The organism is Haloferula chungangensis (genome assembly GCF_042664875.1).
In the GTDB taxonomy this organism is placed as follows: Bacteria; Verrucomicrobiota; Verrucomicrobiia; order Verrucomicrobiales; family Akkermansiaceae; genus Haloferula; species Haloferula chungangensis.
This window is the reverse complement of the sequence record NZ_JBHTBS010000003.1, coordinates 340,351-397,017: the sequence shown is the minus strand read 5'-3', so window position 1 is coordinate 397,017 and position 56,667 is coordinate 340,351. Positions and strand designations below refer to the sequence as shown.

Genomic DNA, 56,667 nt, shown 5'->3' with positions numbered 1-56,667 from the left:
ACGAAGCCTCTCTCAAGGGGATGGGAAGTTTGTTTTTTCTCGGAGGAGTCCTGGTGATTATCAGCCTCTTGCCTCTTTTGACGATTCCGTTTGCGGGCGAGTTTCATGGGGTTGGATGGGCAGAGGTTCTGATCATCATGATGTTGATCACGGCCTGTGTCGTTCAGTTTGTGGCATGGTCGGGGCTCCGCAGGCTACGTCCGTGGTCTACGGTTCCGGCGGCAATTCTTTCCGCGTTGGGACTGCTTGCGATCGGTCTCGGAACGATCATCAGCATCTACTTCCTCTACATTTTGTTTTGTAAGAAAGGTCGCTTCATCCTGTCTCCCGCCTACCAGGAGATCGTCGCGCAGACGCCGGGGATGAAATACAAGACACCGCTCTGGAACTGGATTGTGTTAGGGGTGATTGTGCTTCTTGCCATCGCGGGAGTGGTCTATGCGGTCTACTATACTACGCCCTACTGAGATCGTGCTGAGACTTGATTCCATCTCCAAGCTGAAGGACTTCGAGGCCCCGGTGCATCTCGCGCTGGGGGTCTTCGACGGGGTGCACCTCGGTCATCAGGAAGTGATCGGACGCGCGGTCTCCGCAGCCCGGGAGCAGGGCGGATTGGCGGGGGTGCTGACTTTTGATCCCTATCCGCTGAGAGTGCTGGCGCCGGAGAAAGCGCCAAAGCGTCTGCTGGCATCGCTCGATCACAAGGCGCGCTTGCTGGAACCTCTCGGTGTGGATTTTCTCTTGGCGCTGCCATTCGACCAGGAGCGGGCGCAGGTGGCGGCGGAGGATTTTGTGGCCGAGCTTGTGGCGGCGGGAACGCAGACGATTTCAGCAGGCGAGGACTGGCGCTTCGGTCATCGCCGGGCGGGCGATCGCAATCTCCTCGGGCGACTGGCGGACGAAATGGGGTTTCGCTTCGAGGCCGTTTCGCCGGTGATGATGGAAGGAGAGCGAATCAGCAGCACGCGGGTGAGGCAGGCAATCCGAGACGGAAATCTGGCGGCGGCCCGTGAAATGCTCGGTCGGGCATACACCGTGGCGGGGAAAGTCGTGGAAGGTCGCAAACTCGGTCGGCAGCTCGGATTTCCAACCGCAAACCTCGATCGAGGTGAGGAACAGTACCCTCCCGATGGCGTTTGGGCGGTGCGTGGGACGGTAAAAGGGCAGCTTCGCGACGGTGTTGCGAATCTCGGCTTGCGGCCGACGGTGGACGGACAGTCCCGAATTCTGGAAGTGCACTTTTTCGACGAAGTCGGCGATCTGTATGGGGAACTCGTTGATGTCGAGTTTGTTCGCTATCTTCGCGATGAGCAGAAATTCGCCAATCTTGAGGATTTAAAAGCCCAGTTAGGGAAGGATGTGGAGCTCGGACGGCGGGTGCTTCGGGGAGGGGAGTAAAAGCGGACACAATTTCGGGATTTTCGGCTTACCCTCCGGCTCTGGCCTCCCTATAAGCCCTTGCAAAACCGCATGCTTTTGACTGATTTACCGACCTCCCGTCGATCCCTGAGGGCCGCACTTCTCGCGATTGCGCCTCTCTGTGTATTGGCTGCACCCCTTGCCGCGCAAAGCGGGCACTCGGATTTGGCTCAGGCTGAGTTGCAGCGCCGTTCGGCCGCCGCATCCGAAGCCCATGAGCTTTTGAAATCGGGTGACGAAGCCTATGAGGCCGCCCGCTACGAAGAGGCAGCGACTGCTTATCGTGGAGCGCTGGACCTTCTTCCTGCCGGTGCTCCGGCAATTAGCGAGCTGCGCCGTGAGGCGGTGGAGCGCTACGCCCAGGCTTCCATCGAAGTGGCGCGCAAGCAACGCCGACTTGGCGATGTGGAAGGAGCCGAGACGACCATCAACCAGGTGCTGGTGGACGAGATTGCCCCCCAGCATCCGGGCGCGACGGAGACGCTCGAATGGATCAATGATCCGATTCGCACCAATCCTTCAGGAACCAAAGAGCATACCCGGGACATCGAAGAGGTGCGTCAACTGCTCTACAGTGCCGAAGGTGCCTACAATCTCGGCAAGTTTGATCAGGCGAAGATGGTCTATGAGGACGTGCTGAAGGTTGACCCCTACAATGTCGCGGCACGGCGTGGGATGGAGAAAGTCACGGCGGCGCAGACGGATTACTACCGTGCCGCCCGCGACGAGGCTCGCTCGAGCATGCTGGCGGATGTCGCTGAAGGCTGGGAACTCAAGGTCAATGACATCGATGAGATGGGAACCGACTTCGATCCTCTGATCGAAGGAGGCCAAGGGGTGAACATCGCGACCAAGCTGCAGAATTTGGTCATTCCCATGATTTTCCTCGAGGATGTGACCATCCAGGAGGCGATGGATTACTTGCGGCAGCAGTCCGTCGCGCTCGATACCTCAGAACTGGACCCGACTCAGAAGGGAATCAACATGGTTCTGGATCTGGGTTCGCCGGACTCCGAGGTCGGAAGATCCATCCGCGAGATCCGCTTCAATCTCAACCTGAGAAACGTTCCCTTTAACACCGCGCTCGATTACATCACTGAGGCGACAAAAACGGTCGCGGTGACGCAACCCTACGCGTTGGTGATTCGTCCTGCGGGGTCGGATGCGACCGACATGCTCCTCAAGTCGTACCGTGTGCCGCCCGATTTCCTGACTGCCGGTTCTTCCGGTGGAGGTGGAAGCGACGTTGCTTCGAACGACCCTTTTGCTGAGCCCTCTGACGATGGGCTGATTGCCAAGAAGTTGTCAGCGCGCGAGATTCTTGAAACCCGAGGCGTGTCCTTTCCTGAAGGTGCCACCGCCATGTTCAATTCGGGAAACAGCACTTTGCGGGTCCGGAATACGGCCGTGAATCATTCAATCGTCGAACAGATCGTGGAGGCGATGGCCAACACCGAACCGACGCACGTGATCGTCGAAATCAAGATGATCAAGACGCAGAAGAAGCGTCTCGAGGAATTGAGCTTCGATTGGCTACTCAGCGACTTCGGTCTCGGTGGTAACGGGATTGTTCCTGGTATCGACAGCACCTATCTAACTGGCGGAACCCAGGGCAATGGGGGAGATCTGAGCGATGTGGCCCTTCCTCCCGGTCAGTTTTCCGGTAATCCGATCACCGCCGGCAATCGCAGCGGATCGGAGGCGATCGGTGCGAACGCAATCGATGAACTGATCCTGGCGGGAAGCACCGGCGGTGGCCGGACCACTGCCAGGGCTCCAGGTGCACTGTGGGTCAATGGCGTGATCAACGATGGCAACGTTACGATGTTGATGCGGGGTCTCGACCAAAAGACTGGAGTTGATCTCGCGGCAGTACCATCCGTCGTGACACGTAGTGGACAGGCAGCGTCGATTCGTGTGACGCAGGAATTGACCTATCCCACCGAATACGAGCCCCCCGAATTGCCAAACTCCGTCGGTGGCGGAGGCACCGTCGATCTCGGAACAGGAGCGGTCACTCCGGATGCCGCTGGCGTGTCGCCGGTGACCCCTGCGACCCCGACGTCCTTTGAAATGCGGGAAACGGGCATCGTCATGGAGGTGCTACCGACCGTGAGTCAGAACAAGAGATACGTCGACATCACCCTGGCTCCGAACATCACGGACTTCGACGGCTTTCTGAACTATGGAAGTCCGATCAATTCATCGGCTCCCGGAGGCTTGGGCGGCTTCGGCGTCCCCGTCGAAGTGGAGATCACCCCGAACCGCATTCTGATGCCGGTGTTTTCCGTCATGAAGACGGGAACCTCGCTGACGGTTGCCGACGGTCAGACGATCGTCATCGGTGGTTTGATGCAGGAGAAGACCCAGAAGGTTGAGGACAAGACTCCAATCCTTGGAGATATCCCGGTGTTTGGTCGTCTGTTCCAGAGTCAGGCTTACTCACCGGTTCAAACAGCGATTGTTTTCTTCGTCACGGTGACGGTCGTGGATGCAGCGGGTCGTCCATTCAATCCATAAGGCGACTTCTTGCCCTTGCACGGCTCGATTTTCGAGCCCATTCCTTTTGCGCTGATGTCAGATTCCGACCAGGAGAAATATTCAATCGATGAGATGATGGACCGCCTTCGCACGCGTGGCGAGGGGAGTTCCAATGGCGAACCCCAGCTTGTGACCCGTGAAGACGGGACGCAGGTGATGAAGGTAAGAAAGCGGAAACGCCGGTCGCGCCAACCTCACAAGGAAGCTGAAGCGAAGCAGCGCAAGCGCAGTTTGGTGATGGCGGCTCTTGTCACGGTGATGGTTATTGCTCTGGGAATCGGTGCCTTGGCCTGGGTCTTTTATCTGAACAGCAAGGGATACCGCGAAGGGATTGAAGCGAAGATTGCCGAATGGACCGGTGCGGAGGTGAAGACCAAGCAATTTCGCTCGACTCCTGTGAGTGTGGGTGCCGGCAGCATCGAGCTCAGCTGGCCCGAGGATCAGCCGGCGGCCCGGTTGACGCTTCACGGGATCCAGGGCGACGTGAAGCTCTCGAGTTATTTCGGCGACGAACTCCGTGGTCAGCAAATCTCGGCAGCCAACGGAGGTGAACTCGTTCTCCGTGCAGCCGCACCCAAGATCGAAGACAAGGCCGGTCTTCCTGCGGGTCCATGCCCGTTCGACTTCTCCTATCGATCCAAGAAGTTCAATGTGAAGTTTGGCGAAGGTCAGGCGCCGGCAATGATGCTCAGCGGTTCGGAGGCCTCGTTCCAGGTTCCCGATGCCAATCGTGCGATGGGCAACCTCGTGCTGCAGGGAGGAAAGACGCGCATCATGGATTGGGGTTCCTTTGATTTGGAATTCGCATCGCTGACGCTTTCCAGTGAGGGAGTCAAAGTAGGGAACATCGAGCTGGCTCCTGAGGGGGCACCCGATGCCGAGGTCCGCCTGCGTGGTGATCAGTTGCCTCCGATTCTCACCAGGGGAGGGGAGAGCGAATTGCGTTTCCAACTCACGGAAATGCCCTCATTGGCGCTGTTCGGTAGTGGCTTGGGTCGGATCATCGACGCGAAGTTTGAGACTCCCGATCACGAAGTGAACACCGGAAGGGTTTTCTTCGACGTAACGAAGCCGGACAGCTTGCGCATTGATGCTCCGATTCACGCCACGCTTTCCTCCATTCTCACCTTGCACAACCTTGAGTTTTTCAACGTGCTGTCCCTTGAAGTGGGGAATGATCGACTGGCACAGGCACGGTTTGAGTCTGAAGCTCGTGCCCATTTCAAACGCAGCCCCAGTGAGACAAAGCTCGAACAAATCTCATTTGTCTCGCAGAGCTTGATTCGTATCGAAGGATCACTGTCCGAGAAAAAGGGCGGCGCACTGGATGGGGTCCTGGACGTCGGCTTGCCGGATTCGACAGTGCTGGGCACCGCCTCGCGGGCGCTCCCGGAAGTCTTCAACCGCCGCAGCAACGGCCATCACTGGGCGCGCATCAAGATTTCTGGAACCACCGCCAAACCGGCTGATGACTTGGCCGAGCAATTGCGAAGTGCCCTGCGGGGAACCTCGCCTGCCAGCGGAGGATCGAGCGGTTTGGAAGACGAGTTCCGCGACCTCACGACGCCTCGGTAATCCAGCGCCGAGTGTGGAGCGCTTTTTGAACCAGCCTCTCTCTGAAAACCGTAGCGACCTCATCGAGTGAGGAAGCAACGTTCTTTCCTGGTCCGTCAGGATTTCTCGGACCGGGTGCGTCCAGACGCAGAACCATGGTGTCGAATCACTGGCTTCCTCACGGGTCACCTTCGCGAACCCTGGTCAAGCATGAGCCTGACTGCGTTTCAGCTCCATCAGGAGATTGGGCCGCATGAAATCATCTGAAGGAAGGGATCCGACGGCTCGATTGACAGCGATGGGAGCTGGTTCCCGGGACCTCCTCGAAAAAATTTGGGAAATGTCGAACAAACGAGGCATTTTTCACTTGCCTCCACCCCGGTGTAGAATCCATCTTCCGCCCGCCTCGCAAGGGGCGATTCAAAATATCAATCCGGTGTAGCTCAGCGGTAGAGCGGGTGGCTGTTAACCACTAGGTCGTAGGTTCGAACCCTACCGCCGGAGCCATTTTAAAAGCCTAACCATCAAGGGGTTAGGCTTTCTTGTTTTTGGGGTTGGGGGTCAGTGTGAACACCCATTGTAGACAGTTCCGCGTTTCTTGAGACGGAAGATGCCAGTTCGCAGTGGTATGAAAACGCCTATCCGGGGAGATCCTGAAGCTTTGGGGACTCGGTGGCGGCTTCGACTTGCTTGATTGTGCTCCGAAGCAATTCAAGGTTCTTGTCGGGTTTCTTGCCCTTGCTTCTTTCAACCAGGAGCTCTTCAAGCCTGCGGAGTTCGGGGAGTTGGGATTGCGCTTCTTTTCCGTAAAGGAGGAGCGCTTTCAGGCAGGGGGCGAATCGTCTTCCCTGGCCCCACCGGTCGGGCTCGATTAGGGCGACCGTTAAGGGCAGTCCTTCTTTGATGTGGTGCTTTGCAAGGTAGTTCATGCCATTCAGGCGGATTAGATCGCCGAACATGATGCCGCTCGGTGCTTGATGGGCCACGGCTTCGTAGATGGCTGGCAGAAGTGGTTCAATTTCCTTGTAGCTGAGATTGTCGAAGATGCTGGAAACCGCACCGCGTGCCCGGCCGTCCTGATTGCTCAGGATGGAGGTGACGGCTTCCTTCAAGTCCTTTTGATCCACCCCATCAAGGGATCTGGATAGCAGTCCCGCGCTTCTTCCGCTCATCGGCTTCTGGAAAAGGATGAAGGCGAGGTAGCGTTGGGTCATGCCACGGGGATCGTCAGCGATGTCGCGTGAAGCGAGCCGCAGCAGATCGGGAATCGCTGCTCTGCCTGCGGGGCCGATCGAGGCAAGTGCTTCGGCGGCTTGAATGCGCAGCCACATGTCATCTTCCGAAAGCATCTTTCGCAGAAGCTTTGCGGCGGGGGCTCCTCTCTGGCCGGATCTCTTCAGGCCGGCACAGGCACCGAGTCTTGAGTTCATGTCGTCGGATTCCAACAACTCGATCAGCCGGGGGACGATGTTGGCTTGGCGCGAGGCAAGCTCGGCAGCGCAGCGTTCCCTGAGGGTCGGTGACCAGCTGGAGAGACCAGCCATCAGGGACTCGACGTCGTATCGCGAGTAGCGCTCCGTTCCGTGCTGCTGACTCCAGTCCTTTCCGGCTGCGATGACCATGGCGGCTTCACTTTGATCCGCTGGAGGAATGCAGCTCGGCTTTTTGCCGGTCAGGCGGAGTGACTTCAGCGGTAGGGCATAGCTGAGGAGATAGGCACCCGTGCTGTCCCAGCCGGCGTAGGCGTGGTTCTTCTTATTCATGCCCGGCTCTCCCTGATAGAGGAAGGTGCCGTCGTGGCGGCGCGCGAAATCAAAGTACCAGCCGAATTCCTCGATCCAGGCTCCGGTGGCATGGGGACCGAGGCGGGATACGCCGGGAAGCGCCCAAAGGATGTTGAGGAAGTTGCCGGTGTGGCCGCCGTCGCGTTCGCCGTTGTGTGAGGCGGTGGCCATTCGGGAAAAGAATGCGGTGCCATGCGGATCACCCATGAGGTCGAACATGACGGCTGCGGCGCTGCCTTTTCCGTTGTCATCGTGGGTCTTCGTCCAGGGCTCGTGATCCCCGTAAGGGATGGCTCCCTTACCGATGTAGAAGGAGAGCAGAAGGTCGCTGTTTTCAATCGCTCGGTCGATGGCGGGGTCGGAAACGCCGGCCTCGCGGGCGAGGACGAGTGACATGGTTAGACTCAGTGCCGGTGCGTTCATGGCGCCGTAACCCATGAGAATGCCATCGACCTTTCGAGCAAAGGTGTGGCCCCAGGTGCCGACTTTGCTTTGACCATGGGCGATTTCCAGACTCATGCGTTTCATTCCGGGAACGACGGATGGGTCGCCGGTTGCGAGCACGTATTCCGCCAGGAAGAGATTGGCATAGCCGTAGTACCACGATTGGAATCCTCTCAACTCGGTGATCCTGTAGTTGGCGGCCCACTGGGCTTCTTCCCTGATAAGGTCGCGGTATTTCCGATCACCGCTGGCGAGAAGCGCCATGGCGTTGAGTGAACGAGTGATCGGGTTGCCGCGGTTTTTCTTCGCCCGCATTTGCTCGGCCAGTGCCTCGCAGCCATTCTCAAAAATGGCTTTGGATTTCGGGCAATCGTAGGGGGCGGTCGCGGAATAGCTTCCGAGGACCGGCAACTCGATGGTGACTGATTCTTCTTTTCCGTCCCGCCAGCGGAGCAATGTGAGGTCGCCGGTTCCTGCCTCGGCAGTGGTAATGGCTTTTCCGAAGGCGACCCGGGCGTCGCTATCGAAAGGTTTGGAGGATACCCCGAGAATCACGTCTCCCACTTTCAGGGCCTCTGAGGCCGGTGAGTTCCTGGCCACGGCCGTGATCAAAATCTGGCGAGCGTCGCAGGTGTCCAGGTTCCCTGCGTGGATCCATCCGCGTGCGCCCGTTGGACCCAGAGTCCAGTCGTGGTTCTCATCGCAATGTCCTCCCGCAGTGAGATCGGGAACCTTGGGCGCAGGTCCGGAATTTCCCCCCGCAGCCAGGAGAACGGGCCCGAAGTTGAGAAGCAGGGATCCGATAAGGGTGAGGAGACGGGAGAGGCTCAGTGTCATTGGAATGGTGGTCACGGTTGGGTTTGGCGGATCGGGTGCCGATTTCGCATCGGAGTGCTGAGCTTACGTGGCATCCCTCCTCAGCCTGTCGCTCAGGAGAACACGAGTGAAGTCGCGAAGATTGTGGCATTCCGGTGAGTGGAATCGATGGGAAATGTTCCCATTGCAAGGTCCGGCAGAAGAGGCATGGTGGCGAGGTATGCCGGAAACGATCGAAGCGGAAGTCATCGAGATCGATGGTGTCGTGCCGCCAAAAGGACCCCAGAACGGAACGGAGAGAAGCGCCGGTCCGCATTCGGCGTGGTCTCGTGAAGGGATGCGCGGACGGGTGATCAATCTCGATCGGAGATGGTGGCCGCTGTGGGTGGTGCTCGGAATTGTGGCCGTCGTCCTGGCGGCGACCGTGGGTCTGCTGCTGGGGGTTTGCTATCTTGTCTTCTCGGTCATCCGGATGATTCTTCGCGGTTTGTTCGGAGGGCTTTCAGATGGGGGAGCGGGCTCCGGCGCTTTGAGAAAAGGGGGTTGAACGACTTTCTCCCAAGTTATTCACATCATCTCCCTAACGTTCTTCACCACCCCTTTTCTGCTCGCCATTGGCGGCTTTTTGATCCCCAGAGGTGGGGGGTCTCTCCTCATTTCCCAAATGTGAATAACATGGGAAGATCCTCGAATAAGGTTTTTGGTGGAGTGCAAGTCGCTGACGTTGAGCGAGTGGAGTCGCTTGTTCGCGGCTTATTCACAGAGCCTGGTGTGAATAAGTGTGAATATTTTCCCAAGCCCTGAATCCTGGGGTCCCAGGAGGATGAATCGCCGCAAGGTGCTTGTTTCAGCCCATTTAGGGCAGGCGACGGCGACTGTGCATATCCTCCAATGGGAGTTATTCACATCCTGCTCGCATTCGGTCCCAGCCTAGCGCAGGAAGTTCTCAAGCAGCCGAAGCCCTGCTTTCTGGCTCTTCTCTGGGTGGAACTGGGTGGCGAGCAGCTTGCCGCGACGAATGGCGCTGGCGAAGCTGAGTCCTTCATAGTCGGTGCGCATGGCAACCAGTGACTGATCCTGAGGCTCTGGGTAGTAGGAGTGGACGAAGTAGAAAAATGGGGAAGCTCCGAGGCCGTCCCACTCGGAGTCGGACTCGTTGGTGGCGACGGCGGCGTTCCAGCCCATGTGAGGAATTTTCCGGCCATCTTCCGGGAAGCGGCAGACGTTGCCCTTGAAAACTCCGAGACCGGCGATGCCGGGGCTTTCCTCTCCGGACTCAAAGAGCAGTTGGTAGCCGACGCAGATGCCGAAAAACGGCTTGTCCTCAGAGATCCATTTCCGGATCGGCTCATCGAGGCCGCGGCGGGTAAGTTCTTCCATGCTGTCGCCGAAGGCACCGACGCCGGGAAGAATCACGTGAGTGAGGCCATCAAAGCCGTCGGGTGTGGAAAACACGCGAGGCTCGATGCCGAGGCTTTGGACGGCGTTGGCGACGCTGCGGAGGTTTCCGGCGCCGTAGTCGATGATTCCCACTTTCATGGCGGACTCAGAGCGCTTCTTTCGTGCTTGGGATCCCTTTCACGCGGGCATCCTTTTCACAAGCTTCGCGCAAGGCGCGGGCCAGGCCTTTGAAAATGGCTTCGGCGATGTGGTGTCCATCGCGACCATAGAGCAGCTCGACATGGACGTTGGCACGCAGGTTCGAGGCAAGGGCACGGCAGAATTCCTCCACCAGGGTGAAGGGCAGATTGGGCGCCGAAGGGGTGTTGGCTGGAGCGCGGAACTCAAGGTGCGGCCTATTGCTCAAATCGACCACAACGCGGACCAGCGTCTCATCCATCGGCAGGTAGCAGCAACCGTATCGACGGATCCCATGCTTGTTGCCGAGGGCCTCGCGCATGGTATCGCCGATGACAATGCCGGTATCTTCGACGGTGTGATGAAAATCGACTTCAAGATCGCCGTCGGCTTCGAGTTCGAGGTCGAACAGCCCGTGCCTGGAAAACAGGGTGAGCATGTGATCGAAGAAGGGGATGCCCGTGGCGATCTTCGAGCTGCCATCGCCGTCGAGGTCGATGGCGAGTTCGATACGGGTTTCGGCGGTGGAGCGACTACGCTTTGCGGTCCGGCGTTGCATGCGGCTGCATTGACGGCGGATGAAGCGCCGCTGTCAACGCAGGGAACGTGCTTTCTCGGGTGAAAGGGTGAGGGGGCCAGCCGGGGGAGCGGACCATCCCGCGGAGATCGACCTGCTATTCCGGAATTTTCGCCTCGAGAATGGTGATGTATTCCGCCGGCAGTCGGGCGCTGCGGGCGGCGGAGATAGCGGTGGAGGCAGCCTGACGGTCGGTTCCGCCAGAGCTCAGGACGGACCAGGCGTCATTCCATGCCTTGTCTCCATCGGGGAGCTTTGAAGGGTCAAGCTTGTCGAGCTTGGAGAGTTCCATTTCAAGAAGTCGCTTGGTTTCCATCATCGGACCTTTGTGATTGGGGTCGAGGGACGGCCACTTGACGTTCTCTTCCTTTTCCTTCGCGACTTTTGCGAGGTAGGCGGCATTCTGTTCTTCAATGGCTCTTTTGGTCCGGTCGCGATCGCGCTCGTCGATTCGCGCGAGCCCTGCTTCTCGGTCCTTCATACGTTGGTCATAGGAATCGAGGCTTTTCTCGATCGCCCTGAGGTGGGTCAGCATCAATTTCCGGGCGTACTCACGGGCATCAAGGTAGGCTTTGCTCGAGCCGTACTTGGATTCGAGTTCCGTCCAAGCGCGCAACGCCTGAGTAGTATCGGGAGCATTGACGACTTTGGCGGCGGCAATCCGGGCATCGAGGGGATAGGCATGAGCGGCGCGGTCACTGGCCTGAACCATCTTTCCCTCAAACTTCAATCCGCCTTCAGCGATCACTTCCCGTTCCGCGTCGAGCGTTTTGAGGAGAGCATCCGCGTCCTTGAGGAGACGGGATTGAGGAAACTCCTTCATGAAATTTTCGACCTTTGCTGTTTGCTGGTCGTACTGTTCGAGAGTGAGAAGATCAGGTGTCGGCACCAGGGATTTGATTTCCTCAAATGCCAGCAGGTCTTTTTTCTCGGCAACGATTTCAAGGATGTCCTTTTTGGGAATCTTCCTCTCGTCACGGATCGTTTTGGTGACCTGGACTTTGACCACGTAGTGATCGTCTTTTTCAGTGACGACTTCGCCGGTGAGCTCGGAGCCATCGCGCATGCGGATGGTATCGGCATGGGCCATGCATGTCAGAATCGGAAGAAGGAGAAGGGAAATGGGTTTCATGTTCTGCTCGGAAGATCGACGAAAATTTATTTTTGTCACGGTTTCTGAATGAGATTCTTGATGTCTTCGGCGGTGTTGGCACTGATTTCAGTGTCATTCTGAAGAGTAATCGTCACGCCATCAGAGCCCTCCCGGCGACGCACAAAGAGTTGCAGGGGAAGCGTGCGGACGGCGTCAACCAGCTCTTGAGGAGATTCACGGCCGAGTTTGACCGTAAGGTGGTTCCACTCGTGGGCGGTCGCAATCAAGGAGTCGGTGAAGATAATCGGGAAATTGTCGATCGGTGGCAGAGAGTTCAGCCATGCCGAGAGGCTAGGGGGTGTTTGGAATCCGAGTGCAAGCAAGCGCTGAAGGTTGAGCCGCAACTGGCCGGCGGTCGAATCGTCGAAAACCATCATGCGGTCTTCATAATCAATCTCGACGACTTGTGAGACCTGGCGAACTTCGAGGAGGCGACCTTCTTTGGTGACGAAATTCTCGGCGAGCAGGGTGGTGAGGTCTTGCGCCCACAGGTACCAATCGTCTTCGAGGGTGATGGCACCGAGATCGAGCCCTGCCTGGATGGCGATGGCATAGCTGAAGGCGCGCCCGTCGCTCGCGCCCTCGGGCTCACCATCGGGGCGTTCGTTGAGGAATCGGTTTTTGAGGAAATGCTTGCGCGACGCTTCACCGAGTTTGACGGCTTTCTCGAGGTAGCTGGCATCACCAGTCGCTGTGTAGAGCGAGGCATAGGCCGAGACCATCCTGAAGCTGGCGAGTGCCGAGGGGCTGTGATCGGGGGCTGGCCGAGGGGCGCGGCTTTCCCGCGATTTCCTCAGTTTTTTCCGACCTGATTCGATCAGCGATTTCACCTCGGCGAGATCAAATCCGGTCACTTTTGCAACCTCTTCGGGCGGGACCGCAGCGGCCAGGGAATTCAGACGGAAATAGTTCCGGTTGGGGTCGGCTTCCGAGGGCAGATTGCCGATGTCATTGAGGGCTGAGTAGGTTTTCCAAACCTTGAACTCATCGTCACTCAGGACGGATGAGACTTGGTCAACGGTCCAGAGCCAGCTCTTGGTTTCCATGGAGTCAGGTTTCTCGCTGAGGGAGAAGAGTCCATTGGGAGTCTGGTAGTACGTCTCGGCAAAGCGGATGGCTCCGACTGCGGCTTCCAGCGTTCCAGGGTAGCCGTCGAGTTGGTGCATGCGTGCAAAGATGCGGGCGGCCCGGGCTTGGGTGGAGCAATCCCGGCGGCCCATGACGAGATTCCAGGTCGACCCTCGACGTGCCGGGTGGACGCCGCCATCGAGGGGGTCGACCATGGCGCTGCTTAAGAGCGTCTGGATGAAGCTATCGAGAGTTTCGCCGAACTTCTGTCGCTGGGATGGAGGGAGGGATTCGTCGTAGCGAGCGAGTGCGAGGGTGTCGAACACACCGAGAGGAAAAAGCCCGCCGGAGCCCGCCAGGGAGGTGAGGTCTTCATCGTAAAAGCTTTCGAGTCTCCTCATCGCCGCCTCGTAGCGTCGCTGACGTTCTTCCATTTCCGGCACTTCCTTGTCGGGATCGGGAAGGCTGTCTCTGCGCAGATCGGCTTTGAGTGCGCTGTCGTTCGTAACGTAGTCGGGGTCATCGGACCAGAGGCGGCTGATGACCTCGATGCTGTTGTCAAAGAAGGCCAGGGTTTCGCGATCGCTTTTGTATTGGATAGGATGCCAGGTCACCGGGTTTCCCTCGGGCGAGAGGAGTATGAGAAAAGGGAAGGAAACCGAGGCCTTTGCTTCCGAGCTGAGGTTGTAGGCGAGTAGGCCGGTCTCTCTTGTTAGATCGATGTCGGTAAGAACGGGCACAAAGTTCCGATTGATCCGTTCGACCATGGTCGGATTCCGATCGAGGGCTTCCAGCGTTTCGAAGCAGCCATTGTAGCGGGCGGTTCCGATCAGGACCAGAACCATCCGTTGAGAGCGTTTGGCAAAATCGAGGACTTCCGGGCTCCATGGTTGCCAGTTGATTTTGGAATCCGCTGCGCTCGCCAGGAATGCGCTGGGCTCTTCACCGAGGCGGTTCTCCTGGATCTCGGGAACGACTTCCGGGGGAATTCGGTTTTGATCCTCGGAGGTGGATTTGGATTTGCAACAGATGAGCGATATCGAAATGGCGGCCGCAAAGATCGGGGAGGTGAATTTCATGGAACAGGGGAATGGCGGGGAGGCTGGAAACGTCTCTCCTGAGACAGCGTGCAGAAAAGACTTTCGCCCCTACAAGCTCAAGCTACGCTGCGGCAGCGATTTCCTTAAGTAGATAAAGCGTGATCAGCATAGCGGTTTCCAGTCAAAAAGGAGGGGTGGGTAAAACCACCGTCTCAATTAACCTCGCCCATGCCTTTGCACGTGCGGGTCTCAAAACCTTGTTGGTGGACGCCGATCCTCAGGGTTCGGTTGGCTTGTCGCTGACTCGTCAATCGCGCTTGCTTTCAGGATTTTATGACTATCTGGCGGATCCGGGAATCCCCTTTGAAAAGCTCCTTGTTCCCACGAGACTGGAGACCTTTTCACTGGTGGCCAGCGGTCAGGCGAGCGACTACGAGGTGGGCGGAGCGCCTACCGGAGCGCACCTTCCTCGTGTCAGAAGTTTTCTGCGTGCGGTCGAGGCCAGGGACTTCGATGTCTGTCTGATTGATACGCCAGCGGGGCTTTTCGGGCTGACGGCTGACGTCATTTGCTCCTGCGAGGCGGTTCTGGTTCCCCAACAGGCTGAACCTTTGGGGATCCGTTCGATGCCCAAGATGCTCGAAGGACTGAACCGACTGCGGGTGATTCACCCGAGGATGACGGTTCTCGGGGTGCTCTTGACGATGGTTCAGGAAGGGATGGCGGAGAGTCGCGAATCGGTGGAGGCCCTGCGCGGACTTCTTCCCGAGGCATTGGTGCTGCGGACGACGGTGCCAAGAGATCCCCTTTTCTTAAAGGCAAGTGCGCGTGGCCTTCCTGTTGGAGTCATGGAGGAAGGTGGCGCTGCTCTGGCGGTGTTCGACTCGCTGCGGGCTGAGATCGAAGCGAAATTGAGAATTCCGGGCAGGCAATCCCAGATCGACTGACCATGGACCCGGTCGAGCCATGGATCGATGGAAATGCTGTCCGCCGGCTGGCGGCTGAGTTGCTGTCGGCTCCGAAAGAAGCGGAGATCTCTGAGAGCCCGGATGCTGGCTTTGGTCCGGGATTTGAAGGTTTCACCTCGAACGCCGCTGAAGCACCGGTCGAGCCCGCTGCGCCGGTCGTCACGCCACCTCCGCTGCCCGCTACGGCGGTGAGGCCGGAACGGGTCGAGGTGCCTAAAGAGAAGGCGCCGGAAAAGAAAGCCCTTCAAGAGAACGCTCCGTCTCCCGCTCCGGAATCAACTGAACCTGAAGGGGCGGAAGCCTCGCAAGGGGAGCCTGAGGAGAGACGGGAGCGGGAAAATTCCGCAGCGCAGGCATTTCGCATCGAATCCGGGACCCGCGACGATCGAGAGGGTGAGGGAAGGCGAGGTCCGCTCATGGATCGGATGGAGCGTTTCCGCGATTGGCTGATTCATCATACCGGCGCACGCTCGGTCTTCGTGTTGGATCGCGAAGGGCAAGCGGTGCTCGATGATCGCGCTTATGCCAAACTTCACTTTCTGGCCCGCAGTCTTTCGCAGGCCTACCGTCCGGTCCCCGGGCAGCCGGGAAATGTCCACGTCAAGGTCGGCTCGGATGCCTTTCTGGTAGTGATTCCAGTCGAAACCGCCATTGGATATCTCGTCCTCGGAACCGTCCTTCCGAAGCCGCTGGATGCTTCTTCCGTGGAAATCGTGGCGAAGGTGCTGGTGGATTCCGCCCGACAGGGAGGCGCTTGATCAGTCCTTGCCGTCAGCCCCGTAAAGGTCGGCATTGGATGCCTGGAACTCGGCTTTCAAGCGCACCTTCAAGGTGGAGAGGTCGACGATTTTTGTTTCACCGAATGTCCATTCACCGCTTTCGCCATCGTGACCGATGCCGACTAACAGATGGACGGCGTGGTCGTTGATCTTGAGCGTCTGGTTCTTCGGCTCGAAGTAGAAGCTGCGGAAACTGCTTTTCCACGAGCTATCTTCGACGAGCTTCGGATCGAGGTAGAAGACGTCTCCGCTTGATTCATCGACGACTTTCAAGTCCGGGTAGCCACTGCGCTGCCGCTCGCCTTCGCGGGTCGATGGGATCTCGCAGCTCAGTCCGGCGGTGGCGTTGATTTTTTCTAACAAAGCTTCTTCAAAGAAGCGGGATCCTTCGTTGATGCGGCGCAGTTCACGGACCGGTGAGTCGGGCTGGCTGAGTTCGGCGGTGGATTCCACGAGCGCTTTTTCGATGGCGGCGATGACGCGCTGATGGGATTCGCGCTCCGGATCGAGCGGGATGACTTTTCGGTCGGATGTGGCGAGAACGATGGTCGGGAATGAGAAGCTCCGATCGCTGAGGTCTTCGTCGAGCAGCTGACGGACGAGTTGGGCATCGGTTCGTTCGCGGCTGTTTTCAGTGATCTGCTGGAGTTCCTGCTCGGCATGAATCAAACGTCTGCTGGCCGGGGTCTTCGCCGGGCGTGTGAAGCTCCACGCGAGCAGTGCGGCGAAGCCACAGAGAATGATCATGCCGATGATCCTGCCGGCTTTGGAGGGGGAGTGACTCATGGCTCGATCTTGAATGCCTTGTCGAGCAGGGCTTCAGCCATGTCAAAGTCGATCATGTTCTCGGCATGAATTCGGCACAGCGGCCTGCCCTGGTGGACGCTTTCACCGCACTTGACGATCTGATCGAAGCCGACGGCAAAGTTCACGGCATCGGTGGCACGGGCACGGCCGGCGCCGAGTTGAAGGGCCGCCTGACCGACGAGTCCGGCATCGACCGCAACGATCGTGCCGGTATCGGGTGAGGGATACTCGCGGATGACGGGGGCTTTGTGGATCTCGGCGAGTCGAGGCAGGTCGTCAGGATTCGCTCCGTGCGCTCTAACAATCTCGTCGAACTTCTTTCGAGCGGTGCCGTCGTTGAGCAAGGCTTCGAGTTCGTTGCGGGATGCCGGGCTGATTTTTTCCGCGAGGTCGAGGACGAGTCTTCTCAAATCCTCGGGACCGCCGCCTTCGAGGCATTCGATCGACTCGATGACTTCGAGCGCATTTCCGACGGAGCGGCCGAGCGGTTCGTGCATCGGGTTGAGTATCGCATGGACTTCAACTCCCATCTCCTTGCCCACCGCAATCATCGAGTCCGCGAGCTTCTGCGCATCCTTCTCGGTTTTCATGAAGGCACCGCTGCCGAACTTCACGTCGAGTACGAGTTTGTCGAGCGACTCGGCGAGCTTCTTCGACATGATCGATGCGGTGATCAAGGGGATGGAGGGGACGGTGCCGCTGACGTCGCGGAGGGAGTAGAGCTTCTTGTCGGCCGGGCAGAATCGCTCGGTCTGGCCCATCATCACCACGCCAATGTCGGCGAGTTGTTTCTCCGCGTCTGCCAGCGAGATGTTGACCTTGAAACCGGGAATTGATTCGAGCTTGTCGAGCGTGCCGCCGGTAATGCCGAGACCACGACCGGAAACCATCGGCACCCACACTCCGGTGCAGGCGACGAGCGGGGCAAGTGGCAGGGAGACCTTGTCGCCGATGCCGCCGGTCGAATGCTTGTCGACAACGGGTGGGTGGCCTTGTGGGTGTTCGAACACATCACCGCTATCGAGCATCGCCTGGGTGAGCGCTGCGGTTTCTCCGGCATTCATGCCTTTGAAAAAGACGGCCATCGCGAAGGCGGACATCTGGTAGTCGGGAACTTCTCCGCAGACATATCCATCAATCAGCGCGCGGATCTCTGAAGCAGGCAGATGCTCGCCATCACGCTTGCGGCCGATGAGGGTGGGGATGTGGAGGTTCATGCGATGGGACTTGTGTTATCGCTCAGCCATTGGGCGAACTCGTCTTCACTTCGTTCTCCCGACGCGAGTTGCAACATTGAGAGATAACGTTCTGTTTTTGATGCAGATAAGGTGAATCCGTTTCTTAGCAAAAACAGCCGATAGACGACGAATGCCGTCCGTTTGTTGCCGTCGACGAAAGGGTGATTTTTGGCGATGCCAGACGCATAAGCAGCAGCCAACTGGAAGAGAGTGGAGGTGGGTTCGTCGTGAAGCCTCTGTTGTGGCTTAGCGATTGCCGAAGCGAGAAGCTCAAACTCCCTTACGGCGGAATCGCCTCCATGTTCGGCGACTTGCCGAGCGTGAAGGGCGAGGGCGACTTTCACGCTGATCCAGTGGGGCTCGGCCATGGAAATTATTGGGCGAGTTTCCGGAGTACGTCTCGATCTTCCCGCATGATCTGTTCAGCGAGTTCCATTTGGAGCGAGAACTCCTCGTCATACGGCGTCAGTTCGATTCCATTGGGAGTCTCTGTGACGAAAAGTTGATCGCCCTTTCCTACTCGAAGCTTCTCGAGAAGCTCCTTGGGAAGGATGATCCCCGCCGAATTGCCGATGTTTGTAATCTTCAAGGTCATGAGATTACGTTATAACAAATGTTTTACGTGTCCAGTTGGAAGTATTTTCCGACCAGTGTGGCCACTTGCGTAAAATCGGGTGAGTGAGTGGGTTTGCTCGGTGGATTCAGGGTGAGAAGGGGAACTTGCTCACGGGTGTGGTCGGTGCCGGGGTGGTAGGGGTCGTTGCCGTGGTCGGCGGTAATGAGGAGGAAATCGTCGCCGACTTTCGGGAGAAAACTGCCGAGCCAGACGTCGAACTCACGCAGGCAGTTGGCGTAGCCTTCGGGATCGCGGCGGTGGCCGAAGTGCATGTCGAAATCGACCAGGTTGGCGAAGATAAAGCCGACTTTTTGCGCGGCCCAAATTCGGTCGATGGTGGCCATGCCATCGCTGTTAGATTTTGTGGGGTGGGATTCGCTGATGCCGGATCCGGCGAAGATGTCGGAGATCTTGCCGACGCCGACGCTTGGGATTCCCGAGTTCTGGAGGCGGTTGAGAATCGTTGGAAGCGGTTGCAGCGAGTAGTCGTGGCGATTGGAAGTGCGTTGGAAGCTGGTGGCGTCTTCGCCGATGAAGGGGCGGGCGATGACGCGACCGATGCGGATGCCTCTTCGGTCGAGGACGTCGCGGGCGCTTTGGCAGAGCTGATAGAGCCGTTCGAGTCCGAAGTGCTCTTCGTGCGCGGCGATCTGGAGCACGGAGTCGGCGCTGGTGTAAACGATCGGCTTTCCGGTGCGGATGTGCTCCTCACCGAGTTGCTTGATGATTTCAGTGCCGGAGGCGGCGAAGTTGCCGATGAAGGAAGTGTCGGCGGATTTGCCGATCTCTTCTAACAGGTCATCGGGAAAGCTCTCGAAGGTGGCGAAAGGTTCGTCGAGAACGTTTCCCGCAATCTCCCAGTGGCCGGTGGTGGTGTCCTTGCCGACGGAGGTCTCGCACATCGAGCTGTGGGCGGCGTTTTCAAGAACAGGCGAGCTGAGCGGGAACTCGGGATCGAACGAACGCATGACTTCGTAAAGACCGAGCGAGGCGAGGTTCGGGAGCTCGAAATCAGGGATGCGCGCAAAGAGATGGCCGAGGGTGTTCGATCCGGCATCGCCGAAGTCGGCGGCATCGGGCGCATGGCCGCAGCCAACGGAGTCGAGGACGATGCAAAGGGCTCGCGGCATGGGATGAGGATGGCATGCGAAATGCCGTCCGGAAAGCCACAAGGAGCAGCGACTTTAGTCGCTGGTTTTGGATGGTTTCAGCGACTGAAGTCGCGGCTCCTTGGCTTAGAAATTCCCGTTCAGTTTCCGTCCTGTCCAGAAGATGGCGAGGAGGAGAATGAGCAGCGTGACGGTGATCCAATGCGACCACAGAGCCAGACGGTTCTCGATTGGACGAGGCTCGGGAAGAGCGCGGATTTCACGGATCAGTTCGGGAAGCTGGATGGAAGTGAGCATCCGGCCACGGGCGATGCGCGCCATTTCCTCAAGCACGTCGGGCCGTGCGGGTTGGCCGACTTTTTCGAGCTCGATGCCTTGGGCCAATAACGTGGCTTCGACGGCGTCATTTTCGCTGCCTTCGATGCGTGCGACGAGCTTCCATTCGCCGGGTTGATCGATCTTGATGCGTCCGGTGAAGGAGCCCCAGGCGGTGTCGTTTTTCTCAAGACTGATGCGCTGCGAACTGCCGTCGGGAAGCAGCGCGTCAATCAACACGCTGCCGTCCTCAAGCGGCGCACCATTTTCGTCGAAGGCGTTGGCATTGAGAGTGACGATGTCGCCGGGGGCCGGGCGCTCGGGGGAGAAGTAGAGGCGGACGCGTTGTCCTGCTGCCATGTTCCGTTGATAGGACATCCAGCGTGCGACCTGGCCCCAGAAGCGGTAGTGGTACTTGTCCTCCACGCCGCGCCGCCAGCGCCAGGCGGAGTCGATGCCCATGTAAAGCACTTTGCCATTGCCGGCGGTGCTTGTGACGATGATCGGTGTCGGACCGAAGTTGGTCCGACGGTTGGCGTGGACGGCAAGAACTTCAGTGCCGCCTTTGGCTTTGAGTGCGGCGGCGTGCCAGTAGAAGCCGGGGAGCGACCGCCAGACCTGCGGGTTGGTTTCCTCGGTATCGGCGAGCAAGGTGAGCAACGAGCCGCGTCCTTCGCCCGTGAGTTCCAGAGGAGAAGCCACGGGATCGACGATGCCTTCCGGCTTTTCTGCATCGAAAACCACCGGAATCAGTTCACCCAGCGGACTATCTAACAGGCTCCGCTGATTTCCTTTCGACCCGGGAAGAAAGACCACGCCGCTGGCCTGGCTTTCGACGAGTCCCTTGATGAGTTCGCACTGGTCCTTGGTGAGTTGACCGGGCTCCACTCCGACATCGCCGAGGATGACGACGTCGTACTTCGCCAGGTCTTCAGGTTTCTCGGGGAACTCCTGAATGTAATCGGGACCGTCGCCCATGCCGAGTTGGGGATGGAAGAGCAGGCAGGAAAGTTCGACGCCCGGATCGCGGGAGAGGGCGTTGCGGAGATAGCGGTATTCCCAGCGGGGCAGGGATTCAATCACCAGCACCTTGATCGATTCGGGTCGACCGGAGAGGGTGAACTTGCGGGCATTGTTCGCTTCGACGCGTTCGCCCTCGGCAACAGGGAGCGAAAGCTCCAGGGTAGAGGATCCCTCGGAGTCGATTTGCCAGAGAATCGACTCGTAGGTTTCTTCGCCGGGGGGAAGAACGAGTTCTTTGGTCTTCTCGCGACCGGCTTCGTCCCGCAGGCGGACAATGGTCCGGACCTCGCGATCCAGCGAGGACCGCACGGTGAAAGGGATCTGCACTTTTTCACCGACGATGCCGTAGGTCGGCGCGGTGACGGATATCAGATCGAGGTCTGGCAATCGACGGTTGCTGCCGACGGGGATGGTGAATAGAGGAACGCCACGCTGGAGAAGTTTTTGGGCTGCAACGACCGGCGGTTGACCGAGATTGAAATCGCCATCCGACCAGAGCACGACAGCCCGCAGGTTGCTTTCGCTTTCCAACAGATCGATGACGGGTTGCGAAAGGTCGGTGCCGGCAAGCTTCGAGTCATCGCTCGGCGGTGCGGCGATTTCACGCGTGAGGATCTCGTTCGAATCGTCGGCGCTGAGTGAGTCGAGAAAATCGTCATTGATGACTGCGTCGACCCATTTGCTACGGGTGACGACCGTGCGCTGGGCATCGATGTTTTCCGGAAGTTCGGCGTCGAGCGTGCTCATCGAGCCGGACGCGTCGACGAGCAGGGCGATGCGTGGCTTGGTGTCGGGATCGACGACGGTCAGCCATTCGGGTTTCCACAAGCACAGGACGACGAGCAAGGTGATGAGGAAGCGCAGAGCTTCTAACAGGCCGGTGCGGAGCCGGTGGGCGCTGCGTCGCCAGGAGATCACGCAGAGGACGCCGATGGCGATCAAGGCAATCAGGCCGAACGCCAAAGTCAGCGGCGTGGGCGAGAAGTGCAGGTGATGGAGATTGAATGACAAGGCGTTGTCAGGGATGGAAGATTGGAAAAAGGCGGGAATCAGCGGGCGTGTTGAACCGGTGGACGTGGGCTCGTGTGGGTGGCGACGGGTTTACCCGGCAGGCAGAGGAGCGCTTCGGAGAGCAGGAAGAAAAGCATGGCGATGAGGAAGCCACGCCAGATGCCTCGCGAAACGTTCTCACGGCCGGAGCTGCTGGTGTCTTCGAAAAGCGAGAAGTCCGTGCCTTCCATGAGGCCTGTTAGGGCGCTGCGCTCGATGACGTCGGGGATGTCTTCCGAGGCGGGGCGGTTGATGGCAAGTGTGCGCTCACCGAGCTTCTGGATGCCGGCCAGGTACTCCGGCTCGGCTTTGGCATCGCTGCCATAGTCGTCGAGACGTTCGCGAATTTCATCAGCTTTCACTTCGGCGACGGAGCTTCCCACGGTGGCGAGGTAGCCGGAATCAAAGCGCTCGGCACCGGCGAGGACGGCGCGCTGAACCGCAGGGAGAAGCACATCGGCATCGCCGAGGTTTGACCAGGTGTAGTCGGGTAGTGACCCGATGAACCAGGCGGTGCCGCGACCGACGACGCGTCGGACGAGGAAGGCCTGGGTGTCGTCCCAGCGGGCGAGCACGGAGGCTTCACCTTCCGGGATCCGGCGTTTGACCGCGCGGAGACGGTCGGCGGGGACGGGCGTTCCGTCGATGCCATCGCGGAGGAGACCATCGTCGTGGTCCCAGCTGTCGAGGATGAAGAACTGGTCTCTTTCGGCGACTCCCACGGCGGACCAACTGATGTCGAGGAAGCTGTTGTCCGAGTCGGCGCTGGGGGGAAAGAAAATGACTTGGCCACCTTCGCTGAGGAAGCGTTCCAGTTCGGCGGCGATGGGGCCGCTGGGGAGAGGTTCCGCCCAGAGGATGGCGGACTGGTCGGCGGTAACGAGCGAGGCGGCGGCAGCGCCTTGGATGGTATCCGCGCTCTGTCCTCCGAAGCCATCGGGGGCGGCGGCGAGGTCGAGGTAACTTGCGGCTTCCCCGGCAGCGACGACGCTGGATTTGACCGGTCGAGCCGGACCGTAGGCGTAGAAGGCGACGTTGTCGCGCGGGTTGCCATCGCCGGGAATCGAGACCCAACCGTGTCCGTGGTCATCGGGAGAGGGCAGCGGAATGGTTTTGATGAAGCGCATTTCCTGACCGGGGATGGTAACGCTTTCGGTGGTCCGGGCACCATTGATGTTGATGGTGACAGGAAGATTAAGGGGGCTCCTGGCATCGCCGCCACGAGCGATGCGCAGGTCGAGGAGGAGGTTCGTGCCGGATCTGCGGGACGAGAGGATCTGAATGGTTTGATTGTCGGCGTTTTCTCCGCCGAGCGCGAGAACGCGGACACGCGGCTGCTGCTGCAGGGATGTTAGAGAGGCGCGGACGGAATCCCAGCGGCTGTCGTTGGCCGACCAGTTGGTGCTTTGCAGATCGGAAGCGACCCAGATTTCGGCGCGACCCGGAGTCTCCGCGAGAAACTCCGCAGCGGTGGAAAGAAGGCCGGGGAGGTCGGCTTTGGTGTCGGTGACGGCGGTCGCGGAAAGCTCGGCAAGAACATCGGGCGAGGGGACGTCTTGAGGAATGCCGGAAGCACTGTCGATGAGCACGAGTCGGGTGCCTTCGAGATCGGCAAAGGCGTCGCGGAGGCGCTGGAGCGAGAGTTCGCGACGCGGGATGGTGCCATTTTTCGGATTGGCTTCCATGCTGGCCGAGCGATCGAAGATGAGGACGATGAGATCGGGCTTTCCACTGCCGAGTCCGAAGAACTTGCTGACCACCGGGACAGCCGCCGCAAAGATGAGGGCGGCAATGCCGAGAGCGCGGCAGGTGAGAATGAGGATGTGGCGCAGGCGCTTCTTGCCGCGGGACTCGCGGGTTGCCTTCAGCAAAAACTGCATCGCCGCCCACTGGACCGTCCGGTGGCGACGGCGATTGAGCAGGTGGATGATGATGGGGATCGAGACTGCGAACAGTCCCCAGAGCATCGCTGACTGTAGGAAGAACACGTGAGGCTAGGTGAGAGGGCGGGTGAGGTGGCGGGAACAAATTCCAATGATCAATTTTCCAATGCCAAAACGGAAATGTATAAAGTGCGGGGTTTCATTGAGAGGAGCCGTGGATTTTCGAGAAGATGCGGACGAGTTCGTCGGCTTCTTTGAAATGAATGCGGAGATCGGATTTGGCTTCGGTCGTAGTACTGGTCGAGCCAAGAAGTCGTAGCCAGAGCTTCGATTCGCCCGATTCCTTTTTGCAGATTCCGATTCGGTGGAAGAAATCGGCTTTGGAGAATGCGTTGTTGGCTTCGGTGTAAATGGCCGCGACGGAACCCGATGAGCGTAGGACTTGCTTGATGTCGGTCCACTGGTCCGGCGTCCATTTGTGCCTCGCGATACAGAGTCGGATTTGCAGCGCGAACTGGAATGTACGTTCCTCAAGGTCATATTTGGGATCTTCTTCCATCTGAACTCATCCGTTTTGGCATTGGAAAATTGATCATTGGAAATTGGCTTCAGCGCCCTCCCTTCTTCGGCAGGCGCGCTGTTAGGAATTCGCGGAGGAGCGGCTCAAGAGCCGTGTCGGTCGGGACAAGTTGGTAGTCCGCATTGGCGTCGTGGCACTTGGCACGGACGGAGCTCATGAATTCGTTGAGGGCCTGATGGTATTCATCGACGACGAGGGTCGGTTCGACGACGACCGAGGTGCCGTCTTCCATGTCGACAAAGCGGTGAGGGCGCTCGAACTCAAAAGAGAGTTCCTGCGGGTCCATCAGGTGGAAGACGGAGATGTCGTGCTTTCGATAACGGAGGTGCTGGAGCGCTTCGGAAAAGCCCTCGGGTTCGGTGAAGAGGTCGGAGAGGATGACGACAAAGGCGCGCTGGCCGATCTTTTCGGCGATCTGATGAAGAGCCGGGACGAGTCCGGTTTCGCCTTCGGGTTCGAGGGTGCGCAGCGTTTCGAAAATCCGCTGAAGGTGGGCCGGGCGGCGGCTCGGTGGGACTTCGAGGTGAAGCTTTTCCGTGCAGACGGAGAGTCCGGCGGCGTCGCCCTGGTTGACTAACAGGTAGGAAAGCGAGGCGGCAATGCGGCGCGCGAAGGCGACTTTGGATTCGCCCTGGCCTGCGAAATTCATCGAGCCGGAGGCATCGACGACAAAGTAAGCGCGCAAGTTGGTGTCGGCTTCGAATTCCTTGATGTAGAATCGATCGGAGCGCGCGAAGGCTTTCCAATCGAGGCGGCGGGTGTCGTCGCCGGGGACGTATTTCCGATACTCGGCGAATTCGACCGACGAGCCACGGTGTGGCGAACGGTGTCGGCCGGCCATGCTTCCCATCATCGGGACACGCGACTCCACCGGCAACGCGCCGAGGCGTGAGAGGAGCTCGCTATCTAGGAAATCGTAGGTCATGCGTCCCGCATTTCCGATATGAGACGTTCGACGACTTTCTTGGAAGTCATGCCCTGGGACTCGGCGGCGAAGTTGGTGATCACGCGGTGGCCGAGGACGGAGGGAGCGACGGCTTCGAGGTCATCCATGCTGGCCATGTAGTTTCCTCGCAGGGCGGCTCGGGCTTTCGCGCCGAGGATGAGATACTGGACGGCACGCGGTCCGGCACCCCAGGCGACGAGGTCGCGGACCCATTGGGGCGACTCGCTGGCGGCGGGGCGCGTTTTGCGGACGATCGAAACGGCGTAGTCGTAGAGATGCTCGGGCACCGGGACACGGCGGACGAGGGACTGGAAGGCGAGCACGCGTTCGCCATTGAGAAGGTGCTCAAGTTTGGCGACGGCCGAGCCGGTGGTGGCACGGGCGATCTGCTTTTCTTCCTCGGCACTCGGATAGTCGACTTCGATGAGGAACATGAAGCGGTCGAGTTGGGCTTCGGGAAGCGGGTAGGTGCCTTCTTGCTCAACCGGGTTCTGGGTCGCGAGGACAAAGAACGGCGGCTTGAGTTCGTAGGTGCGGCCGAGGACGGTGACCTTGAGCTCCTGCATCGCCTCGAGCATGGCCGACTGGGTCTTGGCCGGGGCGCGGTTGATTTCGTCGGCAAGGACGATGTTGGAAAATACGGGTCCCTTGACGAATTCGAACTCCCTTTTGCCGCCGACACCGGATTCCTGGATGATGTCGGTGCCGGTGATGTCGGCAGGCATCAAGTCGGGAGTGAACTGGATGCGGTTGAAGGAAAGATCGAGTGTCTGGGCGACCGACGAGACGAGCAGGGTCTTGGCCAGACCGGGAACCCCCATCAGCAGGGCGTGGCCACGGGCAAAGAGGCAGATGGCGAGGCGTTCGATAACTTCCTCCTGACCGATGATCGCTTTCCCCAGTTCCGCCTTGAGGGCGGCGTAGGTTTTCCCGAGCTCGTCGATCGCAGCGACATCATCTGGAGGGAGTTGATTTTCGGAGGTGGCGGGTGCGGGCGGGTCGGCGAGAGTATCTTCCATGTTTTGGGGACTTACAGACTGCAAGCGAAGCTAGAGCTGGGCTTTGTTTTGTCGAGTCGGATGAAGGACAGGAGCCGAATCGGCGGGGGGATTGGGGAAATTAGGAAAAATCGTCGGTAAATTATCGATTTCCCACTTGTCAGCCCCCAATCCTCTGCTAAACAGCCCGCCCGCTCCGCTGTAAGCAACGGCTACCTGCCGTTTTTACCGTGATTGCGGAACCGCTCACACAAAGAGTCCCATGGCACGAATTTTCGGTATCGAAATCCCCAACGAGAAGCGCATCGAGGCGTCGCTCCACTACATCTATGGAATCGGACACAACACAGCTGTCCGCATTCTTGATCAGGCTGGCATTGACCCTAACCTCCGCACAGGTCAACTGAGCGAAGATCAGCTGGTGAAGATCGGCACGGTTATTCAAAGCGAAGGCATCATCATTGAAGGTGACCTGCGCCGCGAAAAGCAGTCGCAACTCAAGCGTCTCACTTCCATCAACTGCGTTCGCGGAATTCGCCACAAGCGTGGTCTTCCAGTTCGTGGCCAACGCACTCGCACCAATGCACGCACCCGTAAGGGCAAGCGTCGCACCATGGGTGTTAAGAAATAATCAGGACTAAGATCCAACTAATCATCCAAGATGGCTGACGAAGAAACGAAGAACGAAACTCCGGCTGCAGAGGCTCCGGAAGAAACCGCTGCTGCCGCAGCTCCTGCTGCGGAGTCCACCGAGACTCCTAAGGCTGCTGAAGCTGAAAAAGCTGCTGAAGCTCCCAAGGCTGAAGAAGCTGCAGTCGCTGAAGGCGGTCACAAGAAGGAAGAGAAGCGCGACATTTTTGCTGAGATCGCTGGTGCCGAAGAGGGCCAGATCAAGATCCACAAGGCGAAGAAGTCGAAGAACGTCACCAAGGGTATCGTTCACGTCACCGCCACTTTCAACAACACCATCGTCACCGTGACCGATGCGACCGGCAATACGATCGGTTGGTCGACCGCTGGCAAGATGGGCTTCCGTGGTTCACGTAAGAGCACTGCCTACGCCGCCCAGGTGGTATCGCAGGATGCTTGCCGCCAAGCCATGGGTCACGGCCTCAAGGAAGCTGAAGTCCGCGTCAAGGGACCTGGTTCCGGTCGTGAGTCTGCCGTCCGTGCCGTCCAAGGTCTGGGTGTTGACATCCTTGCGATCAACGACGTCACCTCAATCCCACACAACGGCTGCCGCCCGAAGAAGGCCCGCCGCGTATAATCTACGAACTTTTCTGACTCATGGCACGTTACACAGGTCCCCGCGCAAAGATCAGCCGCCGTTTTGGTGTGGCTCTCTTTGGCTCATCCAAGGCGCTTGAACGCCGCAATTTCCCACCGGGCCAGCACGGTCTCCGCGCAGGTCGTAAAAAGAAGAGCGATTACTCGATCGCCCTCGGTGAAAAGCAAAAGCTTCGTTTCCAATACGGTGTGCTCGAAAAGCAGTTCCGTGGATACTACGAAGAAGCAGCAAGTCGCCGTGGCATTACCGGTGAGATCCTTCTTCAGTTGCTCGAGACTCGTCTCGACAACGTTTGCTACCGCCTCGGCTTCGGCAACACCCGCGCTGCGGCTCGCCAGCTTGTCAATCACGGCCATGTGCTCGTGAATGACCAGAAGGTCGACATCGCCAGCTATCAGGTGAAGCCTGGTGACAAGATCAAGATCGGTGGCAAGCCATCCGCTCAGCAGCTTGCGCTTCGCATGATGGACCTGACTCAGTCGGTGCCACTCGTCGATTGGCTTACCCTTGATCGCGAAAGCATGGTCGGCGTTGTCGAGCGTGTTCCAGAGCGTTCCGACATCGATCCGCTCGTCAACGAGCAGCTCATCGTCGAACTTTACTCGCGTTAATCGGTTCTCCGATTTCAGATTTCAAAGACGCCCGGAGGAAACTCCGGGCGTTTTTGTGTTTATGAGGCGTCGCGTCGGGTAAAAGGCTGCGCCTCAGGCGATGGTTCGAAGAGGGTGATGGAGATCTGAGGTCTTGAGGAGAGGGTGTGCTGGGGTAGTGCTGAGGCTGCATGGTGGCGGGTGACCAATTGGTGACCCGTTTTTCGTCGGGATTTCGAGGGGTGGCGGGCTTCATTGTTGCTGTGATCGAAATTCATGCCCATTTCACTTCCACCCAAGGCTTGGATGAGGCAAACCGCTGGTCCGCAAATGAGTAATCCTTTCCGCGAAGATCTGGTCTCCCGTAGTCGTCCTCAACCCTGCACCGTTGTCATCTTCGGTGCCACCGGGGATTTGACCCACCGCAAACTGGTTCCGGCCCTTTACAACCTCGCGGTTGATGGGGAACTGCCGCCAGGTGTGAAAATCCTCGGCTTTGCCCGTCGCGACAAGAGCGACGAGGAATTCCGTAGCGGTCTGGAAGAACTGAACCGAAAGGTTTCTCGCAGCGGTCACGATGAAGAGCTGTGGTCGAGCTTCGTGCAGAACATTCACTACCATCAGAGCGAGTTCACTGATGCCGAGGGCTACAAGCGCTTGGCGGAGCGGCTCGATGAGATCGATCGCGAACGCGGAGGGAAGGGCAATCACCTGTTCTACATCGCGAGTGCTCCCGAGTTCTTTGACGACATCCTCGAGCAATTGAAGGCCGCCGGTCTGAGCAAGGCGGCGGAAGGATGCTGGTCGCGCGTGATTGTCGAGAAGCCGTTTGGAACGGACCTCGCGACCGCCCAGCATCTGAATCAGGTGGTGAATCGGACGTTCGAGGAAAAGGACACTTACCGGATCGACCACTACCTTGGCAAAGAAACCGCTCAGAACCTGATGGTGCTGCGCTTTGCGAACGCGATTTTTGAGCCATTGTGGAACAGCCGCTACATCGATCAGATTCAGATTACCTGTTCGGAGAATCTCGGCATGGAAGGTGGCCGCGGCGGTTACTACGACAAGGCCGGAGCGCTGCGCGACATGGTTCAGAACCACTTGTTGCAGCTCTTGAGCTTGGTAGCGATGGAGCCGCCGACTGATTTGAGTGCCGATGGGGTGCGGGATGAGAAGGTGAAAGTGATTCGTTCGCTGCGCCAGTGGGATACTCCGGAAAAGGTTGCCAAGAATGTGGTGCGTGCCCAGTACACGGCGGGCCACGTCGATGGGCGATCGGTGCCAGGATACCGCGAAGAAGACCGGGTGGATCCCGAAAGCATGACCGAAGCCTACGTGGCGGTGCGCTTGATGATCGATACCTGGCGCTGGAGCGGCGTGCCGTTCTACATCCGGATGGGCAAGCAGCTGCCGAAGAAGGCAACGGAAATTTCGGTGCACTTCAAGGCGCCCCCTTGCGTGCTCTTCAATGCGCTTCCCGGGGGCGTTCCCGGCGGCAACGTGCTGGTGATTCGGATTCAACCGGATGAAGGGATTTCACTTCGCATGGTTTCAAAGATCCCGGGCACGAGCCTGCGGCTGGAGCCGGTGAAGATGGATTTCCATTACTCGACGAGTTTTGGAAAAGGCAGCCCGGAGGCCTACGAGCGATTGCTACTCGATGCCATGGCGGGGGACGCGACCTTGTTCGCCCGGCGCGACGAAGTGGAGGAAGCCTGGCGCTTCATCGACCACATCGAACACGCCTGGCACCAGAGCGACAATCCACCTCCGATGGCCGAATTCGTGGCCGGAACCTGGGGTCCGAAAGAAGCGGATGATCTGCTGAAGGAAGATGGTCACGAGTGGCGCCGACTTTAATTTCCCAGAGCGATGAACGAAACGTTATCCATACACCCCGAACTCGGCCGCGAGGTGCCGATCGGTGGCATCGATAAGGAACTGCACAAGCTCTGGGCCGAGGACGATGCCCGGACCAATGCCTCGCTGGTGAATCTGGCCGTCTACTCCGAGAAACCGGGATCTCTCGTGGAAAACTCCGAGGCGATGCGCGAACTGACTCGTGAGCACGCCTGCCGCGCCTTGCTGGTCGGCATCGACCGGAGCGTAGAGGAGACTTCGATCAAAGCGTGGATCACCGCGCATTGCCACCTTTCCCACGGGCAAAAGTCGGTTTGCTGCGAGCAATTGTCGTTTGCTCTGACAGGGCGCGCGACGGGTCGTCTGCGCAACACCGTATTTGCTCACCTGAACTCGGATCTGCCGCTGATACTCTGGTGGCAGGGTGAGTTGAGCCCCATTTTTTCCGAACGCTTCTACAGTTTGATCGATCGGTTTGTTTTCGATAGCTCCGAGTGGTCAAATCCTCAGGAGTCGTTTGGAAAGGTGGCCGAAGCGATGGAGGGATCGAGTCGGATTGTTCCTCAGGACCTCTCCTGGACGCGGAGTTTTCAGTTCCGCGTCTCCGTGGCGGCCCTTTTCGATGATCCTGTCGCTTTGGATGCTCTGGACTCCGTCGAATCGGTCGAGATTCGCCATCACCCCGCGAACCGGATGACGGCGCTGCAGTTGCTGGCGTGGCTGGTGGTGCAGGCAAAATGGCGTGATGGACTGGAACTCGATCTTGCCGACAAGCGTCAGGACGAAGGTGCGAGAAGCTATTCTTTCGAAACCTCAGCGGGCAGCGCGGTCAGGGCGATCCTCGTGGCGGACGAGTCTTCGTCGCCGCTGGGTTCCCTGGTGATCCGGGCGGGAGACGTCACCATCGAGGTCATCCGCGAGACGGGTTCGAGCCACCTGCTTCGCCGCGTCGCCGCTCCCGGCCATGTCTCGGAGTCCCCTGGACCGGTCGATTCCGACAATCCCGTGGAATCCGTGGGCGAGCAACTATCGCGGGGAGGAAAAAACTCGCTCTATCGCAAAATTCTCCCACGATTTCAGCAACTTCTCGCGGATTGATGGGGCCTCATGAATGCCATTCAGGTCCCAATCGAGCGAAATGCATGAATTCAGCCCCTGTTCTGGCGTGAAACGCGCTTGAACGGTCAACCCTATAGTCCATTGTCCGCGGCCCGCCGCCGGTGGTTTTTTTTCTACTAAAATGATCAAGCTTCCAGAAGACGCCCCATTTTCACCCGAACAGCGCGCATGGCTTGAGGAATTCCTCAGTGAGGCCCTCGCCGGTGGTGCTACCGCATCGGCTCCAGCCGGTCCAACCGTGCCCGTAACCGTCCTCTGGGGTTCCCAGACCGGGAATGCCGAGAGCTTGTCCAAGCAGTTGATGAAGCGGATGAAGAAGGGCGGTTTCGAACCCGAGGTTCACGACATGGCGACCTACGATCGCAGCCGACTTCCTCAGGAAAAGAACCTGCTGATCATTACTTCGACCTATGGAGACGGTGAGCCGCCGGATAATGCCGAAGAACTCTACAACTGGATCCTCAGCGACGAGGCTCCGAAGATGGAAGGCGTCAGCTACTCGGTGCTTGCCTTGGGCGACACCAACTATCCGGATTTCTGCAAGTGCGGCATCGATTTCGACCTGCGTCTCGAAGCGCTCGGCGCGAGCCGGATCTCGGCACGGGTCGATAGCGACGTCGATTTCGATGATCCCTTCAAAGAGTGGTCGGATGCGGTGATCGGGGCCTTGGCTCCAGCGGGTCAGCCGTCATCAAGCAATGGAGAAGTTCTTGATCAAGTCGAAGAGGGCTATTCCAAGAAGCATCCCTTCCCATCGACGATTCTCAAGAACTACAACCTCAACACGGGTGGTGAGAAGGAGACCTACCATGTGGAGATCTCATTAGATGGCTCGGACTTGAGCTACGAGGTGGGTGATGCGCTTGGTGTCTTTCCGACGAATCCCCCTGAAGTGGTCGACGAGATCCTTGAGAACCTTGCTTTCCGCACCAATGCGGAAGTCGAGCTTCCCGATGGCCGCGAGGTTTCCCTGCGCGAGGCTTTGATTTCGTTCTATGACATCGGCACGATCAACAAGTCGGTCATCCAGAAATGGCAGCCGAGGAGTGGTTCGCCCTACCTTCGCTCACTTGTCGAAGCTGATGACAAGAAAGCCTTCGAAGACTTTTGCTGGGGTCGCGACCTGATCGATCTCGTCGTTGATCATCCGGCGGATTTCTCGGATGCGGATGAATTCGTCGGCATCCTGAAGAAGCTCCAGCCACGCCTCTACTCGATCGCCTCCAGTCCGAATGCCCATCCGGGTGAAGTGCATCTCTGCGTGGGTATCGTGCGTTACGATTCGCATGGCCGGAAGCGTGGCGGGATCTGTTCGACTTATCTTTCCGATCGTTCCGATGGCACCAATCCGGGCGTATTCGTTCACTCTAACAAGGCCTTCCGTCTTCCCGAAAGCGGGGATACTCCGCTGATCATGGTCGGTCCGGGGACCGGCATCGCGCCTTTCCGAGCTTTCCTCGAAGAGCGCAAGGTTTCGGGTGCCAAGGGTGGCAACTGGTTGCTCTTCGGCAACCCTCACCAGGCGACCGATTTCCTTTATCAGGATGAACTCACCGCCTTCCAGAAGGACGGCACGCTTCAGCGCCTCGACCTGGCATGGTCACGTGACCAGAAGGAGAAGGTCTACGTGCAGAATCTGATGATCGAGCACGGTGCCGAGATGTGGAAGTGGCTTGAGGACGGCGCGGCGTTCTATGTCTGCGGCGATGCGTCACGCATGGCGAAGGACGTGGATGCCGCTCTTCACAAGATTGCCGAAACCCATGGCAAGATGAGTGAGGATGAAGCGAAGGAATTCATCTCCAAGCTGAAGAAGGACAAACGCTACCAGCGGGACGTTTATTGATGCCGCACCCCGTCGGGGTCGTTGATTTGGCCGTGGGCTGAAGTTGAAGTCCACGGCTGCCATGAACCATCCCAAACGGGACGGCGATTGGATTTAGCAGCGCTCCGGGAAGAGGTGTCGCCACACTGCCAGCGCCTCGCGGATCTCAGCGGATTTGCGTGTGGGGGAGAGCTCCCAGGTGAGGGGGCAGTCTTTGGGGAAGTATTCTAACAGCTTCTTGTAGTCCAGTTCACCGGTGAAGGGAACCCGGTGATCGCGGGCGGGCCATTGGACGTCATGGACGTGGGCGCCAATCGTGTAGGGCTGCATGCTTTCAAGCCACTCGCTGTGATCAAGGAGACCGAGGTTGTGCTTGAGTTGGACATGACCGAAGTCGTGCCAGTAGCCGATCCACGGGTGATCGGCGAAGTGCTGCTGGAGGCGCAGCATTTCCCGCTCGGTCGGCATATCTTCGAAGCGCGAGCGGGATTCGATGGCGAGCTTCACCCCGTGCTTTTTGGCGAGTTCGCCGAAATGCTCGAGGGCATCGATGGCGCGCTGATAGTAGAGAGGAGCCACCTTTTCGCGCTTTCTGACGAAGGCAAGCCGCTCAGCGGCGTAGCCGGGAGTGTCGCGTTGACCGTCACCTACCAGGTTCGTCAGCGGTTTGGTCCACTTGGATGATTTGAGCGGCACGGAGCCCATGTGGAGGACGAGATACCTGGCCTTGAACCTGCCGGCGACTTCGAGCGTGCGCTCGGTCATTTCCATGGCGCGTTGACGGTCGAAAGCCCGGTGAGAGGTGAACTCGTAGGCATCCGGCGCGTCGATCATGACCTCGACGGGTGAGGGAAAGTAGTTGTGAACGCCGACGCAGGTGAACTTGCCCTCTTCGAAAGCCTTCTGGATTCCCGGCAGCTTGGTGATGGTCATCCCGTGCGAGAGCTCCAGATGATCGATGCCGAACTCGAGGATCTCGTCGACCATTGCCTCGCCATCGGAGTGGCGGGAGTTGTTCCAGCAGGTTGAGAAAGCGAGCACGTGATGAAGGATTTGGGAGATTTGGAAATTGGGGGCTTTTACTTGCCGGTGATCAGAAAGACAATCTCGCCTTTGGGTGGGTGGCTCCTGAATTGTTCTAACAACTCGCCGGCGGTGCCCCGGTGGTAGGTCTCGAACTTCTTGGTGAGTTCGCGGGCGACACAGCAGCGGGCATCGGGATGGGCTCCCGCAAGGACTTCGAGGGTGGAGACGATGCGATGCGGCGACTCGAAGAAGATGGTGGTCCCCTCAGCCTCGAGACCGGCCTCCATGGCGGCGAGACGTTTTCCCTTTTTTACGGAAAGGAAGCCGTGGAAGTGAAAGGCATGGCAGGGAAAGCCGGATCCGATCAGGGCTGTTAGAACGGCGGAGGGACCGGGGAGGACTTCGAAGGGGATGTCGTTTTCCAGGCACGCCTGGACGAGCCGGTAGCCGGGGTCGGACACGCCAGGCATGCCGGCGTCGGAGATGACGGCGATGGTTTCACCCGATCTGGCAGCTTCGATGAGTTCGGGCAGGCGGCGTTGCTCGTTGTGCTCGTGCAGCGAGATGAGCGGCTTGCCGGTGATCCCGAGGTGGGAGAGCAGCGGGCCGGAGTGGCGGGTGTCTTCGCAAGCGATGCGGTCGGCGGACTTCATGACCTCGACGGCACGCAGGGTGATGTCGTCGCGGTTGCCGATGGGCGTAGGGACGAGGATGAAAGGCATGGGAACGTGCTGGTTTGAGCGGGTCCGGGCCCGTCTCCTGGTTCAGAAGCCGTTGGCGAGACGTGAAACCATTGCTTGGCTGGCACGTTCAAGCGCATCGGGGAGGGCGTTGTTCCGCGAGGTCTGGAGGTTGGAGTCGACGAAGAATCGCGAGACCCCGACGGAGGAGCCACGCGCAAGCACGCGGTTGGCATCGCGGGTATCACGCAGGACCCAGACAATGGTGACGGAGTTCTGGAGCTCTTCAGGACGAAGGGTATCGAGACGCGTCGAGCGAATCTGGGTGTAGTCGATTTCGTGAAGCGTTGCTTCGAGAATGGCGTCGGCATCAGCGCTGGTAGCGATGCGGTAGGTGCCATCCTGCACGAAGGCATCGGTGGCTGCGCTGGTGGCCAGGGTTTCCGCTCTCGGGTGGAGGGTGTCGTTTTTGAACATCGGGATGGCGATGGTCTCGACGTCACGCATGATGGCGGGTTTCACCCCGCCGAGTTGGTAGCCTCCGCAAGAGCTGAGGAGAAGGCAGAGAAGCAGAGAGAAAAAACGCATGGTTGGAGGCATCAATTAGTTTCCTCCGAGGGCATCGAGACGAGCCTTTGACTTGTCGTAGTATTCGCCCGACTTCGAGATGCGCACCACTTCCTGATAGTAGAATTTGGCGGAAGCGATGTTGCCTTTCTTCTCGTAGAACTGAGCAATGTCGTAGGTGTTCTTGATGTCGCGGCTGCCGAGGCTTTTGATCAGGTTGCGTGCTTCGGCGTTGCGTTTGTGTCCGGGGAACTGGCTGAGGTAGTCTTCAAATGCTTCGCGGGCACGATTGAGATTCGCCTGGTCCTGATTTCCCTCCTGGGCCTGCTTCATCAGAATTTCACCGATGCGGAACTGAGCTTCGGGAGCGAGCGGGGAGTCGGGGTAGCCTTCGACCACGCCACGGTAGGCGAGAACGGCTTTGTTGATGTCCTTCCGCTCGGCGTAGATGTCGCCCATCTTGTATTCAGCCCGCGCGCCCAGTGCGGAGCGTGGCGCATTGTCGGCGACTTTCTGAAGCATGCCGGCGATCTTGTCGGGGGCGAGTTTCGATTTCAGGCCGAGGAAGCTGTTCTTGATGTCGCCATCGGCTGCGGCAAAGGCCATTCTTGATTGGGCATCGAGGGCTTCCTGATAGTGACCGCTGCCCTGGTAGCGGGTGATGAGCTCCTGATAGGCATCGAAGGCCTTGAGGGTTTCGCCTTCTTCTTCGAGAAGTTTGGCCTGACGGTAGCGGGCTTCGGAGGCTTTGTTGGCGAGCGGAACGTCGTCGGCGAGTTTGTCGTACTGCTTGATGGCCTTCTTGCGCTTGCCTTGCTGTTCATAAGCTTGCGCCTTTTCGTAAAGGGCGTCGGCGTAGCTATTGTTGACACCACCACCGCTAACCATCGGCGGAAGATCGGAATCGTCGCCACAGGAGGCGAAGAGAGCTGCGGCGGCGAGGAGAAACAATCGGGAGCGCATGGCGGGAAACTAGGAAGTGAGAGGGGAGTCGGAAAGCGAAAATCAGCCCTTTCCGAGTTCGGTGGCTCGGGCGGTGGCGGCGGCCACGGCACGGATTAGTGAGTTGCGGAAGCCGGTCTTTTCCAGCGAGGCGAGTCCGGCCACGGTGGTGCCACCGGGCGAGGTGACATTGTCGCGGAGCTCGGCGGGCGGGCGGCCGGTCTCGAGCACCATGGTGGCGGCGCCGAGCACGGTCTGGGCAGCAAGTTGGAGTGCCTGTTCGCGGGGCAGTCCGACTTCCACGCCGCCGTCCGTGAGGGCTTCAATGGCAAGGTAGATGTAAGCGGGACCGCTGCCCGAAAGGCCGGTGACGGCATCGATCATCGACTCGGGGACTTCGACGGCAAGGCCCACGGAGCCGAGCAGCTTGCTGGCGAAGGCGGCGTCGTTGTCGTTGGCGTGGCTGCTGCGGGCGAAGGCGCTGGCTCCCTTGCCGACGAGGGAGGGCGTGTTCGGCATGCTGCGGACGATGCGAAAACCCTCCGGGCTATGCTTTTCAAGCCACTCGATGGTCAGACCCGCGGCTATCGAGACCAGAGCGGCATCGCGGACGCCGGATTCCTTGAGGGAGTGGAGCGCGTCGGCGGCGGTCTGAGGTTTGGTGGCAAGGAGAAAGGTGTCGCAGTCGGTCAGATTCGCGAGCTCGGCAGTCGTGGGCGCCCCGGTCGCGCTGGTGAAAGCCTCGGCGGCCGCCGGGTAGGGGTCGAAGCCGATGACCTGGCTGACCTCGATGGCTTTCGCTCGAATGGCTCCTCCGATCAATGCACTGCCCATTTTTCCGCAACCGATGACTCCGAGTTTCATGGCGCGGACTCTATCCGGCGGGGCGTCGTGGGCCAGCGCGGATTTTGCGGATGATGCCGGAGTGTTTTGCTTGGACTGAAGTGAGACTTGGCAGCATCGTCCAGTCATGCGGAAGCAGATGATTTTAATCGGAGTGCTGGCGACGTGTGCGCTGGCGGTGGCGGATGAAGCGAAGCCGGATGGCAAAGTGCCGGCGGTGAATGCCGTTCTAGCAGAAGAAGTGGCGAAGCTTCCGGCTCCCGAGGCTCCGAAGGTGGGCAAGGGAGTGGTGATGGCCGTGACGACGTCCGACCCCAAGGCTCAGGAGGACGTTCTTCGGGGCCTTGCGTGTGTGCACGGTGGCTGGGACTACGAGGGCTACCGGCATTTCTGTGAGGCTCTCAAGAAGGATCCGGACTGCCTGATGGCGCATGTCGGAGTGCTCTTGTCGCTGCTCCAGTCCGACCTTGTTTTTGCTGAGGAAAGGGAAGCGGCATTGGATCGATTGATGGCATTGGTCGATGAGGGAGTGGGATCCGATTTGGAACAACGCTACGCCTTCGGTCTGGTCAAGCTGCTGCGGGATGGTCCGGGCGAAGCTGCGAGCTCGTTCGCCAAGATGGTGGAAGATTATCCAAATGATCCCCAAGCGGTGCTGTTCAACAGTCTGTTAGGTCGCAGCGGATATGATGAAACGGGCGATGCGACTCCAGACCAGGAAAGGGCCGAGAACGAACTGCGCGCTGTCGTGGAAAAACATCCGGATGTTCCTTACCTGCTCTATGGCCTGTTGGCGATCCGTGCGGAAGCGCCCAACCTGAATGAGGATCTGCCCCTGGCTCGCAAGCTTGTCGAGATGGCTCCTGAGTTTCCACCCTATCAGCATCTGCTGGGGCACTACGAATGGCGCTGCGGAAACCACAGCGCAGCTAGCGCTGCCTTCAGCAAGGCGGCGGAAATGTATGCCGGGTGGATGGAACACACCGGCCTGACATTCGCCGGCTGCCCGGGATGGATCAAGGCGGAGTGCTACCGGGCGGTGGCGATGGCCTCGATGGGTGACTACGAATCGGCCCTGGCCGTGGCCGAAGCCGTGGGTCAGATCGAAGTGAAACCCGACGATGCCGCCCGCGAAGGTGGTCGCCTCCTCCTTTGGGAGGGCAAGACACTTGCTGTTAGAATCTTGATGCGCCGTGGTGGCAAGGGTGACCTCGAGGGTGCGTTGAAGTTGCTCCCGACGGTGGAGCAGGCGAAGGCCTACGGTCAGAAGTCACTCGTCGTGTGGTCCTATCAGGCCTATGCCTCGGTGCTTGCCGGCCGGATCTCGGTTGAAAACAAGCGTCTCGATGACGCCCGTGGAGTGTCCAATGACATCAGTGAGCTCGGTGGTCGCTTTGTTCAGACCCGTGACCTTGCCGTTGCTGCGGGCGAGCGTTCACCGTGGCTGAGGAGCTTCAAGGCGATGGAGGTGATGGCGAGTGAGCTGCGGGGGCTGATCTCCATGGCGGGCAAAAAAGAAGATATGGGAAGCGCTTTCAACTGGTTCCGTGCCGCGGCGGACCGCCAGAGACTGGCGAGTCTGATGATGCCCCCTGCGGTGCTGCTTCCGATGGAGACGCGCCTTGGTGAGTACTACATGGCACGCCAGGAATGGAACAAGTCGATCGAGATCCTGATCGCAGGTCAGAATCTCTGGCCGAACGACTGGGAATTGCTCCACCTGCTCAAAACCGTCTTTGAGAAGGCCGGCATGAAAAACGATGCCGCCGATGTCGAAAAACGCATCGAGGCACTGCACGCCGACTAATCGTTTACGAGGCGGCCACCGTTTCCGCATCGATGCCGCGCAGCGCAAAGATGCGGAGAATCGTGTCTTCGATCAGGTTGTTAGGACAGGACGCGCCGGCGGTGATGCCGATGATGGCCTTTTCCGCGCTGAGGAGATCCTTCGGATAGGTGCTTTCGACTTCGGTCTTCTGATGGAGATCGAAGTGGATCACTTGTTCGAGCGAGTCCAGGCACTTGGCATTGCGGATGAAGAAGGTTGGGAGTTCCTGTTCGGCGATCTCCACCAGGTGAGTGGTGTTCGAGCTGTTGTAGCCGCCGACCACCAGGAGCAGATCCATCGGCTTGCGCAGCATTTCGAAAAGCGCGTCCTGGCGTTCCTGCGTGGCACCACAAATGGTGTCGAAGACCTTGAAGCGTTCTTCGGTCGTATCGCGATCGATGACGGCCTGACGGACGCGACGCTGGATTTCTTCGGTTTCACTCTTGAGCATCGTCGTCTGGTTGGCAACGCCGACGCTTTTCAAATGCTCATCCAGATCGAAGCCCGGTGAGAGGGCGCCCTTGAAGCGCTCGAAGAACGCATCACGGTCGCCACCTTCGCGAATGTAGCGGCAGAGGAAATCGGTGTCGTCGAGGGTGAGGACGATGACATAGTGGCCGGTGCCGTCGTCGCCGAGTGCGCGCGATGCGGTCGCCGCGGTTTCCTCATGGCCGGCCTTGCCGTGGATGATCGAGGTCATGCCTTCTTTGGCGTAGGTACGGACCCGGCGCCAGACCTTCATCACATCCCCACAAGTGGTGTCGACGACGTAACAACCGCGCTCCGCGATCTTGTCCATGAAGGATGTCGGTGCGCCGAAGGCAGGGACGATGACGACGTCCTCTTCTTCGAGCTTGTCGTAGTCGTCGGAGAGTTCCTTCCAGGGAAGCGAGACGATGCCCATGTCGACGAGTTGGCGGTTGACCTCGGGGTTGTGAATGATTTCGCCGATGAGGTAGATGCGCTGATCCGGAAAGACGCGGCGTGCGGCGTAGGCGAGATCGATGGCGCGTTCGACGCCGTAGCAGAAGCCGAACTGCTGGGCGAGCCGGATGGTGGTTCCGCCGATGATCAGCTCGCCGCCCTTGCTGCGGATCTTTTCAACGATCGATGACCGGTAGTGCGCTTCGACTTCCGCCGTGACCTTCTCCATCACATCGGGACGGCGGACATTGACGCGGGCGCGTTTGGTTTTCGGAGCGGGATCGGGCATGGCGGGAGTGTGGTGCGGGGGAGGATCGACTTGAAGCGCTAATCTTCAAGTCAAAGCACCTGCACGAACAATTTGGAAAAAATCAGGGCTTCAGGCCGCCGAATTGCTGGCTGGCCCCCGCTGGAGAGCGGGGAAGCAGACGAACTGCGGGCATGGTTTGCCCGTCTTCGCCGGACGATCCGGACGAAGCGGGTTGGGAGGGTTCATTGGTCCATCTCTTCTTCGATGAATGCGAGAACAAGGTCGACGAGCTCATCGAGGCCATCGGGAACTTCTTCTTCAATCGAGGCGAGGTAGTCGGATTCGGTCCCGCTGTAGTCATTGCGATCCTCGCTTTTGGTTTGGCACCATCGACTGGCGTTGAGAGGGTCGACCAGTGTGGTGGCGCCGATGAGGTCAAAAGAGTTGATGATCCGCTGGTGATCGACGCCACTTTGCCAAAAGTCATGCAATCCGTCCTCGCTCTCGAGTACGGGCACGGTTTCGTAAACGTCCATCAGCGCTCGTTCTTCGCGGCTGAGCGCGCGTTCGGCGGATTCGCTTTCAAGTCGATCAACGAGAATCTCAACTTCATCCGGCCATTCAATCGGTTCCTGGGAAAACATCTCGGGCGGATTTAAAGACGAGAAATGAGAAGTGAGAAGCCCCGACTTTGCCCGAGTTGTCGAGTCGGCAAAAATCAGGCATTTGCAGCTTCATTGGTCGAGGGTTCGGGTTGGCCCTCGAAGAGACGTGGGAGGTTGGGGAGTTCGGATTGATCGTGCGCACGCTGGGCGTTGATGATCTCGCCATTGCGGAAAAGAAAGGCACCGGGCATTTGCAATCCATCGCCGGCGAGGTGCCCGACACCACAGCCCCGGATCAGTGAGACGCTCATGCGGAAGAGAACAAGAGGTCCGAAGAGTTCGAAAAAACCGCCCTTTCCGAGGCCGAAGGCGCGGTAGAGTTCGCACATCGGATCGGCGATGCGGGCGATGCCCTTGCGTGGTTCGAGGTAGCTGGACTCCGCGCCCTCTTCGAGCATGTGGACCAGCACGAGGCGCGCACCATGACGATCGGTTTCTTCTTTCAGCGACTGGAGTTCGCGCAAAATCTGGCGGGTAAAGGTGCAGCCGAAATGGCGCAGAAAGACCATGGCGAGGGTCTTGTTCTTGCTGGCTTCGGCGAGGGTTTCGCCGGAGGAGAGGCGATAGATCTGGGCCGCTTCGTCGAGGCTCAGAGGGGCCTCGCGACTGGGGGGGCGACCCATGTGGGCCTGGGCGGCGACCCAGAGGATGGCAGCGAAGGGGAACCACCAGATGACGTCGTCGACCATGGCAAGCAGCAGCAGGTGCCCGGGGAGCTTTTCATCAAGCAGTGATGAGAGGAAGGTCAGGATGACGAGGTTGAATTTGGCGAAGCCGGCGAGGACGATCGGCCAGTGCCGGATCGGGGAGCGGGCAGAGATGAGGAAGCCAATGCCCAGCGCGGCGGAAAGCAGGCCGATGCCACGCCACAGCGCCGGATGGTTCGGTCGCTCGATCCCGGCGAGGTCGAAGCACATGTGTGGCCAGATATTCACCCATGCTCCAAACATCACATGGTAGGCTCCGGCAGTGAGGAGGGTGAAGGTGATCCATCTGGGAGCCTGGCAACGGGCTCCACGACACTCAAAAGGCATGGGGCAGGGTAGATGAAGAGGGATAACGCGCAAGGGGGAGAATGGGGAGAGTGGGGAGAGGGCGTTCGGGCTCGTTTTGCGCATGTCCGGTGGGCCGATGCACTGCAATGGATTTTCGATGTCCTTCTCCCTATTGGAGGTCTTGACCGCCGCGGCGGGAGTTCTCATGGTCCGCGCCATGCGGATTTTGACGGGTCTCCAACCGAGCGGAAAACTTCACGTCGGAAATTATTTCGGCGCGATGGAACCGGCGGTGAAGTTGCAGGAAGAAGGCGATGCTTTCTATTTCATCGCGAACTATCACGCGATGACATCGGTGAGAAATCCCGACGAGCTGCGCGAGTATACCCGCGAGCTGGCGGTGGATTTCCTGGCCTGTGGTCTGGATACCAAGAAGGCGGTTTTTTTCCGTCAATCGGACGTGCCGGAGGTCAATGAGCTGGCGTGGATACTTTCGAGCGTGTGCCCGGTGAGCCTGTTGGAAAAGTGTCACTCCTATAAAGACAAGGTGGCCAAGGGGATTTCACCCAATCACGGGCTCTTCGCGTATCCGGTGCTGATGGCGGCGGACATTTTGCTCTACGATTCGAATCTGGTGCCTGTGGGAAAGGATCAGAAGCAGCACCTTGAAGTGACGCGCGATCTGGCAGGCAAGATCAACGAGGCGTATGGCGAAGGCACGCTGGTGATGCCGGAGCCAATCATTCGTGAGAACTCGGCGGTGGTACCCGGTCTTGATGGCCAGAAGATGAGCAAGAGTTACAACAATACCTTGCCGCTCTTTGGGGTGGAGAAGCCTTCGAAGAAACTGGTGATGAAGATTCCGACGGATTCGACGCCGGTGGAGGATCCGAAGCCCACCGAAGATTCGCTGATTTTGCCGCTCTTCCGTCTGTTTGCCGATGATGCGGCCTACGCCCAGTTGGTGGCGGATCATGAGAAGGGCGGGATCGGCTATGGCGACTTCAAGAAGCGCCTGGCAGAGGCCTACTGGGATTACTTTGCTCCGATGCGGGCGCGCCGCGAAGAACTCATGGCGGATCCGGGATTTGTCGATCAGGTGCTGGCAGGCGGCGCGGAGAAGGCCCGTGAGGCCGCAAATGTGGTGCTCGATCGCGTCCGGAAAGCGGTGGGATTGGCTTAAGGGCCCGCTTTAGGGAAGGGCTCTCTGAGCGCCTTTGGCTCGGATGGCGACTGAAGTCCCTGGGTTGCTTATTCCGTGTGAAGACGGGACGATGAATCGCTGGTGGCGGCTGCCAGGGTTTTGGTGGCGGAAAAATGCTTTGCCAAACGGGCATTTGCCGGGCATCGTGCCGTCGTTCGAGTGACGAAGCACCTGCAGGTTTGTCTGGTGCTCCGGGTTTGAAAACCCTGCTGCCTCCTTTTGGGCTAACGGTCAGGGATTGATCCTCTCCCGGGGAAATCGCATTCGTTCACCTCCGTTTTCCAGCGGTTCCTATGGCAGGAGATCCCTTCCGCCAGGGAATCATCCCACTTCCAATTGAAGTATAATGGCCGGTCACAACAAGTGGTCCAAGGTTAAGCACATCAAGGCTCGCGTCGACGCGATCAAAGGCAAGGTGTTCAGCAAGTGTGCCCACGAGATCGCAATCGCCGCGCGCGATGGCGGCGGTGACCCGACGCTGAATCATCGCCTGCGCGCGGCGATCGACAGCGCGAAGGCGGTGTCGATGCCGAAGGACAACATCGAGCGGGCCATCAAGAAAGGCACCGGCGAGCTGGGTGGCGAGGCGATTCAGGAAGTGAGCTACGAGGGCTATGGCGCCGATGGCGTTGCCTTCATCATCGAGGCAGCAACGGACAACCTGAACCGAACCGCCGCCGACATCCGTTCCATTTTCACGAAAAATGGTGGCAGCGTGGCGACGCCCGGAAGTGTTTCCTATCAGTTCGACCGCAAGGGGGAGATCCGGATTTCCGCCGAGGGGATCGGTGAGGACCGGATCTTGGAGGCCGCCATTCTGGCAGGTGCCGATGAGGTGATCAGCGACGAGGAGGAGCACACGATTCTAACGGCTCCGACCGAGCTCGCGGCGGTCGCAGGGAAGCTGCGTGACGCGGGTTGCGAACTGCTTTCTGAGAAGTTGGTCTCGATTCCCCAGACGACCACGCTGGTTCGCAATGAGCACCGTGCGCGCGAAGTCATCAAACTTTACGAGCTGTTGGATGACTATGCCGACACCATGAATGTTTTTACGAATTTTGAAGTAGCCGACGAAGTGCTTGAGCTGCTCGAAGCCTGATATTTTTCCAAATGAGCGACGAAACCACCGAGGAAGCACGCAAGTCCAAGAAGGACACTGCGAATGATGCCCCCGTCAAAAAGAAAGCCGCCAAAAAAGCGGCGGCTAAGAAAGCCGTGAAGAAGGTTGCCAAAAAGGCTGCCAAGAAAGCGGCTAAAAAGGCGGTCAAGAAGATGGCGAAGTCTTCCGACGATGCTCAGGCAAAACTTCCCTTCGATGATCCGGAGCCGAAGAAACCAGCGGCCCGCGAGAGCAAGCCGAAGGAATCTCCTGCAGCCGTGAAGATGGAGGTGAAGGAGCGGACCGAAAAGCCGGAGAAGTCCGAAAAATCAGAGAAACCGGATCGGTCGGAGAAAGCTGATGAGCCCGTCAAGTATGGGCGCGTTCCAGGCGGTGGACCGGTGCAAAGAGATGAGCGCCAGTCCGACGAAGATCGGCCCGAGAGGCAGGAGCGTCGTGAGTCGCGGCGTGAGCGTGAGGATTCCGGCGAACGTCGCGAAAGGAATGATCGAGGTGACCGCAACGATCGCAATGACCGCTCGCTACGCAATGATCGTGGAGGGGATGGTGCTCGATCGGATCGCGATGATGGAGGTCGCCGGCGCAAGCGTCGCCGCAACCGCCGCCGCGGTGATCGCAATGAGGGGAACCGTGGTGACAGCACCAACCGCGGCGATGGCAACCGCAGCGACAATCGCCGGGATGAGCGTCAGGGGCGCAACCGCGATGACAGTGAAGTGCGTGATCGTCAGGTAGTGCTCGAGGGTCCGAAGGTGGAGGTCGATGGACTGTTGGAGATGGCGCCGAAGGGCTTTGGCTTCCTGCGTTTGGCGTCGAAGAAATTCGAGCAAGCCAAGGATGATGTCTTTGTTTCTCCGGACCTCGTTCGTTCGCATGGACTGCGTGTTGGCGTGTGGATTCACGGCCTGACTCAGGAGGGACCGCGTGGTCCCCAGTTGGTGGAGATCACATCGATCAACGGCATGCCTCCCGAAGAAGCTCGCAAGCTGCCTGCCTTTGAAGAACTCAAGGCGATCAACCCTAACAAGCGGATTTCCTTTGAAACGACCCAGGATCGCTTCACGACGCGTGTGGTCGACTTGATGTCGCCGGTGGGGCGCGGTCAGCGTGGCTTGATTGTTTCTCCGCCGCGTTCGGGCAAGACCACACTGTTACTGCACATTGCTGAGGCGGTGCGTGAGCTGCATGAGGAAACAATGCATCTGATGGTGGTGCTGATCGACGAACGTCCCGAGGAAGTCACCGAGTTCCGTCGCTGTCTGCCCGAGGCTGAAATCTACGCGAGTTCGAATGATGATCATCCGCGTAACCACACACGGATCGCCGAGATCGCAATCGAGCGGGCCAAGCGCCTCGTCGAGGCCGGGCAACATGTTTTCCTGCTCATGGATTCGATTACCCGCCTCGCGCGCGCCTACAATGGCGGCATGCGCGGCAAGGGTCGGGGTATTGGATCGGGTGGCGTAATGGTGGGCGCGCTGGAGACGCCGCGTCGACTCTTTGCCGCGGCTCGGAATACCCGTGAGGCTGGATCTCTAACAATCCTGGCGACAGCTCTGATTCAGACGAACAGCCGGGCCGATGACGCGATTTTCCAGGAGTTCAAGGGCACCGGCAATATGGAGCTCGTGCTCGATCGGAAGGTTGCAGAGAATTACATCTACCCGGCGGTCGATATCTTCAAGTCCGGCACCCGCCGGGAAGAGCTGCTGCTTCCCGAGCATACCTTGCACAAGATCCACATGATTCGTCGCGGGCTTTCCGGACATCGGCCGGAGGAGGCCATGGAGCGGCTTCTCTACTTTTTGAAGAAATTCCCCAATAATCCTCAGATGTTGTTGGAAATCAAAGGGTGAGTCCTCGCGTGTTTCGGGCGCTTGGTGGCGGGATTCGTCGGATCAGAAGAAATCTGACGGATTCGACCCATTTTTAAGAAATATTCGGGGCTCAGGAACGTTTATACCTTTGTAAGCCCGAACGCAAAAGGGCTCACGAAATTTGCTGAGAGGCTCCGGCCTTAAAGCCAGAGGCTCGATCGAGCGTTCCTTAGGTTTTTGGGTTTTTTCCTAGGGAATAGCGGTCGGGCCTCATTTCGTTTTGGGTGGAATCTTCCTTTCTTTAAGTTGTTGAGGGTGAGTATGTTGTGGGGGGGTATGAAGGCGGTTGGGGTTCTTTTTCCGACGGGAGTTGTTTCGGGGTGAAGACGAGCCATGGGGGCATTCACGAGCGTCATGTCACGGCTGCTGAGGTTGCCATTCTTTACAAAGCCTAAGGGCTCTGGCATCCATCCGCCGCGATGTCAGATTTGTCCAAGGCCTACGAACCCCAAGAGGTGGAAAAGAAGTGGTATGCCGCTTGGTTGGAGGGGAAGTGCTTCGAAGCCGATGCCTCATCCGACAAGCCTGCTTACTCAATTGTCATTCCTCCTCCGAACGTCACGGGGATTCTCCATCTGGGACACGTGCTGAATAATTCGCTTCAGGACATCCTGGCTCGTCGGGCGCGCCAGACCGGCCACGAGGTATTGTGGCTTCCGGGTACCGACCATGCAGGCATCGCGACCCAAGCCAAGGTCGAGCGTGAGCTGCGCGAGACCGAAGGCAAGACCCGCCGCGACCTTGGACGCGATGCCTTCCTTCAGAAAGTCTGGGACTTCAAGGATCACCACGGCGGCATCATCATCAAGCAGCTCAAGCGCTTGGGTTGTTCGTGCGATTGGTCGCGTGAGCGATTTACGATGGACGAGGAATACACCAAGTGGGTGAGCCAGGTCTTCGTCGATCTTTTCAAGGAAGGTCTCATCTACCGCGGCAAGCGAATGGTGAACTGGTGTCCGGTTTCTCTAACGGCTCTCTCCGATGAGGAAGTCATCATGACGCCGCGAAAGTCGAAGCTTTATACCATGAAGTATGAGCTGGTGGATGCGCCGGGTGAGTTTTTGAAAATCGCGACGACCCGTCCGGAAACGCTGATGGGTGACGTGGCGGTGGCGGTGAACCCGAAGGATCCGCGATACAAGGACTACATCGGCCGCAAGGTCCGCCGTCCATTCCCCGAAGCGGAGATTCCGGTGATTGCGGATGATCATGTCGACATCGAGTTCGGCACGGGTGCGCTGAAGATCACGCCGGCCCATGACAAGGCGGACTTTGACATCGGCATGAAGCATGGCCTCGAAATCATCGATGTGCTTCATCCGGATGGGACGATGAACTGTCCCGAGTGTCCGGAATTCGACGGGCTGGATCGCTTTGTCGCGCGTCGCAATGCGGCGGCCAAGCTTGAGGAGATGGGACTGCTGTTAGACGTCGAGGAATACGACAACAACGTCGGCTACTCCGAGCGTGCCGGTGTGCCGATCGAGCCGCGCATTTCGATGCAGTGGTTCCTCAAGTATCCCAAGGTGAAGGAAGCTGCTGATGCGGTGGCCAATGGCGACATCACGATGCGTCCGGCCCGTTGGCAGAAGACCTATGCGCACTGGATGGAGAATTTGCAGGACTGGTGCATCAGCCGCCAGCTGTGGTGGGGTCATCAGATTCCGGTCTGGTACCGGAAGGATAAGCTCGATCTGCTGAAGGATGCGGAGTCGCTTGATATGGGTGATCTCGAAGCCGGTGACATTCATGTCGGCATCGATCCTCCATCGGATGAAGGCAACTGGGTGCGTGACGAAGACGTCATGGACACCTGGTTCAGCTCATGGCTCTGGCCATTCGCGACGATGGCGGGAGTGGGCGAGCAGAGTGAAACGCTGAAGAAGTTTTATCCGACCACCGATCTGGTGACGGGGCCTGACATCATCTTTTTCTGGGTCGCGCGGATGATCATGGCGGGCTACCGCTTCGCCGATCAGCTGCCGTTCAAGAACGTCTACTTCACCACGATCATTCGCGACCTGAAGGGTCGGAAGATGAGCAAATCGCTCGGCAACTCGCCGGATCCGATTGATCTGATGGACAAGTATGGCGCCGACGGCTTGCGCTTTGGTCTTTTGAGGATCGCGCCGGTGGGTTCGGATGTGCGCTTCGATGAATCGCAGGTCGAGGAGGGGCGGAACTTTGCCAACAAGCTCTTCAATGCCTGCCGGTTCCGTCAGATGGCGGGAGAAGTCGAACTGCCGGAGAGCGATGAGGCGGATGATGAAGAGGAGTTCGAAGTCGTGGGAGATGCCCGTTGCTACCATCTCGACATCATGGCGAAGCTTGATGAGCTGAGCGCCGATCTCGAGCGAATTTACAAGGACTACCGATTCGGCGAGATCGCCGCGCGTCTCTATGAGTTCCTTTGGAATGAGTTCTGCGACAAGTTCCTCGAGGCGGTGAAGGGTGACCTCCGTGATACCGCAACGCTTGAAGCGCGAGCCGTGACGGTGACCGTTTTCGATGCGGTGATGAGCCGTTATCTGCAGTTGCTGCATCCTTACATGCCCCACGTGACCGAAGAGCTTTCGGAACGCATGGGTTACATGGAGGAAGGAGAATTCCTGATGAATGCCGAGCTGCCGGATGAGCCGCTGCTGGGCTCTCTAACAAAGGAGGAGATCGATGCGGAGAAAGCCAAGGCTGCGGCAGTTTATGAAGCGGCAGGACGTTTGCGGAACCTGAAGGCGGAGTACAATGTGGCGAGCCGCAAGGATGTGAAGTTCGTGATCAAGAGGTCGCCGGAGTGGCTGGCCAAGGAAACGGATGTGCTGGCGCTGCTCGCCGGTGCGGGTGAGATCGAGCTCGACGAGGATTTCGCAGCGCCGAAGGGCACGCCGATTTCCCTAACAGGAATTGGTGAGGTGGCGATGCCGCTCGAAGGGTTGCTCGATGTCGAGGCGGAGAAGGTCCGGATCACTCGGGAGATCGAGAAGACGACTCAGGAACTGAAGCGCTCGGAAGGGAAGCTTGGGAATGCCAACTTTGTCGATCGCGCTCCGCCGGAAGTGGTGGCGCAGGAGAAGGAGCGACTCGAAGAGTGGCGAACGAAGCTCGCCCAACTCGACGAGATGCTCAAGGGGCTCGGATGATTTCTTGTATCGGACTCCATCACCGCTAGCCTCCACCTCTCTAAACCCTACGGACGTGCAAACCCTGGAAAGTATCAAAGTCATCAACCCCGAGAACCGCGAGTTGCTTGAGGCCGCTGGTTGGGTGGATCCCCGTCAGCTGGCACTGGCGAGTGCCAAAGGCGTCCATGCCGAGTTGGTCAAAGCGAACGGAATCCTGAAGTTGGCCGAAGTGGCGCCGACGCTTGAGGCAGTCGGTCAATGGATCTCAGACGCCCGGAGTCTGACGGGTGTGGAGCCGGAAGAGTCCGAGGAGGAATCGGGTACTCTCGAGCTGCACGGAGAATGGGAGGCCGGGCCCACGGGTCCGGTGAATTACGAGGAGGACCCGGAGGTTCAGGAGATGCTCGATCAGGCTCCGATCGCGATTCCACTTCCGAACCAGCTGCTCGCTGAAAAGGGGATTTCCCCCTCTGAGATCGCCATCGCTCCGGTTCTTAATCGGGCTGAGACGGACCTGGAGATCCGAGTGAACTCGAAGGAGCGTCTGCAAGCCTCCCCATCATCTAACAGCACTCCAAAAGTGCGGCAGAAGGGGGTCGTCAAGGTCGCTGATCCCAACCGGAATCTCTCGGACGCTGCGAGGAAGGCGCTGGATGTTTCACGGGTCCGGACGATGGAGCAATCCGAAGTGGAGCCGGACCCCAGTCAGACGGAACAAAGGAGACAGACCCGCGATGAGCGACTCACGTTGCTACGGACCACCCGTGAGAAGACGAACCGAGGAAAGAAGCCGGGGACTCGCCGATACATTCGGGGAGTGCTCCATGATCGGCCTTTTCAGGTATGGTTCGGCTGCCTGATCGTCATTCTCTTTCAGATCACGGTGCCGCTATCCATCGTCGCGGCAGTGCTGCTGATGATCACCGAGCACTCGCCGACCAAGCTCGAGTGGGTGCCGAAATGGATCATCGCGTTTCCTTTGGCGCTTCCGATTCTGGGAATCTTGTACTTTGCCATCTCATTCGGTGTGAAGTGCCGGGTTTGTGGCCAGAAGGTCCTGGTCCACCGCCATTGCCGGAAGAACTCGAAGGCCCACCATATTCATGGATTGGGTTATGTCCTTCCACTCGCGGTGCAAACGCTGCTCTTCCGCTGGTTCAACTGCACCTTCTGCGGCACTTCCATCCGGATTAAGGAATAAGGGCGCCTGATCGGGGCGATTTTGAGCATGGGATCGTCGGCGGAAGACTCCGACTATTCCCTCGATTTCGAATCGATGCTGATGGTCACGGGACCGTCGTTGACAAGGGCGACTTTCATGTCGGCGCCGAATTTTCCGCGACCGATGGTTTTGCCGAGTTCCTTTTCCATCATGGAACAGAAGGACTCGTAGAGGGGCTCGGAGATCTCGGGTCTCGCGGCACGGATGAACGACGGTCGATTGCCCTTCTTCGTCAGCGCATGGAGGGTGAACTGGCTGACGACGATGGCATCGCCCTGGATGTCGGCGAGGGAGAGATTCATTTTGTCGTCTCCATCGGCGAAGATCCTCATGCGACAGATTTTTCCGACGAGCCACTCGGCATCAACGAGCTCATCGCCTTCCTCGATCCCGAGCAGGACGAGCAAGCCGTGGCCGATCGATGAGGCGATTTCCTTGTCGATGGTCACGGAGGCTTCGGAGACCCGTTGAATGACAACACGCATGGAGACTCAGTATTTTGGAACGCCGGGATCGATTCGCTCGGACCAGAGGTCGATGCCACCCGTCATCGACCAAGCTTGCTGAAGTCCTTTCGAGCGTAACCAGTCAGCTGCTCTGAGCGAGCGGATGCCATGATGGCAATAGACGACGCATGGCTTGCCCTCGGCGACGATCGCTTCTGCCGCGTAGGGGAAATTCGAGAGGGGGGCAAATTGAGCGTGAGGAAGGTGATTGAAATCCCACTCGTCCTGCTCGCGACAATCGATGAGCTGAATCGTTCCCTCCGCGATAGCTGGAGCGAGTCCCAGGACGTCCTCGACCTTGAGTTCGAAGACGTATTCGGGATCAGGCAGGCCGAAATCGGACATTACTCGACGATGACCGGCGTGCCGAGCGGGGCGTTGTCGAAGAACTTCTTGGCCATCTTGTCCGGCATGCGGACGCAGCCGTGGGAGGCATTGTAGCCGGGCAGGTATCCGGTGTGCATGCCGATGCCGCCATCGAAGCGGAGGAAGTTCCACATTGGAGCGCCGACGTAGTAGGCTCCAGGCGGGACCTTGTCCTTTCGGGTGTCGACGTCGTCATTGATGACTCGGTCCGTGCCCTTTTCCTTGAAGACGCCGTAGAGATTGGAGCGGTGGTCGCGACTCTTCTCGGTCACCTTGAAGGTTCCTGCGCGAGTGCCGTGGCCTTCATCACCGGCCGAGATCCGGGAGACTCCGACGAGCTCGGAGCCTTTGTAAAAGTAGGCTTTCTGCTGCTTGCGGTTGATCTTGATCAGCGGCGCGCCTGTCTTGCCATCGCCGGCCCAGTAGGACATGTCGTCGGGCAAGGCCGCGCCCGGGTCGGTAGGTGCGCGGTCCTGCTGTTGAGCTGGTCCGTAGGCAGCCAGGTAGCGGCTTTCGCCTCCGCTGGTCATGGAGTTGGTCCAATCACAGGAGCTGAGAGCAAGGCTGAGGAAGGCAAGGATGGCGGCGACTTTCATGGTTGGGATGTGCTGGCGGAGATAGATAACCGCATTCCGCTGATGGTCAAGGTGTGAGACGAGGGTTGCAAGGGCCGGGCGAAGTGCTATTGAACGGCCCGAATCCTAAAATTTATGCCGAATTACGACTACAAGTGCCAGACCTGCGGTCACGTCTTTGAGGTGTTTCAAAGCATGAATGATCCCAAACTTGAGGATTGCCCGCAGGAAGGATGCGAGGGAAAGGTCAAGCGCCTGCTTGGAACCGGCGCGGGTTTGATTTTCAAAGGTGGGGGGTTTTACGAAACGGACTACCGCTCCCAGTCCTACAAGGATGGAGCGAAAAAGGACAGCGAGAGCAGTAAGCCCAAAGCCGAGCCCAAGGCGGAGTCAAAGCCGAGTAAGCCTTCCTCGACCACCAAGTCTTCGGACTGATCAGACGCTTCCCACCTTGGTTACTTTCTGGTACCGCTGACCTATGGCTGACAAAGACAATGACTCAAGTCCCAGGAGCAGTTGCGTGGGAAAGCTCGCAGGGCTTTTTCTGCTGCTGATCGTCGGGGGATTGGGTGCGGCCCTTTTTCAGATCTCGCAGCCTCAGGATCTGTCGGATATCGCGGGCTACGGCCCGCGCGCTGAAGGTCAGTCGCCACGCAATCTGAAAGGGGTGCTCGCGAATTCACTCAAGGGCAATTACGAGCTCACACTGACGGAGCACGATCTCAATCTCTACCTTCGTGATACCTTGAAGGTGAAGCAAGGTGGCTATCTGGCGAGCGAGGTGAGCCTCGATGATGTGGTGGTGCGTTTGGAGAATGATTACGCAGAGATCATACTGGTGCGGACGATCGCCGGTCATCCATTCACGCTCTCGATGTTTCTCCGTGTTGAGCAGAGCGAGCTTCCCAATGGATCAATCCTCAAGGAAGTCGTGCGCAATCGTGGTCCCTATCATGAAAGCATTCCTCGTCCGGGTGTCGGCGGTCGTTTTGGAAAGTTGCCGGTGCCGGAGGGCTTTCTCCTCCTGGTGATGCCGGCATTTGAAAAGCTGGCGGCGGTCTATCGGGATACGAGTTCAAAGGACCCGGTCAAGGAGCTCGATTACGTCGAGGAGATGGCGCGTTTCTCGATCGTCGATGGCAAACTGGTTCTGGATCCGCGTCCGAACACCCAGGAGATGATGGGGCCAGGAGGTTTCTGATGAAGCTCGCCATTCCAATCTCGCTGCTCCTGCTGGGGGCGACTTTCGCAGCAGGCGAAGAAGTCGAGGAGGCTGTTCCGCTGCTCGATGTCGAGGCGATTCTGCCCGAGGACGAAATGGTGCCCTTCGAGATCGAGGAGCCGAAGATCGATCCAGGCATCGAAGTCGCGGAACGCGCCATTTCCGCCAGCAAACAATTTGCCATCAGCGGTGGCGAGAAAGGGCAACGCGGTTCACTGGCATTGGAGGCTGAAGAGCTCCGCCTGCGGTTCCACCAACTCCTTGGAATCGAGAATCCCCCGGTTGTTGTGCCGATCGAGGTGGTTCTTCATGGCAAGGTCGGCGATGAACCGCGCAAGCGGCCTCTGGCCTATCAACTCCGCTTCACGAAGGATACGTTTCTGTTAGAAATTCACGTGGATCTTTCGCGGGGCATCGATCGGGATCGGATGGACCGGGCAATCCTTTCCGGGTTGCTCTATCAACGCAGCTTGATTGAGGTGAAGCCGGGGGAACTGGACTCGCGGCTGCTGGTTCCGGTGTGGCTGGTGGAAGGACTTCGCGAGGCGGAAAAGTGGCGGGCGGGAAAGGGCGACCGGAAGGTCTACGAAGGCGTGTTCAAACAGGAAGGCCTGTTCAATCTCGATCAGCTCATGAGCATGCATGAAGCGGGATTCGAGCGGCTTGACGGCGCATCCCGCGTCGCATTCCGGGCGCTGTCCGGTGCCATGGTCATGGCCCTGCTGGAACAGCCGCGCGGGCAGGAGGCTTTCGTCAGTTTTTGCAACGAGGTGGCTCGCTACGATGGGGAAATGCCGATTTTACTTCGCCAGCATTTCCCCGAACTGAATCTGTCCGAGCAAAGTCTCGCGAAGTGGTGGGCGCTCACGCTTGCCAAACTTGCCGATGCGCCGCTGACCGAATCACTGGGAATTGCAGAGACGGAAAAATTGCTTTCGGAAGCCTTGCGGATTCGCTTCCGGACAGACGAGGGAAATCTGGAAAGTGTACCTCTCGAACAATGGGAAGGGGTTCTGTTAGATGAGGAGACGGATCGCTTTGCGGCGATTCGTCCGGCCCAAGAGGCCCTGAATCACCTGAGCTACCGCTCGTTTCCGTCCTACCGTCCTCTGATTCTGGATTACCATCAGATCCTGATCGATTGGGCCAGCTTCCGCAATTTGGGGGATCTGGACGGAAAGCTCGGTGAGCTATCTGAAAGCCGGACGCTGATGTTGGGACGCTCGATCCGGGCGAGGGATTTCCTCGACTTCAAGGAGATCGCGGAGGCCACCGAGCTGAGTGGAAGCTTCGATGACTATATCCGGCTGATCGATGAATTGAAGGAGCGTCCGCGTCCCGAGCGAAAAGATCCGATCTCCAGGTATCTCGATACGCTGGAGCGGATCTATGAACGCCCGGATCGGACGAAGAGGTAGCCTTTCAAATGCGGCCTTCCTCGATGTCATAGACATCGAACCAGACGTAGACGATTTTCCCGGCTGGGATGCACTCGGGAATGTAGTCTTCGAGAAACTCCTGAAGCTCAATCGGCATCTCGCTGATGTGTTTGCAACGCATCTCGTTGTTCCACTTGATGATGTCACGGCGCTCCCGTGATTTGGCATTCTCGTTAATCCACTTGGCAACAGCCTCGTCATCGGCGCCCGTTGCAACGAAGGCCTTGAAGTCGTCGGCTGAAATGCCGGTGAAGCTCAGGAAAAAACCATCCAGCGGACAATCGAAGTGGTATTCGCCATTGGTTCCGGCAAGGACGGCACGGCACTTGTCGAGCGTGCGAGCTGCAACGACATAGCCTCCGAGCGTTTCCCGAGGACTGCGTGGGAATTCTCCACTGGCGAGATCGAGGGCGAGCGACTTGAGATTTGAATCGGACATGGGGGGAAAGTAGGGGGCCATTGCGGTGCTGCAACTTAAAGTTGAAGGAGTCAGCGCCTGAGGTGAGATCGCATTCTGATCACAAATCCCGGGGGAAGTGTTCCCGGCCTTTCGACGTGAACGAAATCCGGATCGACCGCGGAACCCAATTTTCTTCGATCTGCTCGTTAACGCCTTCCGAATTGCGACCATCTTCAACCGAGTCTCCAGCGAAGTTGCTGGGCACTTGCGAATGTCGTCGAGGTGGAAATCTCTGCGACAGGAAAACCCAGAACCCATGAAAAATACCATCTCGAGCCCCTTGGGGGCGATACTTGCGGCGACGGTGTTGTCGGCATCCGTATCCGCGCAATCGGTAACCGTTGCCATCGACGGCAACGTCGGCGCTCCCAACGGCGTACAAGTCGGAGCAGGAGCCACCAATCCCACCAAAGACAATCTGGTCGCAGAGAACTCCACCCTGTGGGGGGTAAGCAATTCGAGCAATGTTGCAGGCTTGATTTATTTTTCCTATTCGGACCTCGCCGGGACAACGCTTCCGCCCACGATTCAGGCGGGAACCTACAAGTTCGAGGCGCGGATTGGCAATGGTGATGCGTTCGACTTCGTCGGCCTGAATGATCTCACAACCGGTATCAATACGGAGGGGGGATCGGTCGCCGGATTTTTCACAACGCTCGCTGGCACAGCGACAGGGGCGGGGGCGGTAGCACAGGCTGCGGCGAATGACTCGAAGAACAACATGTACACGGAGTTCAACTCGATCGCCGGAGTGACCTATACAGCCCCTGCTGAGCCAGCACCGGAAGATCTCGAGTGGACGACCTGGACCTTCATCTGGGAGATCGCTCCTGGTAGTCCGGTGATCGGATCGAATCCCTACTTCGCGGTCTACACCAAAACGGGCGGAAACGGGGCCGGGTTTTGGGATGACTCGACGCTCAAATACTCCGCTAGCGGCGTGTTTCCTTCGATAAGCAGTCTCACGGCAGATCCTGGGGGATTGGGCTCAGGCGATCCCGTGACTCTCCGTTGGTCGTCGATGAACGCCAGCATTCTCACCCTCGACCCGGGAGGCATCGATGTGAGTGGCCAAACAAGCGCGGTGGTTAATCTTACTGCGACGACCGTTTACACGCTGACAGCGAGTGACGGCGTGAACTCGGATTCGGCCGATATCGAGATCGTGGTTGGTCCCCAGATCAATTCCTTCACCGCAGATCTGCAGGAGGTCGAATCCGGAGATCCTGTGACTCTGAGTTGGGATGTGAGCAACGCGGGTAGCCTCACTCTCGACCCCGGCAATATTGATGTTCTCGGGACGGGTTCAATCATCGTCAGTCCATCCGCACCCACGACCTACACTCTGATGGCGTGGACGACGGCTCCGACTATTCTAACTTCGTTATCATTGAGGGCCTGAGCGCTTCCAACTTCTCTCTTGAGATAAGCTCTCCGGATGGGGGTCGTGGTGCCATCAGCGGCTTCCAGATCATCGGAGGAACCGGACTTCCGGAGTCGTCTGACCTGCAGCTGATGATCACCCGTGCGTCGAACGGGTCGGACCTGGATTTCAGATGGAGCAGTTCTTCTGGGATGTCGTATAATCTTCGTGGTAGTGCCTCGCTCGATTCTTCGCCTGCGAGTTGGCCGATCATTCGGGGAGATATCCCATCAACGCAACCGATGCCGCTATCCATCCCTCGGCCTTCGGATCCGCACGCCTTTTATGTTCTCGAGGAAATCCCCAGTCCCTGACTTCAACAAAAGACAAGAGATGCGATGTCTGATAAATGCCATTTCGATGGTCGCGTTCCCTATGGTCACGGCGTGGGCGAATCCAGTCGTTGTTCCGATTGGTGATGGAGGGACCCAGATCGAGGCGGG

General features: G+C 58.6%; 51 protein-coding genes and 1 tRNA gene (2 of these 52 cut by a window edge). 25 read left to right on the top strand and 27 right to left on the bottom strand.

Annotation, left to right across the window (positions count from 1 at the left end; all coding sequences use genetic code 11):
• The 5 genes from ACFQY0_RS08330 to ACFQY0_RS08310 all read left to right on the top strand — a co-directional run.
• On the top strand, window positions 1-467 hold the 3' portion of the coding sequence (locus ACFQY0_RS08330; RefSeq protein ID WP_379711263.1) for a hypothetical protein. It extends 100 nt beyond the left edge of the window; the window shows 467 of its 567 coding nt (coding positions 101-567); its start codon lies beyond the left edge, outside the window; the stop codon is at window positions 465-467.
• A 4-nt stretch (window positions 468-471) separates the two neighbouring features.
• Window positions 472-1,398, top strand: a complete 927-nt coding sequence (locus ACFQY0_RS08325; protein ID WP_379711262.1) for a bifunctional riboflavin kinase/FAD synthetase — start codon at window positions 472-474, stop codon at window positions 1,396-1,398.
• A gap of 72 nt (window positions 1,399-1,470) precedes the next feature.
• Window positions 1,471-3,939: an Amuc_1098 family type IV pilus outer membrane protein gene (locus ACFQY0_RS08320; RefSeq protein ID WP_379711261.1), complete on the top strand. Its 2,469-nt coding sequence runs from the start codon at window positions 1,471-1,473 to the stop codon at window positions 3,937-3,939.
• A gap of 54 nt (window positions 3,940-3,993) precedes the next feature.
• Window positions 3,994-5,535 carry an AsmA family protein gene (locus ACFQY0_RS08315; RefSeq protein ID WP_379711259.1) on the top strand — a complete coding sequence of 514 codons (1,542 nt, stop codon included), beginning with the start codon at window positions 3,994-3,996 and terminating at the stop codon, window positions 5,533-5,535.
• Between the two features lie 411 nt (window positions 5,536-5,946).
• Window positions 5,947-6,021: transfer RNA gene (locus ACFQY0_RS08310), tRNA-Asn, on the top strand.
• A gap of 131 nt (window positions 6,022-6,152) precedes the next feature.
• Here the strand turns inward: ACFQY0_RS08310 and ACFQY0_RS08305 are convergent.
• On the bottom strand, window positions 6,153-8,594 hold the full coding sequence (locus ACFQY0_RS08305) for a DUF6288 domain-containing protein (RefSeq protein ID WP_379711258.1): 2,442 nt from the start codon (window positions 8,592-8,594) through the stop codon (window positions 6,153-6,155).
• A 139-nt stretch (window positions 8,595-8,733) separates the two neighbouring features.
• Here ACFQY0_RS08305 and ACFQY0_RS08300 point away from each other — a divergent pair, with 139 nt between their 5' ends.
• On the top strand, window positions 8,734-9,105 hold the full coding sequence (locus tag ACFQY0_RS08300; protein ID WP_379711257.1) for a hypothetical protein: 372 nt from the start codon (window positions 8,734-8,736) through the stop codon (window positions 9,103-9,105).
• 383 nt (window positions 9,106-9,488) lie between these two features.
• Here the strand turns inward: ACFQY0_RS08300 and hisH are convergent, their stop codons facing one another.
• The 4 genes from hisH to ACFQY0_RS08280 form a co-directional block, all read right to left on the bottom strand.
• Entirely contained in the window at window positions 9,489-10,097 is a 609-nt protein-coding gene (gene hisH, locus ACFQY0_RS08295) for an imidazole glycerol phosphate synthase subunit HisH (RefSeq protein ID WP_379711255.1), read from the bottom strand.
• A 7-nt stretch (window positions 10,098-10,104) separates the two neighbouring features.
• Window positions 10,105-10,695 carry an imidazoleglycerol-phosphate dehydratase HisB gene (hisB, locus tag ACFQY0_RS08290; RefSeq protein WP_379711253.1) on the bottom strand — a complete coding sequence of 197 codons (591 nt, stop codon included), beginning with the start codon at window positions 10,693-10,695 and terminating at the stop codon, window positions 10,105-10,107.
• Between the two features lie 115 nt (window positions 10,696-10,810).
• The gene (locus tag ACFQY0_RS08285; RefSeq protein ID WP_379711251.1) at window positions 10,811-11,845 is read right to left on the bottom strand and encodes a PTPDL family protein; all 1,035 of its coding nucleotides are present in this window, start codon (window positions 11,843-11,845) and stop codon (window positions 10,811-10,813) included.
• A gap of 35 nt (window positions 11,846-11,880) precedes the next feature.
• Window positions 11,881-14,013 carry a DUF255 domain-containing protein gene (locus ACFQY0_RS08280; protein ID WP_379711249.1) on the bottom strand — a complete coding sequence of 711 codons (2,133 nt, stop codon included), beginning with the start codon at window positions 14,011-14,013 and terminating at the stop codon, window positions 11,881-11,883.
• 119 nt (window positions 14,014-14,132) lie between these two features.
• Between ACFQY0_RS08280 and ACFQY0_RS08275 the strand changes: the two genes are divergently transcribed.
• Window positions 14,133-14,921 (top strand): ParA family protein, encoded by a 789-nt coding sequence (locus tag ACFQY0_RS08275; RefSeq protein ID WP_379711248.1) that lies wholly within the window; start codon window positions 14,133-14,135, stop codon window positions 14,919-14,921.
• A 2-nt stretch (window positions 14,922-14,923) separates the two neighbouring features.
• Entirely contained in the window at window positions 14,924-15,700 is a 777-nt protein-coding gene (locus tag ACFQY0_RS08270) for a hypothetical protein (protein ID WP_379711246.1), read from the top strand.
• Here ACFQY0_RS08270 and ACFQY0_RS08265 read toward each other — a convergent pair whose 3' ends face one another.
• The 10 genes from ACFQY0_RS08265 to ACFQY0_RS08220 all read right to left on the bottom strand — a co-directional run bounded on the left by ACFQY0_RS08265 (window position 15,701) and on the right by ACFQY0_RS08220 (window position 26,307).
• Complete coding sequence (locus tag ACFQY0_RS08265) at window positions 15,701-16,507, bottom strand: hypothetical protein (protein WP_379711244.1); 807 nt, start codon at window positions 16,505-16,507, stop codon at window positions 15,701-15,703.
• On the bottom strand, window positions 16,504-17,745 hold the full coding sequence (locus tag ACFQY0_RS08260) for a thymidine phosphorylase (RefSeq protein WP_379711242.1): 1,242 nt from the start codon (window positions 17,743-17,745) through the stop codon (window positions 16,504-16,506). The genes ACFQY0_RS08265 and ACFQY0_RS08260 overlap by 4 nt, the downstream gene beginning before the upstream one ends.
• Window positions 17,742-18,134, bottom strand: a complete 393-nt coding sequence (locus tag ACFQY0_RS08255) for a type II toxin-antitoxin system death-on-curing family toxin (protein WP_379711240.1) — start codon at window positions 18,132-18,134, stop codon at window positions 17,742-17,744. Before ACFQY0_RS08255 ends, ACFQY0_RS08260 begins: the two co-directional genes overlap by 4 nt.
• A 5-nt stretch (window positions 18,135-18,139) precedes the next feature.
• Window positions 18,140-18,361 carry an AbrB/MazE/SpoVT family DNA-binding domain-containing protein gene (locus tag ACFQY0_RS08250; protein ID WP_379711239.1) on the bottom strand — a complete coding sequence of 74 codons (222 nt, stop codon included), beginning with the start codon at window positions 18,359-18,361 and terminating at the stop codon, window positions 18,140-18,142.
• A gap of 23 nt (window positions 18,362-18,384) precedes the next feature.
• A complete protein-coding gene (locus ACFQY0_RS08245) occupies window positions 18,385-19,512 on the bottom strand; it encodes a phosphopentomutase (protein WP_379711238.1) in 1,128 nt (375 codons plus the stop codon).
• Window positions 19,513-19,617: 105 nt separating this feature from the next.
• Entirely contained in the window at window positions 19,618-21,840 is a 2,223-nt protein-coding gene (locus ACFQY0_RS08240; RefSeq protein WP_379711236.1) for a hypothetical protein, read from the bottom strand.
• Between the two features lie 38 nt (window positions 21,841-21,878).
• A complete protein-coding gene (locus tag ACFQY0_RS08235) occupies window positions 21,879-23,867 on the bottom strand; it encodes a BatA domain-containing protein (RefSeq protein WP_379711235.1) in 1,989 nt (662 codons plus the stop codon).
• A 94-nt stretch (window positions 23,868-23,961) separates the two neighbouring features.
• Complete coding sequence (locus tag ACFQY0_RS08230; protein WP_379711234.1) at window positions 23,962-24,321, bottom strand: four helix bundle protein; 360 nt, start codon at window positions 24,319-24,321, stop codon at window positions 23,962-23,964.
• Window positions 24,322-24,370: 49 nt separating this feature from the next.
• Entirely contained in the window at window positions 24,371-25,267 is an 897-nt protein-coding gene (locus ACFQY0_RS08225) for a DUF58 domain-containing protein (protein ID WP_379711232.1), read from the bottom strand.
• On the bottom strand, window positions 25,264-26,307 hold the full coding sequence (locus ACFQY0_RS08220) for an AAA family ATPase (RefSeq protein WP_379711230.1): 1,044 nt from the start codon (window positions 26,305-26,307) through the stop codon (window positions 25,264-25,266). The genes ACFQY0_RS08225 and ACFQY0_RS08220 overlap by 4 nt, the downstream gene beginning before the upstream one ends.
• A 241-nt stretch (window positions 26,308-26,548) precedes the next feature.
• Between ACFQY0_RS08220 and rpsM the strand changes: the two genes are divergently transcribed.
• From rpsM to ACFQY0_RS08190, 6 genes are all read left to right on the top strand, one after another.
• Window positions 26,549-26,917, top strand: a complete 369-nt coding sequence (rpsM, locus tag ACFQY0_RS08215; protein WP_379711227.1) for a 30S ribosomal protein S13 — start codon at window positions 26,549-26,551, stop codon at window positions 26,915-26,917.
• A 30-nt stretch (window positions 26,918-26,947) separates the two neighbouring features.
• Window positions 26,948-27,553 (top strand): 30S ribosomal protein S11, encoded by a 606-nt coding sequence (rpsK, locus tag ACFQY0_RS08210; protein ID WP_379711224.1) that lies wholly within the window; start codon window positions 26,948-26,950, stop codon window positions 27,551-27,553.
• 20 nt (window positions 27,554-27,573) lie between these two features.
• Window positions 27,574-28,185: a 30S ribosomal protein S4 gene (gene rpsD / locus ACFQY0_RS08205; RefSeq protein WP_379711220.1), complete on the top strand. Its 612-nt coding sequence runs from the start codon at window positions 27,574-27,576 to the stop codon at window positions 28,183-28,185.
• Between the two features lie 309 nt (window positions 28,186-28,494).
• Complete coding sequence (gene zwf, locus ACFQY0_RS08200) at window positions 28,495-30,027, top strand: glucose-6-phosphate dehydrogenase (RefSeq protein WP_379711217.1); 1,533 nt, start codon at window positions 28,495-28,497, stop codon at window positions 30,025-30,027.
• Window positions 30,028-30,039: 12 nt separating this feature from the next.
• Window positions 30,040-31,125: a glucose-6-phosphate dehydrogenase assembly protein OpcA gene (locus tag ACFQY0_RS08195; protein ID WP_379711214.1), complete on the top strand. Its 1,086-nt coding sequence runs from the start codon at window positions 30,040-30,042 to the stop codon at window positions 31,123-31,125.
• A 142-nt stretch (window positions 31,126-31,267) separates the two neighbouring features.
• Complete coding sequence (locus ACFQY0_RS08190; protein WP_379711211.1) at window positions 31,268-32,992, top strand: diflavin oxidoreductase; 1,725 nt, start codon at window positions 31,268-31,270, stop codon at window positions 32,990-32,992.
• A 93-nt stretch (window positions 32,993-33,085) separates the two neighbouring features.
• Here the strand turns inward: ACFQY0_RS08190 and ACFQY0_RS08185 are convergent, their stop codons facing one another.
• Genes ACFQY0_RS08185 through proC form a run of 5 tightly spaced genes read right to left on the bottom strand, consistent with a single transcriptional unit; the run spans window position 33,086 to window position 37,050 of the window.
• On the bottom strand, window positions 33,086-34,012 hold the full coding sequence (locus ACFQY0_RS08185) for a sugar phosphate isomerase/epimerase family protein (protein WP_379711209.1): 927 nt from the start codon (window positions 34,010-34,012) through the stop codon (window positions 33,086-33,088).
• A gap of 38 nt (window positions 34,013-34,050) precedes the next feature.
• A complete protein-coding gene (gene rsmI, locus ACFQY0_RS08180; RefSeq protein ID WP_379711207.1) occupies window positions 34,051-34,719 on the bottom strand; it encodes a 16S rRNA (cytidine(1402)-2'-O)-methyltransferase in 669 nt (222 codons plus the stop codon).
• A gap of 42 nt (window positions 34,720-34,761) precedes the next feature.
• Window positions 34,762-35,265, bottom strand: a complete 504-nt coding sequence (locus tag ACFQY0_RS08175; protein ID WP_379711205.1) for an LPS assembly lipoprotein LptE — start codon at window positions 35,263-35,265, stop codon at window positions 34,762-34,764.
• A gap of 15 nt (window positions 35,266-35,280) precedes the next feature.
• Window positions 35,281-36,207 carry a tetratricopeptide repeat protein gene (locus ACFQY0_RS08170; protein WP_379711203.1) on the bottom strand — a complete coding sequence of 309 codons (927 nt, stop codon included), beginning with the start codon at window positions 36,205-36,207 and terminating at the stop codon, window positions 35,281-35,283.
• Window positions 36,208-36,249: 42 nt separating this feature from the next.
• A complete protein-coding gene (proC, locus tag ACFQY0_RS08165) occupies window positions 36,250-37,050 on the bottom strand; it encodes a pyrroline-5-carboxylate reductase (protein WP_379711201.1) in 801 nt (266 codons plus the stop codon).
• Between the two features lie 118 nt (window positions 37,051-37,168).
• Between proC and ACFQY0_RS08160 the strand changes: the two genes are divergently transcribed.
• The gene (locus ACFQY0_RS08160; RefSeq protein ID WP_379711199.1) at window positions 37,169-38,836 is read left to right on the top strand and encodes a tetratricopeptide repeat protein; all 1,668 of its coding nucleotides are present in this window, start codon (window positions 37,169-37,171) and stop codon (window positions 38,834-38,836) included.
• A 4-nt stretch (window positions 38,837-38,840) separates the two neighbouring features.
• Here ACFQY0_RS08160 and ACFQY0_RS08155 read toward each other — a convergent pair whose 3' ends face one another.
• The 3 genes from ACFQY0_RS08155 to ACFQY0_RS08145 all read right to left on the bottom strand — a co-directional run bounded on the left by ACFQY0_RS08155 (window position 38,841) and on the right by ACFQY0_RS08145 (window position 41,730).
• Window positions 38,841-40,070: a 4-hydroxy-3-methylbut-2-enyl diphosphate reductase gene (locus tag ACFQY0_RS08155; protein WP_379711197.1), complete on the bottom strand. Its 1,230-nt coding sequence runs from the start codon at window positions 40,068-40,070 to the stop codon at window positions 38,841-38,843.
• A gap of 203 nt (window positions 40,071-40,273) precedes the next feature.
• Complete coding sequence (locus ACFQY0_RS08150; protein WP_379711195.1) at window positions 40,274-40,675, bottom strand: hypothetical protein; 402 nt, start codon at window positions 40,673-40,675, stop codon at window positions 40,274-40,276.
• A 74-nt stretch (window positions 40,676-40,749) separates the two neighbouring features.
• Window positions 40,750-41,730, bottom strand: coding sequence for an AhpC/TSA family protein (locus tag ACFQY0_RS08145; RefSeq protein WP_379711192.1), 981 nt, complete (start codon window positions 41,728-41,730; stop codon window positions 40,750-40,752).
• Window positions 41,731-41,908: 178 nt separating this feature from the next.
• Between ACFQY0_RS08145 and trpS the strand changes: the two genes are divergently transcribed.
• The 5 genes from trpS to ACFQY0_RS08120 all read left to right on the top strand — a co-directional run bounded on the left by trpS (window position 41,909) and on the right by ACFQY0_RS08120 (window position 50,212).
• Window positions 41,909-42,874 (top strand): tryptophan--tRNA ligase, encoded by a 966-nt coding sequence (gene trpS / locus ACFQY0_RS08140; RefSeq protein ID WP_379711493.1) that lies wholly within the window; start codon window positions 41,909-41,911, stop codon window positions 42,872-42,874.
• Window positions 42,875-43,241: 367 nt separating this feature from the next.
• Complete coding sequence (locus ACFQY0_RS08135; protein WP_379711190.1) at window positions 43,242-43,994, top strand: YebC/PmpR family DNA-binding transcriptional regulator; 753 nt, start codon at window positions 43,242-43,244, stop codon at window positions 43,992-43,994.
• Between the two features lie 11 nt (window positions 43,995-44,005).
• Complete coding sequence (gene rho / locus ACFQY0_RS08130) at window positions 44,006-45,871, top strand: transcription termination factor Rho (protein ID WP_379711188.1); 1,866 nt, start codon at window positions 44,006-44,008, stop codon at window positions 45,869-45,871.
• Window positions 45,872-46,311: 440 nt separating this feature from the next.
• Window positions 46,312-49,029 carry a valine--tRNA ligase gene (locus ACFQY0_RS08125; RefSeq protein WP_379711185.1) on the top strand — a complete coding sequence of 906 codons (2,718 nt, stop codon included), beginning with the start codon at window positions 46,312-46,314 and terminating at the stop codon, window positions 49,027-49,029.
• A 55-nt stretch (window positions 49,030-49,084) separates the two neighbouring features.
• Window positions 49,085-50,212 carry a DUF4332 domain-containing protein gene (locus tag ACFQY0_RS08120; protein WP_379711181.1) on the top strand — a complete coding sequence of 376 codons (1,128 nt, stop codon included), beginning with the start codon at window positions 49,085-49,087 and terminating at the stop codon, window positions 50,210-50,212.
• 53 nt (window positions 50,213-50,265) lie between these two features.
• Here the strand turns inward: ACFQY0_RS08120 and dtd are convergent, their stop codons facing one another.
• Genes dtd through ACFQY0_RS08105 form a run of 3 tightly spaced genes read right to left on the bottom strand, consistent with a single transcriptional unit; the run spans window position 50,266 to window position 51,701 of the window.
• Window positions 50,266-50,718, bottom strand: a complete 453-nt coding sequence (gene dtd / locus ACFQY0_RS08115) for a D-aminoacyl-tRNA deacylase (protein ID WP_379711179.1) — start codon at window positions 50,716-50,718, stop codon at window positions 50,266-50,268.
• 6 nt (window positions 50,719-50,724) lie between these two features.
• Window positions 50,725-51,084 carry a rhodanese-like domain-containing protein gene (locus ACFQY0_RS08110; RefSeq protein ID WP_379711176.1) on the bottom strand — a complete coding sequence of 120 codons (360 nt, stop codon included), beginning with the start codon at window positions 51,082-51,084 and terminating at the stop codon, window positions 50,725-50,727.
• The gene (locus tag ACFQY0_RS08105; RefSeq protein ID WP_379711173.1) at window positions 51,084-51,701 is read right to left on the bottom strand and encodes a L,D-transpeptidase family protein; all 618 of its coding nucleotides are present in this window, start codon (window positions 51,699-51,701) and stop codon (window positions 51,084-51,086) included. The genes ACFQY0_RS08110 and ACFQY0_RS08105 overlap by 1 nt, the downstream gene beginning before the upstream one ends.
• A 114-nt stretch (window positions 51,702-51,815) precedes the next feature.
• Here ACFQY0_RS08105 and ACFQY0_RS08100 point away from each other — a divergent pair, with 114 nt between their 5' ends.
• The 3 genes from ACFQY0_RS08100 to ACFQY0_RS08090 are packed head-to-tail and all read left to right on the top strand — an operon-like array spanning window position 51,816 to window position 54,320.
• A complete protein-coding gene (locus ACFQY0_RS08100; RefSeq protein WP_379711170.1) occupies window positions 51,816-52,115 on the top strand; it encodes an FmdB family zinc ribbon protein in 300 nt (99 codons plus the stop codon).
• Between the two features lie 43 nt (window positions 52,116-52,158).
• Window positions 52,159-52,881: a hypothetical protein gene (locus tag ACFQY0_RS08095; protein WP_379711168.1), complete on the top strand. Its 723-nt coding sequence runs from the start codon at window positions 52,159-52,161 to the stop codon at window positions 52,879-52,881.
• Window positions 52,881-54,320 carry a hypothetical protein gene (locus ACFQY0_RS08090; RefSeq protein ID WP_379711166.1) on the top strand — a complete coding sequence of 480 codons (1,440 nt, stop codon included), beginning with the start codon at window positions 52,881-52,883 and terminating at the stop codon, window positions 54,318-54,320. Before ACFQY0_RS08095 ends, ACFQY0_RS08090 begins: the two co-directional genes overlap by 1 nt.
• A gap of 4 nt (window positions 54,321-54,324) precedes the next feature.
• On the opposite strand, the gene ACFQY0_RS08085 is transcribed toward ACFQY0_RS08090, so the two are convergent.
• Window positions 54,325-54,780 (bottom strand): DUF5069 domain-containing protein, encoded by a 456-nt coding sequence (locus ACFQY0_RS08085; RefSeq protein WP_379711163.1) that lies wholly within the window; start codon window positions 54,778-54,780, stop codon window positions 54,325-54,327.
• 277 nt (window positions 54,781-55,057) lie between these two features.
• Here ACFQY0_RS08085 and ACFQY0_RS08080 point away from each other — a divergent pair, with 277 nt between their 5' ends.
• Together ACFQY0_RS08080 and ACFQY0_RS08075 are read left to right on the top strand one after the other, a co-directional pair.
• On the top strand, window positions 55,058-56,203 hold the full coding sequence (locus ACFQY0_RS08080) for a hypothetical protein (protein ID WP_379711161.1): 1,146 nt from the start codon (window positions 55,058-55,060) through the stop codon (window positions 56,201-56,203).
• Window positions 56,204-56,584: 381 nt separating this feature from the next.
• Window positions 56,585-56,667, top strand: partial view of a sulfatase-like hydrolase/transferase gene (locus ACFQY0_RS08075; RefSeq protein WP_379711159.1) — the beginning only. It continues 2,620 nt past the right edge of the window; the window shows 83 of its 2,703 coding nt (coding positions 1-83); it begins with the start codon at window positions 56,585-56,587; its stop codon lies off the right edge, out of view.

Coding starts and splice junctions, on each gene's coding strand:
- ACFQY0_RS08320 (WP_379711261.1), top strand. CDS start 1,471: ATGCTTTTGACTGATTTACCGACCTCCCGTCGATCCCTGAGGGCCGCA.
- ACFQY0_RS08315 (WP_379711259.1), top strand. CDS start 3,994: ATGTCAGATTCCGACCAGGAGAAATATTCAATCGATGAGATGATGGAC.
- ACFQY0_RS08300 (WP_379711257.1), top strand. CDS start 8,734: ATGTTCCCATTGCAAGGTCCGGCAGAAGAGGCATGGTGGCGAGGTATG.
- hisH (WP_379711255.1), bottom strand. CDS start 10,097: ATGAAAGTGGGAATCATCGACTACGGCGCCGGAAACCTCCGCAGCGTC.
- hisB (WP_379711253.1), bottom strand. CDS start 10,695: ATGCAACGCCGGACCGCAAAGCGTAGTCGCTCCACCGCCGAAACCCGT.
- ACFQY0_RS08285 (WP_379711251.1), bottom strand. CDS start 11,845: ATGAAACCCATTTCCCTTCTCCTTCTTCCGATTCTGACATGCATGGCC.
- ACFQY0_RS08280 (WP_379711249.1), bottom strand. CDS start 14,013: ATGAAATTCACCTCCCCGATCTTTGCGGCCGCCATTTCGATATCGCTC.
- ACFQY0_RS08270 (WP_379711246.1), top strand. CDS start 14,924: ATGGACCCGGTCGAGCCATGGATCGATGGAAATGCTGTCCGCCGGCTG.
- ACFQY0_RS08265 (WP_379711244.1), bottom strand. CDS start 16,507: ATGAGTCACTCCCCCTCCAAAGCCGGCAGGATCATCGGCATGATCATT.
- ACFQY0_RS08260 (WP_379711242.1), bottom strand. CDS start 17,745: ATGAACCTCCACATCCCCACCCTCATCGGCCGCAAGCGTGATGGCGAG.
- ACFQY0_RS08255 (WP_379711240.1), bottom strand. CDS start 18,134: ATGGCCGAGCCCCACTGGATCAGCGTGAAAGTCGCCCTCGCCCTTCAC.
- ACFQY0_RS08250 (WP_379711239.1), bottom strand. CDS start 18,361: ATGACCTTGAAGATTACAAACATCGGCAATTCGGCGGGGATCATCCTT.
- ACFQY0_RS08245 (WP_379711238.1), bottom strand. CDS start 19,512: ATGCCGCGAGCCCTTTGCATCGTCCTCGACTCCGTTGGCTGCGGCCAT.
- ACFQY0_RS08230 (WP_379711234.1), bottom strand. CDS start 24,321: ATGGAAGAAGATCCCAAATATGACCTTGAGGAACGTACATTCCAGTTC.
- ACFQY0_RS08225 (WP_379711232.1), bottom strand. CDS start 25,267: ATGACCTACGATTTCCTAGATAGCGAGCTCCTCTCACGCCTCGGCGCG.
- ACFQY0_RS08220 (WP_379711230.1), bottom strand. CDS start 26,307: ATGGAAGATACTCTCGCCGACCCGCCCGCACCCGCCACCTCCGAAAAT.
- rpsM (WP_379711227.1), top strand. CDS start 26,549: ATGGCACGAATTTTCGGTATCGAAATCCCCAACGAGAAGCGCATCGAG.
- rpsK (WP_379711224.1), top strand. CDS start 26,948: ATGGCTGACGAAGAAACGAAGAACGAAACTCCGGCTGCAGAGGCTCCG.
- rpsD (WP_379711220.1), top strand. CDS start 27,574: ATGGCACGTTACACAGGTCCCCGCGCAAAGATCAGCCGCCGTTTTGGT.
- zwf (WP_379711217.1), top strand. CDS start 28,495: ATGAGTAATCCTTTCCGCGAAGATCTGGTCTCCCGTAGTCGTCCTCAA.
- ACFQY0_RS08195 (WP_379711214.1), top strand. CDS start 30,040: ATGAACGAAACGTTATCCATACACCCCGAACTCGGCCGCGAGGTGCCG.
- ACFQY0_RS08190 (WP_379711211.1), top strand. CDS start 31,268: ATGATCAAGCTTCCAGAAGACGCCCCATTTTCACCCGAACAGCGCGCA.
- rsmI (WP_379711207.1), bottom strand. CDS start 34,719: ATGCCTTTCATCCTCGTCCCTACGCCCATCGGCAACCGCGACGACATC.
- ACFQY0_RS08175 (WP_379711205.1), bottom strand. CDS start 35,265: ATGCGTTTTTTCTCTCTGCTTCTCTGCCTTCTCCTCAGCTCTTGCGGA.
- ACFQY0_RS08170 (WP_379711203.1), bottom strand. CDS start 36,207: ATGCGCTCCCGATTGTTTCTCCTCGCCGCCGCAGCTCTCTTCGCCTCC.
- proC (WP_379711201.1), bottom strand. CDS start 37,050: ATGAAACTCGGAGTCATCGGTTGCGGAAAAATGGGCAGTGCATTGATC.
- ACFQY0_RS08160 (WP_379711199.1), top strand. CDS start 37,169: ATGATTTTAATCGGAGTGCTGGCGACGTGTGCGCTGGCGGTGGCGGAT.
- ACFQY0_RS08155 (WP_379711197.1), bottom strand. CDS start 40,070: ATGCCCGATCCCGCTCCGAAAACCAAACGCGCCCGCGTCAATGTCCGC.
- ACFQY0_RS08150 (WP_379711195.1), bottom strand. CDS start 40,675: ATGTTTTCCCAGGAACCGATTGAATGGCCGGATGAAGTTGAGATTCTC.
- ACFQY0_RS08145 (WP_379711192.1), bottom strand. CDS start 41,730: ATGCCTTTTGAGTGTCGTGGAGCCCGTTGCCAGGCTCCCAGATGGATC.
- trpS (WP_379711493.1), top strand. CDS start 41,909: ATGCGGATTTTGACGGGTCTCCAACCGAGCGGAAAACTTCACGTCGGA.
- ACFQY0_RS08135 (WP_379711190.1), top strand. CDS start 43,242: ATGGCCGGTCACAACAAGTGGTCCAAGGTTAAGCACATCAAGGCTCGC.
- rho (WP_379711188.1), top strand. CDS start 44,006: ATGAGCGACGAAACCACCGAGGAAGCACGCAAGTCCAAGAAGGACACT.
- ACFQY0_RS08125 (WP_379711185.1), top strand. CDS start 46,312: ATGTCAGATTTGTCCAAGGCCTACGAACCCCAAGAGGTGGAAAAGAAG.
- dtd (WP_379711179.1), bottom strand. CDS start 50,718: ATGCGTGTTGTCATTCAACGGGTCTCCGAAGCCTCCGTGACCATCGAC.
- ACFQY0_RS08110 (WP_379711176.1), bottom strand. CDS start 51,084: ATGTCCGATTTCGGCCTGCCTGATCCCGAATACGTCTTCGAACTCAAG.
- ACFQY0_RS08105 (WP_379711173.1), bottom strand. CDS start 51,701: ATGAAAGTCGCCGCCATCCTTGCCTTCCTCAGCCTTGCTCTCAGCTCC.
- ACFQY0_RS08100 (WP_379711170.1), top strand. CDS start 51,816: ATGCCGAATTACGACTACAAGTGCCAGACCTGCGGTCACGTCTTTGAG.
- ACFQY0_RS08095 (WP_379711168.1), top strand. CDS start 52,159: ATGGCTGACAAAGACAATGACTCAAGTCCCAGGAGCAGTTGCGTGGGA.
- ACFQY0_RS08090 (WP_379711166.1), top strand. CDS start 52,881: ATGAAGCTCGCCATTCCAATCTCGCTGCTCCTGCTGGGGGCGACTTTC.
- ACFQY0_RS08085 (WP_379711163.1), bottom strand. CDS start 54,780: ATGTCCGATTCAAATCTCAAGTCGCTCGCCCTCGATCTCGCCAGTGGA.
- ACFQY0_RS08080 (WP_379711161.1), top strand. CDS start 55,058: ATGAAAAATACCATCTCGAGCCCCTTGGGGGCGATACTTGCGGCGACG.